The sequence below is a fragment of the Aquirufa sp. genome (assembly GCF_044342065.1).
Classification (GTDB): Bacteria; Bacteroidota; Bacteroidia; order Cytophagales; family Spirosomataceae; genus Aquirufa.
Genome location: NZ_JBIIQN010000017.1, coordinates 1 through 51,741, shown reverse-complemented (window position 1 = coordinate 51,741; position 51,741 = coordinate 1). Strand labels below are relative to the sequence as shown.

Sequence of the window (51,741 nt, the reverse complement as noted above, 5' to 3'; positions counted from 1 at the left end):
AAAAACCCTTTCTATTCAGTTAGAAAGGGTTTTTACAATTTAAATGGTGGTAGATCCCGGACTCGAACCGGGGACACACGGATTTTCAGTCCGATGCTCTACCAACTGAGCTAATCCACCGCGTTGGTCCCATGGATATGGGACTGCAAAAATAGGAAAGTTTTTTTTTAATCCCAATTTGGGCCTAAAAATATTTGGATTGGAGCCAACTTAGCTAGCTATCAAACGAAATTTTAAAATCCCACATCTATTCTCAGTCGGATTTTGTAATTTTAAATTCAGCCTAAATTGAAAGGCAAATCATATGATCTTACGTACCGAAAATCTGGTTAAAAAATACGGCCAACGACTTGTCAATGACCACATCTCGTACCAAGTAGCCCAAGGTGAAATTGTTGGTTTATTGGGACCAAACGGAGCAGGGAAGACAACCTCCTTTTACATAGCAACTGGCTTGGTTAAACCGAATGAAGGCAAGGTGTTTTTGGATGATTTAGATGTCACCGACTTACCTATGTACAAAAGGGCTAGGCTTGGTGTAGGCTATTTAGCCCAAGAGGCTTCGGTGTTTAGAACATTGACTGTTGAAGAAAATATCTTGGCCGTTCTCGAAATGACGGATTTGTCCAAAGCAGAACAGAAGGAAAAAACGGAGCGTTTATTGGAGGAATTTTCTTTGACCCATGTTAGGAAAAATCTAGGTCAAGTGCTTTCTGGCGGAGAAAGAAGACGTACCGAAATTGCGCGCGCATTGGCTGTAGACCCGAAATTTATCCTCTTGGATGAACCATTTGCAGGGGTTGACCCCATCGCAGTTGAAGAGATTCAAACCATCGTAGCTAAATTAAAATACCGCAATATTGGTATCCTAATTACCGACCATAATGTGGATGAAACCTTATCCATTACAGATCGTGCTTATCTACTTTTCGAAGGTAAAATTTTAAAAGCAGGTACGCCACAAGAGCTCGCTGACGACGAGCAAGTGCGCCGATTGTATTTAGGAAAGAATTTTGAGTTGAAAAAGAAATAAGCATGAGAAAAGAAACAATTGCCATCCATTCTACGCATTTGAAGGATGAAACGGCAGCTTCCATAGCACCTCCGGTATTTCTAACGACTACTTTTGAGCGGTCCGAGGATGGCACCTATCCCAAAGGGCATATGTATTCTCGTAATTCGAACCCCAACCGGGACGTATTGGAAAAAGGTCTTGCCCAATTAGAAGGCGGGGAACTTGCCTTTGTTTTTGGATCGGGACTCGCGGCTGTTTCGGCTGTTTTCCAGTGTTTAAAATCGGGCGATCATATACTTATGCCCACGGTTGGTTATTATGCTAGCTATAAATTAGCAGAGGAAATTATGGGGCCTTGGGGACTGCTAGTTTCTCAAGTGGATATGACGGATTTGGCTTCTATTGAAGCCGCTATTCGCCCTGAAACCAAATTGATTTGGATTGAAACCCCAGCCAATCCCCTGTTAACATTGACTGATATCGAAGCTGTATGCCAAATCGCCCATTCGCGAGGTATTTTCGTAGGAGTAGATAATACCTTAACCAGCCCCATTTTACAGAATCCCATTCAATTTGGCGCTGATATTGTCATGCATGCAACCACAAAATACATTGGTGGGCATTCAGATATTTTAGGTGGCGCAGTTGTTTTCAAAAAAGCATCAGCCTGGACCGAGCGCGTAAAACGCGTACAAATTTTGATGGGCGCGACACAGAATCCATTGGATTGCTACTTATTAGCACGTGGTTTGAAAACTTTACCGCTGCGTATGCGTGAGCACAGTAAAAATGCCTTGGAATTAGCGACACGTTTAGCGCAACATCCTGGTATAGAACTTGTTCATTATCCAGGCTTACCTTCAAATCCAAATTATGCTTTAGCAATCAAACAAATGCCTAATGGGCAAAGCGGGATGATTTCCATCCAGGTAAAAGGGGACGAGGCCAAAGCGCGCAAAGTGGCAAACACCTTACAGTTATTCCAACAAGCGACGAGTTTAGGTGGAGTGGAAAGCTTGGTTGAGCATCGCAAGTCGATCGAAGGACCAGGAAGTCAAACACCTGGAAATTTATTGCGCTTGTCGATTGGTCTGGAACATGTAGAAGATTTGTGGGAAGATTTAAATCAGGCTATTTCGAAAGCATGAAAAGACTTTTTGATCTAATCGTGGTCATGGTTGCCGGCATGCTATTTGCCATACCGATGTTTGCCCTCGCCATAGCCGTTTGGCTTAGCTCCAAAGGCCCCATATTGTATTGGTCTCAACGAATAGGCAAAGGAAACGCGGTTTTCAATATGCCAAAATTTCGAACGATGCGGATAGAAACACCCGTTTTGCCATCTCATTTATTGGAAAACCCGGACGTTTATTTGACTCCCATTGGATCATTTTTACGAAGAAGTAGTTTGGATGAATTACCGCAATTGTGGTGTATTCTGCGCGGAGATATGTCGGTGGTAGGGCCCAGGCCCGCTTTGTCGAACCAACAAGATTTAATCGACGCTCGTACAGCGAAAGGAATTCATTTAGTTAAACCCGGACTTACCGGTTGGGCGCAAGTAAACGGTCGGGACGAAATTGAACTAGCTAAAAAGGTGCAACTAGATTATGAATATCTTGATAAAAAATCGCTCATTTTCGACCTTTACGTCGTGCTATTGACCTTTTATAAGGTGGTGAAGCGTGAAGGGATTAAGCATTGAAAAGAGTGACGCTGCCGGGGTCTGCGACCCCGGCAGCGTCTACCCCCACGCAAGTTCCTATTTTGTCCTAAAAGTTTCCTGATAATCTAGTTAAACCCTTGCATAAGCACCCTAGCGAATGCAAATTGCCAATAAAAAAATCAACATGCTGCAAGCGAAGAAAAACTGGATACATGTACCCGAACCTGACCCTCAATCGATAAAAAGACTTGGGGATGAATTTCAAGCCCACATTAATCCCTATTTTTTACGATTGCTCGTTTCTCGAAAGCTAGAATCGCTTACCGCTGCTAAATCCTTTATGGTGCCTTCATGGGAGCAATTGTACGATCCCTTTCTGATGAAAGACCTGGATAAGGCCGTTGGCCGACTGAATCAAGCACTGGAATTGGGTGAAAAAATCTTGATTTATGGGGATTATGATGTCGATGGTACTACCTCTGTGGCGTTGGTTTATGGGTATTTATCGCAAGAATTAGGTGCGGATTGCGATTATTATATCCCGGATCGATATGCGGAGGGCTATGGCGTTTCGCAGGCTGGTGTACAATATGCGGCCGACAATGGCTATACCTTAATCATTTCGTTAGACTGCGGAATCAAAGCGCATGAACGCGTACTTTGGTGCAATGAACATGGCATTGACTTCATCATATGTGATCATCACTTACCCGAAGCAACACTGCCAGAGGCCTATGCCGTACTCGATCCCAAACGAAAAGACTGCGCTTATCCCTTCAAGGAACTCACTGGATGTGGAGTTGGGTTTAAACTCCTACAAGGTTTCATTCAAGAAAATGATTTAGATTTAGAACCTCTCGTAGATCGCATCGATTTACTCGCGGCATCCATCGCTGCGGACATGGTCCCCATCATTGACGAAAATCGAGTATTAGCCTATTTTGGATTACAAAAACTTGGCACAAACCCAAGTCCAGGTCTGGGATATTTACTTCAAAAAGCGAATAAAAAAGCCCCGATTCAAATAGCTGATATTGTCTTTTCGATCTCCCCCATCATCAATGCGGCAGGTAGGATGGAACATGCGCACGGAGCCGTTAAACTACTATTAGCTTCTGATGAAACTGAAGCTGGGATGATGGCAGAAGCTGTTATTCAACATAATCTCGACCGCCGCGTTGTGGAGAAAGAGATTGTCCAACAAGCTTTACAAATGTTTGAAGGGAATGATTTTTTACAAAATGCCAGTAGCTCAGTCTTGTTTCAAGCCGGATGGCATAAAGGGGTAGTCGGCATTGTTGCCAGTAAAATTCAGGACTATTATTACCGGCCTACCATCATTCTAACCGAATCACATGGCCAAGTTGTAGGATCAGCACGATCAGTCAAAGGCTTTGATATACATCATGCCCTAGAGCAATGCGCAGATTTATTAACCCAATTTGGTGGCCATACCCATGCGGCTGGCTTGCATTTAACTCAAGAAAACTTACCCGCATTCATTGAGCGATTTGAGTCACTTGTACAAGCTGGAACCCCAAAAGGAGTTCAGCGAGCAGACTTAACAGTCGACATGGAAATTCCATTGCAAGCATTAAGCTTGGCATTTCATGATAATTTATTGACCCGCCTTTCTCCATACGGCCCAGCTAATATGCTGCCTAATTTCTTAAGTTCAGGCGTTTACCTCTGCCAAGCTCCACTTATCATGAAAGAAGAGCATTTAAAAATTGTTATCTCCGACCAGCCCGGAGGGCGTGCATGGGAAGCTGTGGGATTTGGAATTCGCGGTGATTATTACGAAGGTCTAGTTGATGCGTATGAAAAGCAGATTCCATTTAAAATCGTTTATCATTTGGATATCAATGAATTCAGAGGGGATCGAAAACTTCAATTACGCATTTTAGATATGGCTCAATAGATGGTAAAAATTGACATTTTTGTTACCTTTGTTTTTTAAATTAAAATTAGATGTCTAAAAAATTAATCGTAACAGGCTCGATGGGTCTCATTGGCTCAGAAGTAAGTGAATATTTCTTAGAAAAAGGTTGGGAAGTACATGGAATTGATAATAACCAGCGTGCCATCTTTTTTGGATTACAAGGAGATAATTCATCTAACAAAGACCGATTGGCAAAATATGGCAGTCAATATAAATTATATACGGATATCGATATTCGTGATCGCCAAGCCATTTTAGACATCATACCTCAAATCAAACCAGATGCCATCGTACATACCGCTGCTCAGCCAAGTCATGATCGCGCCGCATCGATTCCATTTGAAGATTTCGACACGAATGCCGTAGGGACATTCAACTTGTTGGAATCACTTCGCCGTTATTCGACTGAAGTTCCATTTGTTCACCTATCTACAAACAAAGTATACGGGGACGCGCCGAACAACATCAAAATGAAGGAGTTGGAAACCCGATATGATTACGATGATGCTGCATATGAGCATGGTATCGCTGAACATTTCAGTATCGACCAGTCGAAGCACTCCTTGTTCGGAGCATCCAAGGTTTCAGCTGATATTTCTGTTCAAGAATATGGTCGTTATTTCAACATGCCTACCGCCTGTTTGCGCGGGGGGTGTTTAACAGGCCCTAACCACGCAGGTGTAGAATTACATGGTTTCTTAAGCTATTTGATTAAATGCAATATCGAAGAACGTGAATACAGCGTATTTGGATACAAAGGCAAACAAGTACGTGACAACATTCACTCATTCGATGTGGCGCGTTTTATTGAAGAATTCATCCAGGCGCCACGGGTAGCCGAGGTATATAATATTGGAGGAGGAAAAGATAATTCTGTTTCCATTTTAGAGGCATTTGACTTAATCGCAAAGATTTCAGGCAAGCCAATGAAATATAAATATGTAGATCAAAACCGTATTGGTGACCACATTTGTTACTACAGTGATTTACGTAAAATGAAGGAACACTATCCGAATTGGGATATTACAAAATCATTGGAAGATGTATTTCTTGATATCTACAACCGATACATGGAAGCATGAAAATATTAATAACAGGAGGTTGCGGCTTTGTGGGATCAAATCTAGCCGTGTTATTCAAGCAGTATTACACAGATTCAGAAGTCTATTGCCTCGATAATTTATCACGCCGAGGCTCTGAAGTAAACTTACAAAAAGTACTCACGGCTGGCGGCCAATTTGTTCATGGTGATGTACGAATTAAAACGGATTTTGACCGTATTCCTGCTGTAGACATCGTGATTGATGCCGCTGCAGAACCATCTGTACTCGCTGGGAAAGTACCAGGGGAATTGGAGAATTTGATTGACACCAACTTAAACGGAACAATCAATACACTCTATTTTGCAAAAAGACATCAAGCTGCCATCATTTTCCTTTCCACCTCACGCGTATATCCTTATGATACGTTGGCAGAAGCAAGTTTAGTAGCCTCTCCCAAACGTTTTAACCTGGCAAATGAACAAAAGCTAAGGGGTTTATCAGAACAGGGGGTTGCTGAAAATTATCCATTAGAAGGTTTACGCTCCTTGTATGGGGCAACTAAATTGGCCTCGGAATATTTCATTCAAGAATTTGCACATAATTTCGGTTTACCGGCAGTCATTAATCGCTGTGGGGTATTGAGTGGCCCATACCAAATGGGGAAAATTGACCAAGGCGTCATTGTTCTTTGGATGGCCAAACATTTCTGGAAAGGTCGCTTAGGCTATATTGGATATGGCGGTTTAGGCCAGCAGGCCCGTGATGTATTACATGTTCGAGATTTGTTCCGTTTAGTTCAATGGCAAATAGCAAATTTAGGATTACAAAAAGGGCAAATTTTCAATGTAGGTGGAGGGCTTAGGAACACCGTTTCGCTGGCGGAATTAACAGACCTTTGTTCCCAAATTAGCGGAAATACAATAGAAATGGGTTCCTCACTTGAAAACAGACCAGGGGATTTACCTATCTATGTAACTAACAACAGTAAAATTACGGAGTTTAGTGGATGGACACCTGAAATAAGTGTTTCTTCTTTACTTCAAGAAGTCAATGAATGGTTCATCCGTGATGAAGCCTCGCTAAAAGCCATATTAGCCTAATGAAATTAAGCATCGTTTTACCTGCGTACAACGAAGAAGGTTCCATCGAAGAAACCTTACGAACGCTTTATGCTAAATTGCAGGAAGAACAAATTGACCATGAAATCGTCGTTGTCAATGATAATTCCAAGGATAATACGCTGGGATTGTTAACAACCATTCAAGAAACCATTCCTACTTTGGTGGTACATACGAATCTAGGCCCTAACGGCTTTGGCTATGCCATCCGATATGGATTAGAGCGTTTTCAAGGCGATTGTGTTGCCATTATGATGTCGGATTTATCCGATGACCCAGCAGATTTAGTGGCCTTTTATCGGAAAATGGTTGCTGAAAATCTGGATTGTGTTTTCGGATCTCGATTTGTTCGAGGCGGGTCTACTTACGATTATCCCAAACACAAATATTTGATCAATCGATTTGCAAATACGCTTATTCGCTTGTTGATCGGGATGTCCTATAACGACTCAACCAACGCATTTAAGCTTTATAAAAAATCTACGATACAAGGATTAAAACCTTTTCTTTCGGCACATTTCAATCTTACCATCGAGTTACCATTGAAGGCCATCATTCGGGGGTATAGTTATGGCGTTTTACCTAATTCCTGGCGTAACCGGAAGGCAGGAGAATCCAATTTGAAAATTAAAGAAATGGGTAGTCGCTACCTGTTTATCTTGCTTTACGTCATTATTGAAAAGTATTTATCTCGAAATGATTATTTAAAAAGAGAGGCATAGGATGAAAGCGACGAAAACCAAACTATTTCTTTTCCTCGCCTGTATTCCTGTTTTCATTCACTTTTGTTTATTGCAACAAACACTCATCAACTACCCGCATTGGGGAGATGATTTCCTATTTTTAGAATTACTCGACTATGCTAAATCGCATTCAATTGCAGAGACCTTCGTTGCCCTATTTACACCTCATAATCAGATTCACATCATCGCTTGGGCAAAAAGCATTGTACTCTTAAGTTCCCTGTTTTCGGGTCCTTTGAATTTTAAAATTCTAACCATACTCGCTAATGCCCAATGGCTAGCCATTTTATACCTACTATACCGTTACGTAAAGCATAAACAATATCCTAGCGGCCATTTCGTTGGAATTGCATTTTGTCTATTGGCCCCCTTTGCCAACTTAGATAGTTATTCATTATTGGGATCTCTGTCACACACCTCTTCCTTGCTCTTTATGCTGGGGATTGCTTACCTAATAGAAACCGATGAGAAAAAGCCTTTACTTGTGTTTTTGTTCATGGCTTATCCGCTCGTGCTAACCGAAGGGTGGGTGATGTTGGTCGTAGGTAGTACTATCCTGCTTTACAATAAACATCCCTATGCGCGTATCATTTCAAGCTTAAGCGTATTGGGATTGATATTCTTTGCATTTCACCTAAGTCAGCAGCCATCATCAACAAAATTTACACTAGGTTTACTTGCCACTATACCGAAAGCATTTTTCACCTTTCTTGGGAATTTCGCATGGCCTATTTCAGACTCCTATCGAAACCTTATCAACGCGTCCTCGGGCATATTCATACTTTTTATAAGCCTACTATTCTTTTGGAAACAAAGAGGAAGTAGGCAAGTAACCCGTATTCCATTGCCTTACATCATTTGGCTACAAATATTGGCAACTGCCTTCATGGTATGCCTAGGCCGTGGTGGGGAAAACTTAGAGACACTCGTATTATCAGAACGCTTTTACCCCTATAGTACGATGGCGCTCATTTCAACTTATTTAATTGTGATTCCCTATTTTAAAGATAAAGTGCTGATTGGATTCAGTATCATTTATTTTATAGGATCATTCATACTATTTATGCCCGAAGGCCAACAATTAAATAGTCGACTTCAATCGGATATAACAAATGCAATCCAACAAGATGCTAGCCTAAGCTACCCCGTGCCTACAAGTAGTTTTAGGCTGATAAACGATGAAACTATCTTTCACGGCGAGCCCAATGACTTACTAGCTATTCAACTCCCGAAGGTTTCTGACGATAAAAAAATCGAATATACCGACAACCTAGGGGAGCTAAAGCTTCAGATAGAAGATAAAAACCAGATAAATGATCAACGCTGGCTTGTCATACAATCCAAGGCTAAAGCAGATTCTATTTTCTTTGCTCCATTCTTTCTCGATAAAGCCAAAAAACCCAAAATCATTCATTTCAACTCATTGCAATTAACCGATTTGAGGAGAAAAAATCTTTGGTTATTCACCAAATATGAAAATGGAAAAACTCAAACTAATTATATAGGGTCCATAAATTAAATTGGAATTCTTATTGGATAATCTTTACTTGCAACAAAATAAACCCAAAAAACTCAAACAAATGAAACTTATAAAACATGTCCCAGCTGCCTTGCTCGCCTTCCTCTTTTTATTCGGCGGATTGACCTTTTTCTTTCACTTTATTGAGGAGCCAGCCATGACTGGAAAGCCTTTAGATTTCATGAAACTGTTCGGTGGAACAGGTTATATGACCGTTATCAAAGTATTGGAAGTGATCGGAGGATTGTTGATTATATTCCCAGCGCAACGTGCGAAAGCGATCCTAATTTTAGGTCCTATTGCCGTGAATATCCTATTATTTGAAATATATATTGCTGGGGCAGTAGGCGTAGGAGCCGTATTGGTACTATTGGTATTGATCCAGGCTTACTTTGATCAAGCTAAATTCAAAGCGCTTTTATAGCAACAAGTACCTTTTGAATCCTTCAAAGTCGGTCCCCATGGGGATCGACTTTTTTTGTTTAACTAGTAACTCAGCCAAACGAGTAGGCACCTCTACTTTCGTTCCCAGCGTCTCCTCTACCGTGGGCAAGAACTTTGCATAGTGAGCTGTCGATAATAAAACACCGTAATAATCCCCTGGATATTCAACACCATACTGCGTTAAGCCATCGTAAGCAACTGCTGTATGCGGACACATCACATAAGCCGTCCGTTGGTAAACATCGAGCATAATTTCCTTGGTCTTTTCGTCACTTGTATCGTATCCCTTTACGATTTTTCGCACTTGCTCAATTTCCTCTCCTGCCAATAAACGCATTCGAATAAAATTAGATGGAGCACCTACGTCCATCGCATTGGATATCGTTTCAACAGATGGTTTGGGATGATAATTTCCGCTTGCCAAATAGTCCGGAACAGGATGATTCGCATTACAAGCTGCGACAAATGCTTGAACGGGTAATCCCATTTGATAAGCCATTAAGCCCGCACTCAAATTCCCAAAATTCCCTGATGGCACACTGAATACCACGGGTTTTGTAATCCCTTGCTTGCGCAAAGCCGCATAAGCCGCGAAATAATAAAAAGATTGAGGTATCAAACGGGCAATGTTGATGGAATTCGCAGATGCCAAATTAAACGACGAACGTAATTCCTCATCTAAAAACGCCTGCTTGACTAATCTTTGGCAATCATCAAAAGTCCCATCTATTTCCAAAGCGGTCACATTGCCTTCCAAAGTTGTCAACTGCTTTTCCTGAATATCCGAAACCTTTCCCGACGGATATAAAATCGTCACCGAAATCCCAGGTGTATTAAAAAATCCTTGCGCAACGGCCCCGCCCGTATCGCCCGAAGTAGCCACCAAAATACGAATCTCCCGCTTTGACTTTATTAAATAATGGGACATAATCGCCGCCATAAAACGCGCACCAAAATCTTTAAATGCCATGGATGGCCCATGAAACAATTCCAGTACACCTACATTTTCTTCCAACGAAACCACAGGCGCCTCAAAGGTCATCGAGGAATCGATGATGCCATCAATCTCCGCATCCGTTAAATCATTTCCCAACAGGTTCTTACAAACGGCTTTGGCAATTTCAGGAAGCGAACGTGTGTGAATGGATTCAAAGAAAGACGACGGCAAGACCGGAAATTCATATGGCATATACAACCCATTGTCCGGTGGTAAGCCCCGAAAAATCGCCTCCTCCAAATCTACATCGGCACTTTCGTGTTGTGTACTGTATAATTTCATAACACTAATTTATCTCCTTGCAGGTAGGGTAACACATCGTAACGATCGCGTTCCAAACAAAAAGAAATATCTTTTTCAATCCCAAGTCCCAATAAACGGTTTACGTGGGACGAATGCTTCACCGCCGTTACTAAATCACTCGATGCCACATGATACTGTTTCCAAGCAATCAATGCGGCATCATCCGCCACGGAGTATTGCCCAACGAGTTCATCAATGAGTGCCCCGGCAAATAAGGTATCTTCTAAATTCGGTTTGCCTTTCCAACCAGCGCAAACAACAATCACATCACTGGACCAAGTCTTGAGTGCCCGCACGACGGAAGATATGTTCAAAAATGCGCCAACAAAAACTTTTTCTGCTGATAACGAACGTCGTAAAGCAACCGTACCATTGGTCGTTGTAACACAAATCTTGGCGTCTTTTACACGATCAACCTGATAGGAAAAAGGTGAATTGTCAAAATCAAAACCTGCTGGAGTTACGCCATTGCGTTCGGCCGAAATCAAGTACCCTTGTTCCCGATGTGCAGCACAAACATCCACATCTTCCACTGGAATAATCTCGAGGGCGCCATGCGCAAAGGCAGTCACCATGCACGATGTGGCACGAAAAACATCCACAACCACCACCGCTTTCCCCACTAAATCGTAGAGGTGAATTAAATCAGGCGATAAACAAACGTCAATTTTCTGCATGCTATAAAAATGGCATTTTAACAATTTCTGCCTTTAAGGACTTCTCGCGAATCGAGATAAAAATCTCCGACCCTTGATGCGCCGAAGACACATACCCCATCCCAATTCCCTTCGATAACGTAGGCGATTGTGTTCCTGAAGTCACCTCTCCAATCACCTCCCCCGCTGCATTCAGAATCGGATAATGTTGGCGTGGAATCCCACGATCAATCATTTCAAAACCCACTAATTTCTTTGAAGGACCGGCAGCTTTGATTGCCGCATGGTGATCCTTCATGATGAAATCTTTGTTGAAGGATGTAATCCACCCCAAGCCAGCCTCAATAGGCGAAGTTGAATCATCAATATCATGGCCATATAAACAATAGCCCTTTTCTGTACGTAGCGTATCACGTGCTCCTAAGCCAATCGGCTGAATACCTTCCGAAGCACCTGCGGCAAAAATCGCATTCCACATGGCCAAGGCATTTTCATTCTTCACATAAATCTCAAATCCGCCTGCACCTGTATAGCCGGTATTCGAAATAATGATGTCATCAAACCCCGCCATTGAACCAATTTTGAACGTATAATAGGGCATGGCCGATAAGTCTACCGAAGTCAAGGTCTGCAAAACACCAGCAGCCTTAGGACCTTGAACCGCAAACAAAGAATAATCTGAACTAGCATTCGTCATCTCGACCCCGAAGGTATTGTGGGAAGAAATCCAGTTCCAATCTTTATCGATGTTGGAGGCGTTAACGACCAATAAATATTCATTATCACGAATTTTATAGACCAATAAATCATCCACAATACCGCCTGTTGCGTTTGGCAAACAAGAGTATTGCACTTTGCCATCGATTAATTTGGAAGCGTCGTTGGAGGTTACGTATTGAATCAAATCCAAGGCTTTTTCACCCTTCAGGAAAAACTCACCCATGTGACTTACATCAAAAACACCAACCCCATTCCGCACGCAATTATGCTCAACAATTAAATTCGTGTAGAGTACGGGCATATTATAACCTGCAAAAGGAACCATTTTTGCCCCTAAAGCAACGTGTGTGTCATTCAAATGCACTTGCAATAATTCTTCCATTATTCTCGGTATAAAACTTGTAAAAGAGTTTGTCCCACGGCTTTCAACGTAGACTTATCGATATTCGATAAATTATCTTGATGGGTATGATGATAGGCGCCAAAATCAAATCCGCCATTGACAGGACGTAAATCAATGATATCAATCATCTGAATCTTAGCTATTTCATTCACAGCTGTGTGGTCATCCGAAATACCAAAAGCATCCGCATCTATGAACTGCGCGCCATACCCTAAGTCGGCAGCCGTCGCCCAGATTGAGCGCACTAAACCCGGCGCATATTGCATCGAGGAGCCTTCATGCGGAAATACCGCACCTTTGGCGCCTACCATATCCAATAGAATTCCATAATAAGGTCGGTAGTTTTCAGGCATCAAATGTGCGGCCCAATATTGTGAACCGAGGGCCCAACTTAATGGATTCCCCGCCTCCATATCGTGCGGTTCGCCATGATCTTCTAAATCAAAAAATACAAAATCGACACCTACGTTTGGTTTATCTTTTGTTTCTGATAATATACGTGCTAATTCGATCATCACACCAACGCCGGAAGCGCCATCGTTTGCGGCGTCTATGGGCTCATCTTTACGTACCGAATCTTTATCGGCAATGGAACGGGCATCCCAGTGCGCTGCAATTAAAATACGTTTGGTCGCAGCCGGATTAAAAGATGCGACAATATTAAGTCCTTGTAATTTTTTCCCGTCGTATCGGTTAGCTTCGAAAGGCTGCGTGGAAACCTGTAATCCATAGGATTTCATTTTCGCTACAATCCATTCGCCACAGGCTTTTTGCGCAGCAGAATTTGGTACTCGTGGCCCAAAATCGACTTGTTTCGCAATATATACATACGCTGAATCCGAAATAAAATCCGGAGTTGGAACTATATTAGAAGCCGTCGGGGTTTCTTGCGTACCTGTTTGTAAAGATTGGTATCCGAAATAAGCTCCAGAAAGAACTAGGAGTACCAATAATAATAGCGCGATGCGGGAGCGATTCATCCGGTAAAGATACAAATAAGGTTTTAAGATTTGAAACGCTGTGAAGGTTATGTACCTTGCGGTCTAATATTATAAATACAAGGGTATGAACCCCAAAGAAGAACGATTTTTAAAAGGCATTCAGCTTGAGTTATTGGATTTTTTCGAATTAAATGACTACCGCTCCTATTCTTTAAATCAAATACATAAAGCTTTTGCGATCCGCGATCGAAAAACCAAAGAAATATACGGTGATGCACTTACGCGCTTAGCCAATGAAGGACGATTAATACGCCATGAAGATGGAAATTATCGATATGATAATGAATCATTTGTTGTAGAGGGGCGTGTAGATCATGTAAACTCTCGCTTTGCATTTGTGATAGTGGAGGGCGAAGGAAAAGATATTTGGATAGCCTCGGGTGATCTTATGAATGCCAAAGATGGTGATCGAGTTCGCGTTCAAGCGCGTAAACCCTCCGAAAAGAAGAAGAATGATCGCCCTGAAGGTGAAGTTATTGAAATAGTAGAACGTGGTTCAAGCGAAGTGGTGGGCGTGATTCAAGTGACTCCCCATTATGCATTTTTGATACCTGATTCCAAGAAAATTTACGAAGATATATACGTGCCTCGAACAGAGGTTATGGGAGCTAATCACCTTGATAAGGTGATTGTAGAGGTAACTCGCTGGGGAACCCCAGGTAAAAAAGCAGAAGGCCGCGTAGTTAAAGTACTCGGAAAGGCAGGCGAAAACGAGACAGAAATGCACTCCATTTTAGCGGAGTTTGGTTTACCTTATGAATTCCCTACTGAGGTCGAAAACATGGCGGCGTCGATTAATACCACGATTCCAAAGGAAGAAATCAAAAAACGCCGCGATATGCGGAAGGTATTGAGTTTCACGATTGACCCGGTAGATGCAAAAGATTTTGATGATGCTTTAAGTTATGAAGTTCTAAAAAACGGCAATTTAGAAATAGGTGTTCATATCGCCGATGTCTCTTACTATGTGAAGCCGGGCAGCTTATTGGATCAAGAAGCATATAAGCGTGCGACTTCCGTCTATTTAGTAGATCGGGTCGTACCGATGTTACCAGAAAAATTATCCAATGGCTTGTGTTCATTACGTCCTAATGAAGATAAATTAACATTTTCCGCAGTATTTGAATTTGATTCCAATGGTGTCATTGTCAAAGAATGGTTTGGAAGAACGGTTATCCATTCAGACCGTCGTTTTGCCTATGAGCAAGCGCAAGAATTGATTGAAGAAACGGACGAAGAAACGGACACTTATGTGCCAATTATCAAGTCCTTAAATCAACTCGCACATAAATTACGTGATGCCCGTTTTGCCCATGGCTCCGTGAATTTTGAAACGGCTGAAGTTCGTTTTGAATTGGATGCGGATGGCAAGCCGATAGCGGTTCACCCACGAATACGCAAAGATGCGCATAAGTTGATTGAGGAGTTTATGTTATTGGCCAACAAACGTGTTGCCACTTATGTTCACGATCTTAAGCAAACAGATCCGCGCAATACCATGGTTTATCGGGTACACGAAGCACCGGATCCTGAAAAATTGCGCGTATTCTCAACATTTGCCAAGAAATTCGGATACCAAGTAACGACAGAGCCTAAGCAGGTTAGTAAATCATTCAATGCTTTGATGGAATCTATCGAAGGGAAAGGTGAAGAACATGTGCTTCAAAGTTTAGCCGTGCGGACGATGTCGAAAGCGCGGTATAGTACGGATGCGATTGGCCACTTTGGTTTGGCATTCCCTTTCTATTCTCACTTTACGAGCCCGATTCGTCGGTACCCAGATGTAATGACACATCGGTTATTGCAACATTATTTGGATGGTGGAGCTTCTCCGGATCGCGCACCATTGGAAATCCAATGTAAACATTCATCAGATCGCGAGAAATTAGCGGCAGATGCCGAGCGAGCTTCGATCAAGTACAAGCAAGTGGAATACATGAGTTTACATGAGCCACAAGTCTTCGATGGCATCATTACGGGTGTAACTGAATTTGGTCTATTTGTTGAAATCGGCGATACATCTTGCGAGGGATTGGTTCGCATGGTGGACCTGAATGACGATTTTTATGATTTAGATAAGGATAATTATCGCATCGTAGGTAAGTCAAATGGACGCGTATTTACGTTTGGTGATGCGGTAAAGGTCAAAGTGCGTGATACGAATTTGGCTAAAAGAACCATCGATTTGGAAATGGTAGGAATGCGGGGTGCGGGAGCTTATGCAAATAACCGATCGCGCAAACGCGATATGCCACGAGGCGCGCGTAGTTCAAAAGTTATTCCGAGAGGAAAACGAAGAAGATAAGTTGAAAAGGCCCTCAATGATAATGGAGGGCTTTTTTTATAGGGGAATACCCGCCTGGAAAGTCACCTCCGTTGCGATGCCCATAGCACTAAAACGGAATGCAATCGACTTGGCCTGCGAAGCTTTTTGATCACAATGAGGTCCCGGCTCCAAGAAATAAATATAATATTCTTGATTACGATCGGCCAATTGCTGAATATCGGGTTTGCCCAAAATATCCTCCATGTTGTTTGAAGTTGTACCACGCAATTCCATTTTATTCGCTTTCAACCAGGCTACTTGCTTGATTCGCTGACTTGAACAACCCCCACGATCTTGTTTAAATGCCTCCGCATCAAAACCCTTCAAATCCGGCTGATGGGTGCAGTTGGCGAACAAAAAGAAACTTAAGATAATAACAAGATATTTCATGGGTCAGCGTTAGCATCACAAAAGTAAAGAATTGTCCGTAAATTGAGCCATTAAAATTCACAGGTGAACATATTAATCTGCCCCGATAAATTCAAAGGATCATTAAGTGCCCAACAGGCAGCAGAGGCGCTTGCAACAGGTATTTTAAACAAGCGTAAAAAATCGAGTATTCAATGCATTCCATTAGCTGATGGCGGGGAAGGAACACTCGAAGTGGTACAGCAAATGCATGGAGGGGAGTGGGTTTCGGTTCAAGTAAATGACCCCTTATTTCGAACCATCGAGGCCAGCTATTTATGGTTGGCCGATCAAAAAACAGCCTATATTGAAATGGCACGGGCTTCCGGCTTAGGTCTTTTATTGAAAAAGGAGCAAAATCCGCTAATAACCACTACGTTCGGAACGGGGGAATTGATCCGACATGCGGCTGAGGCGGGAGCTACAACCATCGTATTGACAATCGGTGGATCTGCGACAAATGATGCGGGAATCGGGATGGCAGCGGCCTTGGGGTATTCTTTTTTAGACGCCACGGGTGCCGTGCTTGAGCCCATCGGGGAAAACCTCTCGCTTATTTCTGAGATCAAGGGTACCAAGCCCTATCCTGCTATCCAATTCATCGTATTGAGTGATGTTGCGAATCCTTTATATGGACCGGATGGAGCAGCGTATGTTTACGCGAAGCAAAAAGGAGCAAACTTAAAATCAATTAAACAATTAGACAATGGTCTAATTAATATAGCCAAATGGCTTCCAGCTGCTATGCCAGGCGCAGGTGCTGCGGGCGGTTTAGGTGCGGGCGCGGTATATTTTTTAGGTGCACGTCTGGAGCCTGGTGCGGAATGGTTGTTGAACAAGATTCACATAGATCGGGCGATTCGAAAGGCCGATTTTATTATTACCGGAGAGGGTAAGATAGACCAGCAAAGCTGGTCGGGAAAATTGATTTCCAATGTCATCGCCCGGACCGACAAGCAATTAAAACAGTCCATATTAGTTTGTGGGGTTTTTGAGGATTCAGACAAAATACCTTTATTTCTGGACCCTCGCGATGTTTATAGCATTACCAATGTTGCCACTAGTTCAAAAGATGCCATGGAAAATGCGTCAAAACACTTGATTCAAATAGGCGAAGCAATCGCCTTAAAATACTTATAATTTAGCGATTCTTTGCGCGGCTTCTTCGAGCATATCGTCATTTTTGGCAAAGCAAAAACGCAAAATACGGTCGTTCGGTGGAGTTTCATAAAATACAGAAACGGGAATCGAGGCAACCTTCAGCTCCTTGGTTAGGCGTACGGCTAAATCCACATCAGGCTCTGAACTAATTTCTGAATAATCTAAACATTGAAAAAAACTTCCATGGGATGGAAGAATTTTCCAACGCGTATCTTGAAAAAACGAGGCAAATAGGTCGCGCTTTTTTTGGTAAAAATCAGATAGCCCCAGGTAGTGCGCAGGTGTTTTTAGGTAATCAGCTAATGCATATTGCAAGGGGGTTGCACTCGAAAAAGTGACCCATTGGTGTAATTTGCGAAACTCAGATGTAAGGTATTCTCGGGCTAGGCAATAGCCCATTTTCCAACCGGTAATGTGGTAGGTTTTCCCAAAAGAGCCACAGACGAAGCTTCTTTTACGCAATTCCGGGTGCAATAAGACAGAGGCGTGTTGGGCACCATCAAAGACAATGTGCTCATAAACTTCATCTGAAACAATCAAGATATTCGTTCCTTTGACAACTTCAGCGAATGCATCTAAATCCTCCATGGACCAAACCGAACCCGTAGGATTATGTGGCGTATTGACCATAATCGCGCGGGTTTTAGGAGTAATCGCGCGGGCGAGATCCTCCCAATCGATGCGAAATCCGGTAGCCGCATGCAGCGGAATATGTACAGGGATACCCCCTGCCAAGCGCACGATAGGATCGTACGCATCGTAGGATGGATCAAACATAATCACCTCATCCCCGGTTGATACGCAACAGTGAATCGCCGCAAAAAGTGCTTCAGTTGCCCCTGAAACAACGGTTACCTCGGTATTTGCGTCTAACTCAATGTCGTAAAATGCACGTGTTTTGTCCGCGATGCTATGTCTGAGGGCGGGAACACCGGCCATGGGGGCATACTGATTATGGCCTTTGGCATAAAACTTGAGAAGCTCTTGAAGTTCGTCTGAGCAATCAAAACCAGGAAAACCTTGGGATAGGTTTAAGGCTCCTTCATCCAAAGCGAGTTGGGACATTTTCGTAAAAATGGTCGTTTGGACCTGAGGCTGTTTGGAAGGGAAATGAATCATAACTTAATTTATCAAAGCTTCCCCATCATACCAAACTTGCACAACCTCGAGCGCTGAATTCATTTGGACAAAACAGGCTCTTTTGCCGACCTCAATACTACCTAAATCTGACAAATTTGCCACTTCAGCTGGATAAACCGTCGCCATTCGAATGGCTTCTTCAATGGATATATCCGCCATATTTACACAATTTCGAATCGCCTCATCCATCGTTAATGCAGAACCTGAAAGTACGCCTGCCTCATTCGTGAATCGAGCTCCGGTTTTGGTAAACACGTAAGGCCCTGATTCATCATGCGTCACGGCATCTGTAATTAAAAAAAGTTTATCTCCTTTTAATTGCTTTGCCAATCGCAAAGATTCAAAATCACAATGTAAGCCATCCGCGATAATGCTCGTCCAAGCGTCTGAACGAAAACTAGCTCCGACTAAACCTAAAGAACGACTTTGCCATTGGGACATGGCGTTAAACAAATGAGTAATGCGTGAAATTCCGGCTTCTTTGGCCTGCTCAAAAGTTGTATCCGAATGACCCATCGAACACATAATGTCACTTTGTTTCAATAGATTCAAAACATCTGGTGTAAACATCTCAGGAGCAATGGTCATGTAGGTAGGCAGACCTTGGCAGCGTTCGATAATCTCTTGTACAAATTCATAGGTGGGCGCTTGTACAAATGCTTCCGTATGCGCACCACGTTTAATTGGGTTAAAAAAAGGTCCTTCCAAATGTAATCCTACCAAACCCTTGCCTCTATATGATTTACATGCATCGATGGCATCCCACATCGCTTGTTTAGGCGAGCAGTTCAAGGTTATTTGAAAAGCGACAGTCCCTGATTTAGCATGTTCATCAAAGGTGGCTTGAATCGCTTCCGAGGTCTGGTGATTCGAAAAAAGTATTCCCCCGCCGCCGTAAACTTGTAGGTCGATGAAGCCTGGAACCAGGAAGCCTTCCGCGATTCCTCCATCTGCATTTTGCATGGAAACAATACGGCCATCCACGATGGAAATTGCTTGATTTTCCAACCACGCTTGTCCCGTGAATACCTTTTTAAATATCAGTTTTTTAGTCATTATTGTCATTTATCACTTGTACCTTTGGCAAACCTTGGAGGATTGCCAAAGGTAAGGTGGACCAAATAGATGGAGGACCCCAATGGTATGGGAAGATTAGTACCCGGCAGCTTGTCCGTCTTTCCGCGACTCCGTCGCACCGAAATAAACTTTGCGGACAGGATCCCATCGAATACACTGATACCCACCATAAATTCCATTCATGTAACCTACTTGGTGCCCCTTCTGTAATAACTCGCGAATGACCTCATACGGATAGCCATGTTCCAACGTGATCATGCCACCCGTAGCTTCCATCTTCTCCCCTGTAGGCTCTGAAGAACCCTCATGATTCATCCGTGGAAAATCTCCTGCCTCCTGTACATTCATCCCAAAATCCACTACATTCATGACAATCTGCACGTGGCCCATAGGCTGATAAGCGCCACCCATCACACCAAAACTCATAACCGGTTGGCCATCTTTCGTCATAAAGGCCGGAATAATGGTTTGAAAAGGTCTTTTTCCCGGGGCATAGGTATTGTTTTCCCCCTCTTTTAAATTATATAATTCACCTCGATCTTGGAACATAAACCCTAAACCATCGGGCATCATACCCGAACCAAAACCACGATAATTGCTCTGAATCAAAGAAACCATATTGCCATCTTTGTCAGCAACCGTTAAATAAATAGTGTCACCCTCCTTTAAAGCAGGATTTCCTGCTTCGTAATGACGGCCCGCACGATTCGGATTAATCAATGCCCGGCGTTTCGCACCGTATTCTTCTGAAATAAGTTCAGCTACTGGTATTTTAGCAAACTCCGGATCCGCATAATATTTTGCTCGGTCTTCAAAAGCCAGTTTTTTGGCCTCTGTAAATAAGTGTACGTGCTCTGCAGAACCCAACTTAATTTTTGAAAAATCATAGCCTTCTAAAATTGTCAACATCTGCAAGGCAGCTATCCCTTGGCTATTTGGTGGCAACTCCCACACATCATATCCACGGTAATTCACAGAAACTGGCTCTACCCATGTAGATGTATGTGTCGCCAAATCATCGTAACTCAAGTAACCTCCATTCTTTTTCATGAAGGCATCCATCGTCCGCGCCATATCGCCTTTGTAAAAAGCATCCCGACCTTCCCGACCAATTTTTTCAAGCGTATTTGCCAAATTTGGATTTTTGAAAATATCACCTTCCACAGGCGCTTTCCCATTTGGATAATAATGCTGCGCCACATTCGGGAACTTCCCATAATTTGCCTCCACACGCGTTAACGCTGATGCAAATTCTCCGTGTACAGGGAAGCCGTTCCGTGCATATGAAACTGCCGAATTCAACACCTTATTCATCGGCATCGAACCGAATCTTTTATGCAACTCAAACCACGCATCTACCGCGCCGGGTACCGAAACAGGTAAAGGACCCAAGGATGGAATGTGCGTCAACCCACGCTTTTTAAACTCGGCCAAGGTCAATGATTTAGGCGAACGACCTGAACCATTTAACCCATAAAGCTTTTTTGTTTTAGCATCCCATACGATGGCAAACAAATCCCCTCCAATCCCATTTACATGTGGTTCCACCACACCTTCCATCGCATTCGCCGCAATCGCGGCGTCAATAGCATTTCCGCCTGCTTTTAATACGTCTAAGGCAGCTTGTGTCGACAAGGGGTGTGATGTTGCTGCCATCCCGTTTTGGGCCATCACCTGCGAACGCGTTGCCCACAACTTGCCATATGTACGATCTTGTGCATACCCAAGAAAGGGCAATAAGAATAATAGTACTAGTTTTTTCATTTTGCTGATTTTGAAAGGGTAAATTAATGTTTCATTCACTGAAATACAATCAAGTTTTAAATTAGTCAAAAATAGAATAACACAAATGTGGGTCTGCAGGTAACTTCCCACTATTAACAAAAAATACAAATGACATTTCTAAGCCCAAAATCTGCCGAGCTATTTCAAGGAATTTCTTGGTTCATTTCAATAATCTACATACTTCTCATCATTCGCACCATTTTACAAATTAGCAGAGATGGCCAAAAATCCACAGTAGAAAAATTGATTAGCATTATTTTCATCATTCTCTTCCCTGTATTGGGACTTATACTTTATTATTTATTTCAAAAAAATCGCAGATAAAAACTGTCAACACTTTCAACAAAAAACCCCCGAACATTGTTCGAGGGCTTTCGCAATCTAGTTGAACCACCAAAAATTAAACTCTATTTGGAAAAAATTTCTGCTTAATTCGCTCCGAGATATAATACATACATGGAACTATTACGAGCGTCAACACCGTTGAAAACGTCAATCCGAAGATAATCGTCCAAGCCAAAATTCCCCAGAAATCTGCCGACTCCGAACCAAAGAAAATATGTGGATTCAATTCCGTAAACATCGCCACGAAATCAATACTCAAGCCTACAGCTAACGGAATTAATCCTAATACAGCCGCCGAAGCAGTCAACAATACAGGCGTCAAACGAATTCCACCCCCTTCAATAATCGCTTCCTTCAAATCATAGCCACGCTTGAAACGCAACTCCTCAATGAATTCGATCAACAAAATACCGTTTTTCACAACGATACCCGCCAAGGCAATGATACCCACACCCGACATAATCACGGAAAAGGTCATTCCAAAGGCCATAAAACCTAAGAACACCCCAATCAAAGACAACAAGATTGTTGCAAAAATAATGAAGGGTTTTACCGCTGAATTAAACTGCGTAGCCAAAATCAGGTAAATCAATACCAAGGCCGACAAAAATGCAATACCCAAAAATTCGCCCGACTCCTTTTGCTGCTCTTGTTCCCCACCCATACGGATTTTATATCCCTGCGGCATATCAATCGTTTCAAACAATTGCTCTAATTCACCTACGATCTCATTCGCATTATACCCCTGAACCACATCGGAGCCCAAAGTAACCACACGCTCCTGATTTTTCCGGTTAATCTGGCTAAATGATGTCGCATAATGAATATCCGCGATGGAATTCAAAGGTACTTGACGCAAAGCCCCGCCCATGTTCATATCACGATAGGTAACATTCATCGACAATAATTTTTCAATTTGATTACGAGAATCCCCTTTCAAACGCAATTGAATCGGATATTCATCCTTTAAATCGCGGTATTTCGAAATTTCAGAACCAAATAATCCCGTACGAACCGCCATCGCAACTTGTGCAGATGATATCCCTTCGCGGCTCGCTTTTTCACGATTCACGTCGATGATAATTTCAGGTTTGTTTGTTACTAAATCCGATTTGAGCTCTTGAATCCCCTGAATTCCTGACTTCCGAATCTCTTTGCGCACTTTTTGCTCCAAGTCTTGAAGTACAACAAAATCATCCCCAGCGATTTCAATTGAGATTGGCTTACCCGTAGGTGGGCCATTATTCTCCCGTTCAATTGCCATTTCCACGCTTGGAATAGGATTTTCAAAGAATTCTTTCTGCAACTTCTCCAACAAGGCCGCTGAAACGACCCCATTTCGCTCTTGTTTAGGAACAAAAGCAATAGTCACTTTACTTTTATGCGGCGTCGCCCCTCGGTCCGGCTGCATCGGATCTCCCGCATTTTTACCCACATTTGAGATAATCGAGTTAATGGCTTTTCCTGCATTTTCCTTTTTGATAAAGGCAAATACTCGTTGCTCTACAACCTTCGTTACCGAATCCGTTACTTTCGAATCAGTACCAATTGGCATTTTTGAATAGATGTAAATATAATCTGGATCAGAAGATGGAAAGAAAATTACTTTCGGCTTCACAATCCCCAACAATACAATAGTCAACACCAATAAGCCAAATGCCCCTATTGTTGCATAAACGGACCGACGTCCAATCAATACCCAAGAAATGACACGACGATACCCATTTTTGAATGCAGGCAACGATTTTTCTTGGAACGGAACCACCCATTTAGGCGTCACAATAAAGTGATTGAAAACATACAAGACTAATGCCAAAAGACCAAAGTTTCCAAATCCAAAGTGACCTAAACCAAATCCAATGACATAGCCAAAAATAGTTAAGCTCAAAAGAATAAAGACCGTCCGACGAATATCTGCAAACTTAGGCTCCTTGACATCATTGACTTCTTCATCATGGCGCTTCATAAATGAAACCGCAAATACCGGGTTCATCACATACGCCACAAAAAGTGAAGCAAAAAGCGTAATAATTAGCGTTATAGGTAAGAACTTCATAAACTCTCCCACAATGCCTGGCCAAAATAACAAAGGCAAGAATGGTGAAATAGTTGTCAAGGTTCCCGTTAGTACCGGAATAAATACTTCTGATGCCGCCAACTTCACCGCTTCGGTTATCGATAGTTTCTTAAAATTATTGAACAACCGGTGGGCATTCTCGATTACCACAATGGCGTCATCCACCACGATTCCCAATCCTAACAGGAAGGCAAACAATACGATGGTATTCAAAGTAAAGTCTAAGCCTGGCATGAACAAGAAAGTCAACAATGCTGATAAGGGAACTGAAAGGCCCACAAATGCCGCATCACGTACACCCATGAAGAACATCAAGACCACAACCACGAAGATAAATCCAAGGATAACGGTATTAATCAAATCCGCTAAGTCACCACGTGTACGATCCGACTGGTCTGCTGTAATCGATACCACCAACCCTGCTGGAAAACGATCCTCCCGAAATTCTTCAATGGTCTTTTCGATACGGTCCGCTGCATTAATTAGATTTGCACCACTTCGCTTGATGACGTTCAACGTAATTACCGACTTCTTATCCAAACGAGCAAAATCCTGCTTCTCTTCAAATCCATCACGTACATCTGCCACATCTTTTAATCGAACACGAGCGCCTGTAGATGAACCTACCATCAAGTTGGCGAGTTGATCCACCGACTTAAATTCCCCCACAACACGCAGCGAACGACGAACGCCATTCACCTCCAAATCACCCCCAGAAATATTCACGTTCTCGCCTTGAACAGCAGATTGAATATCATAAAATGTCAAGCCATAACTCTGCATTTTATACAAATCTAAGTTCACTTGAATTTCACGCTTTAAGGCACCAACAATATCCACACGGGTAATTTCAGGCATGCCTTCAATTTCGTCCTGTAAATCTTCAGCGTATTTTTTCAACTTATCCAACGGATAATCCCCTGCAATGTTGATGTTCATAATCGGAAATTCCGAGAAATTTACCTCAGCAACTGCTGGATCACGCGTTAAATCTTTTGGTAAGTCATTACTCGCTTTATCAACTGCATCTTGGACACGCTGCTTGGCAACGGGAACCGATACATCTGTATTAAACTCAACAATGATTACTGATATATCCTGCAAAGCATTCGATTTCACGCTTTTGACGCCTGTAATTGACTTCAATTGCTTCTCAATCGGCTTATTGATGGTATTCTCAATGTCTGCTGGAGTTGTCCCTGCATAAACCGTTTGAACAACCATTTGCGGGACTACGATATCCGGGAATTGCTCTTTTGGTAAACTTGAGTAAATCCCCAAACCCGCAATAAAAATAATAAACGTAAAAATGTAAACAGTTGTACGGTTTTGGCCCAACCAGCCTACCATATTATAAATCAAGCCTTTCCCCTCGGGCAGTTGCTCGTTCTTTAAATTCTTCTCCATGGATGATTTAGAATGATATAGCTTGTCCGTCTACTAAATCTTGGTAGCCTTGGGTAATAATTAAATCACCTGCTTGTAATCCAGTAGCGATTTCTGCTTGCCCATTATAAGTTAAACCAATTGTAATCACGCGGGCCTTCGCTACCTTCTTGCCATTTTCTGTGACAGCAACATATACCAAATTCCCTTTTTCTGTTTTTTGAATCATATTCTCATCTACTACCAAAGCATTCGCTTTCGATAAATCGTTGATATTAATGACGGCTAATTGATTTGGCTTTAAATCACCACCTGCATTTGGGATTCGAGCTTCAATATCAAACGTACGAGTCAATGGATTAACCATTTTAGAAACCAATGAAATACGTGCTGTGATTTCTTTGTTGATATCAGGGAATTTGATGTTGATAGGGTCCCCCAACTTCACTGAACCTACATAGGAGTCAGCAATTTTCGCTGAAATTTTCAAGTTACCCAAGTTCACAAGTTGAACGATAGGCATACCTGGAGCAGCCATTTCACCTGCTTTTTGACGCACCATTTCAATCGTTCCTGAGATAGGGGCCACAACACGTGACATGCCCAACTGAGCTCGTAAGGTAACCAAGCGCTTCTCTAACGATTCTTTGTTTGATTTAGCACTTAAGAATTGAACTTCTGTACCAATTTGTTGGTCCCAAAGGGTCTTTTGCTTATCATACAAAGTCTTTGCTAGCTCCAATTGATGTTTCACTTCTTCCATGGATTCCTTCAAGATGCTATTATCCAAAGTAGCTATCAATTGCCCCTTAGAAACTTGTTGGCCCGCCACCACAGGCAACGACACAATCATACCGCCTGTTTGAGGGCTAACCATTACGGTATTCTCAGCAACCACATTTCCTTGGGCTTCCACAAAATGTTTGAAAGCTGATGGTGCGATTGGGCTTACTGTTACAGCAATAACTTTCGATGAAGCTGTTTCTATGCTCGTGCCTAATTCTTTTTCTAGGGCAGCAATTTTGGCATTGATTTCTTTGGCCTCTGCCTTCAAGCTTGCCAATTCTGTTTTTTTGTCGGCCGACTTATTGCATGCTGCTAATAAGGTAAGGGCACTTAGGAGGATGGTTATTTTTTTCATGATTATTGTTCTGAATATAAGGTTCCGTTTGATTTAGCTAACTCTACTTTGGCGATTAATGCATTGTAAAGCGCGGTAAAATAATTTGCTTGTGACTCTTTAATCGATGTCTCAGCGTTTAATACTTCAAGATTTGAGCCTACACCCTGCGTGTATTTTACGCGAGAAACACGTGAAATCTCATTAGCCAGATCCAAGTTGGCCTTCTGCTCTTTCAAAGACTCCAAGGAATTCTTCAAAGAAATAGCCGACTGGGAGCGCTGTAGGTCGATGGATGATTTCAACAAATCGAAACTTTGTCGCACCTTTTGCAAATTGTTTGCCGATTGTATCGACTTATATTTCTTAGAGAATCCGTCAAAAATTGGGATTTGAAGCGAAAAACTGATGGTTGCATTATCAAACCACGGGTTAGACACCAAGTCTCCAAAACTATTTGCTCCCGCGTTGTATCCATAATTAGCTCCGGCAACTAAGCGTGGCATGTAGCCAGCTTTAATACTCTTTAAATCCAACTCCGCTAAATTTTCTTGTGTTTTAAGAATTGAATATTCGATGCGGTTCCCATAATTGAATGGAATATCCTGGTCAACAAGCAAGCTTTGGCTTAATTCAATCTGCTCTAAGGTCTCGCTCAATCGCATAGGCTCCTCCATCGGATAGCCCATTTGGAACTTCAATAAAGAATAACTTAGTTCCTGCAAGCGGTATACGTTTTCTAACTCGGTACGTAGGTTATTCGATTGGACTTCTAAACGTTGCACATCAATTTTTTCAACAAAACCCTGCGCATTTAGTGCTTTCGTTTCCTTCAATAAGGTGTCTAAACGGCCAACATTTAGTTGCAGAATAGACAGGCGCTTTTCGTTTACTAAAATTCCATAATAGGCTTTCATGACATTTTCAGCCACTTGTTGCTTTGATTGGGTTAAAGATTTTACCGATAAATCCTTATAAACTTCAGATGCTTTTAGACCTAGCAAATAGGTGCCATCAAAAAGCAATTGGTTTAAGCTGATACTCGACTGTCCAGAATTCGTCACACCAAATTTAGCTGCAATTAATTCCCCGGGTTTTGCTGTTGGGTTAAATAGGTTAGCCGGGATAAATACACGCTGAAGAATAAGGCTATTGCCATACCCAATACCAGCATTCACTTGTGGCAATCCAATGGCCCGAATTTCATTAATTTTCGCACTTGCATTTTGCAAGTCAATTTGGCTATTTTTCACTTGCACATGATGCAATATCGCATAATCAACAGCTTCTTTGAGGCTGAATGATTGCGCACTTACACTGAGCGAGCTGAGCAAAAATAGACCAGCATAGATTTTTCTTAGGCGGATCATACTTGTTGGTTGTTTTGGTAAGAATTATAAAGCGTTAAACCTTTCTCCGTTAGAATTCCGCGCATGAAAATATCCATGAGCACCATCTGCGTTTCGAAAAGTGATAATTTATTATTGGGATAAAAATCGGGATTAAAGGCGAGGCCCACTTCAGCCATTCGCAGGCGAGCTAAAAGCTCTACATCGATATCTTTGCGAAAATACCCAAACTGAATTCCTTTTTTAAAGTCCGTAATTAAGTGCGCGTGTATTCCATTTTCATTATAATCGCGAAACAATTTATATGCTGCAGGAAAGTATTTCTCTATTTCGAAAAGTAGCCTTGGATTCATCTGAACGAGCATCTCCTTCACCATTTCAAAAGACTTAAACATCTTTTCAACAACGTTGGGGTATTGTTTATCAAGCTCTACCCACTTGATTTCATCCTGTTGGACGAAGCTTTCAACCACCTGCGACACCATAGAATCTTTATCCGGAAAATGTTGATAAATCGTTTTTTTCGAAATCCCTAGCTCTGCAGCAATGGCATCCATCGTAACCGACTTCACGCCGTAACGAAAGAATAATTGAGTTCCTTTTTCTAGAATACGCGATTTCATTTGCTGAACCCATTGGTTGATTGGGCAGCAAAACTATGGAAACTTTTATAGATTACAAAGTTTTCTTGTATTATTTTTAGATAGGCGGTCTGCTATAATTGATTAACGGCCAAAATCATCTTGCAAGCGGACAATATCAGATTCGTCGGAAGGGTGCTTCGAATCGGTATGTTGCCATATCTCGGCAACTACCCCCCATTGCTCTAATCCAATCAAACGATGGCGCTGACCGATTGGCAACCTAATGCATTCGCCTGCTTGATAGGTACCAGGCGCTGGTTGTTCGTCGGTCTCTGAAATAGCAACACCTACGGGGCCATGCACAACAGTCCAGAGTTCAGCACGCCTGAAATGGTATTGCCACGAGAGTCGTTTGTGGGGTGCAACGACTAAGAATTTAGGACTTAACTTTTGGGTGATTTGAATGGCATCCAAGGAAAGATGCGGAAAAAAATGAGCTGCAAATTGCGGAGCTTGATCTTCTTGGAGGACGAAAAAACCACCCCAGGGGCGATCGTGATCTTGGTCAACAATGGTATACCCATGTGCTTGGATAAACGATTCAACTTGGCTAAAAATTTCGATGGGCGTGTTTCCGGTCAATTGCATGTTTGAATATTTTAGTAAAAATAAAAAAAAGACGGGAGAGGGCCCCCGTCTTTTCGATTTAAGCTATAAAACGTATTACATGGTCCAGCCAGTGCGGTACTCACGCTTAACGAATTGGTTCGCTGCTTCGAAGTTGGTAATGCGCATATTCGCTGCATCCCATTCGAGTTGTTGGCGTCCAATGTATTTGGCATTTCTACCTTCACCTTCACGCAACATATACGAACGAATAGCCAAGTTACCCATTAATACAGATTCTGTAAATGGTCCAGCATAATCAAATGGTGAACTAACTTCCATGTTGCCATATCCAGCCTTACAAGCCTCAACCCACTGCGTATTATGACCGCCTGCGCCGCCTACTACACGAGCTAATTTAGGTTTTGGTAACTCGGATTCATCTACACGTTTGCCATTTTTAAATACTTTAGGATACATACCGTAGGTACCGCAGGTCATAATCCCTTTAGTCCCAATTAAGATTACCCCATTTGTACCATCTAAATCGCCGATAATTTCCGTTGCAGGAATTCCTGCAGGATGTGGAGCACGAAGCCCGCCATCAAACCACGTCAATTTCACATTTGATTTATTCTTAGCAGAAGGGCCATAGTTTAATGTTACCATAGAAGATGGAGGACATCCTTCTGGAATCCACTCAGGTACCCAATCGTTTAAGAATACAGACCCAACAGAACATTCAACGTTCAATGCGTCACGAATTCCTAACACTTTGAATGGAGGATCTAATAAGTGACATCCCATATCACCTAAGGCCCCCGTGCCATAATCCCACCAGCCTCTCCACTTAAATGGAATGAATGCCGGATTAAATTCACGATATTTTGCAGGCCCTAGCCACAAATCCCAATCCAACTCTGCAGGTACAGGATGTCCCGCTGCAGGATATGAAATACCTTGTGGCCATACCGGACGATTTGTCCAAACCAATACTTCAGAAACCTTTCCAATCACGCCTCCATCGAACCACTCCATCATTTGGCGAACGCCGTCTCCCGAAGATCCTTGGTTACCCATTTGAGTTACTACTTTCATTTCACGCGCCTTTTCAGTCATCATACGTGCTTCGTAAATGTCATGAGTTAAGGGCTTTTGAACATACACGTGCTTCTTACGACGCATAGCCTCCATGGCTATGGTGGTATGTGTATGATCTGGAGTAGAAACGATAACCGCATCTACCTTGTCTCCTTCGGCATCTAAAGCCTTACGGAAATCACGGTAATAATTCGCATTGGGGAAATCTTTTCGGGATTGAGCCGAGCGACGATCATCCACATCGACAAGGGCAACGATATTTTCTTTTCCCTTATTGAATGAACTCATGATATCACTTTGGCCTTTACCACCAGCGCCGATACCCATAATGTTTAACTTGTCAGAAGGAGCCGTAAAACCCTTTCCTAGTACATGCCGCGGAACAATGTAAAAGCTTCCAGCAGCTAATCCAGCTTTTTTAAGAAAGTCTCTCCGTGAATTATTTCCCATAGTTTAATTGATTTAGTTTGATAAGATGCACACGCAATTTCTGCTTGTTACATCAAGCCCCTAAGTTGACAAATTGCCTCGAAATAAGCAATCAATTTCTTGAAATTTTACCAATCTGCCGGTCAAAAACAGGATAGCATAAAAAAAGGGATTCGTTGCCGAATCCCTTTTAAACCGAAATCTAAAAACAAATTACTCTGCTTTCTTCGATTTCTTCTCTAATTTTTTGATCGCTTGCTCGCGCTCAGCACCTTCCATTTGCTCTTTCAAAGCAGATAAAGCACCGATATCTCCCATTGTCGACTTCTCAGCGGTTACTGTAGCGGTCTTCTCCGTAGTTTTGGTTGCTTTTTTCTTCTCTACTTTTACTTCTTCAACAGGTGCGCCTGAATAGGTACGCGTATGCGAAAGAATAATCTTACGCTCATCTTTGTGGAATTCCGTTACTACGAAATCCAAAGCTTCACCCGCTTCAGCTACTAACTCATCTGCTTTCGTTAATTGCTTTAATTGAGCCAAGCCTTCAATACCGTAAGGTAACTCCAAAGTGGCCATCTTATCATTTTTCGAAATAACAGTTGCTTTATGTACTGAACCTACTGTAAATACACTTTCAAATGTATCCCAAGGATTCTCTTCCAATTGCTTATGACCTAATGCCAAACGACGGTTGTCCGCGTCCAACTCAATCACGATTACATCTAATGCATCCCCTACCTTAACAAACTCCGATGGGTGCTTGATTTTCTTCGTCCAAGACAAATCAGAAACGTGAACCAAACCATCGATTCCCTCTTCTAACTCAAGGAATAAACCAAAGTTAGTCAAGTTACGAACCGTTCCTTTGTGCTTCGTTCCTACTGCATACTTAGACAATAAATCTGTTTTGTTCCAAGGATCTTCAGTCAATTGCTTGATACCTAAAGACATCTTGCGCTCAGAACGATCCAATGTCAACACCACTGCTTCCATTTCATCGCCTACTTTCAAGAAATCTTGTGGGTTACGCAAGTGCTGAGACCATGACATCTCAGAAACGTGGATCAAACCTTCAACGCCTGGCAATACTTCTAAGAAAGCACCGTAATCCGCAACGTTAACGATTTTACCTTTTACTTTAGACCCAACTTCAACCTCAGCAGCTAAAGCTTCCCAAGGATGTGCTTGTAATTGCTTCATACCCAATGAGATACGCTTCTTGTTCTCATCAAAGTCTAATACAACTACTTGGATTTTTTGATCTAATTTCAACACCTCTTGTGGGTGGTTGATACGTCCCCACGAGATATCGGTAATGTGCAATAAACCATCTACACCTCCTAAATCGATGAACACACCGAAGTTAGTCATGTTTTTGATCACACCTTCTAAAACTTGTCCTTTGTCAAGGTTCGTTAAGATTGTTTGGCGTTGTGCCTCCAAATCCTTCTCGATTAATACTTTATGTGATACAACTACGTTGTCATTTGTATGGTTGATTTTAACCACTTTAACTTCCATATTCTTGCCAACAAAAATATCGAAATCACGGATTGGCTTCACGTCAATTTGAGATCCTGGCAAGAATGCCTCGATGCCAAAAATATCTACGATCAAACCACCTTTTGTACGACGTTTTACGAAACCATTGATGATTGTATCTTCTTCCAAAGCTTTCTCGATGTTCGTCCATGCACCCATCACCTTAGCTAACTTACGTGACAAGGTTAATTGTCCGTTTGCGTCTTCTTGGTTCTCGATGTACACTTCAACTTCGTCACCAGCCTTCAAATCCGGCATATCGCGGAATTCAGATGCAGATACTAAACCATCAGATTTGAATCCAATGTTGATAATTACTTCACGGTCTGTTTTGCTCACAACAACCCCTTTCACAACTTCCTTCTCAGTTACCGAGTTTAGAGTAGCCTCAATAGCTGCCTCCATTTGTGCTTTTTGATCCTCTGTGTAGTTACCACCGAATCCTTTTCCTTCAACTAAATCCCAGTCGAAATCTTTTTTAACTTTTGACATATTTGATTGCCCTAGATACATCAACACGCTGGGCTAACGTGCTGAAATTAAGTGAAAAACAATTTTTAAATTGGGGTGCAAAGATAGGAAGAATAATTTTATTTTCAAGCAAATTCTCTAAATTGGAAGTCTAATAACCAATTTGCCATGAAAAAAACAGTTTACAGGCTTGCTACGGCCTTTTTTGCTTGCACCTTTTTTATGGGCATGGCGCAATCTAAATCCCTCAAAACCAATATGTTAATTTCCGAAAAGCCTTTTGGGCAAACCGCTTCACACGAGGCCGTCACCCTGTATACCTTGAAAAATTCACACGGCATGGAAGTGCAAATCATGAATTATGGAGCTATCATCACCAAAATCATGGTCCCCGATAAAAACAATCAAATAGAAGATGTCGTATTGGGTTTCGATACGGTTGAGGAGTATATCAAAGATTCCCCCTATTTTGGCGCTATTGTAGGTCGCTATGGCAACCGCATAGCCGCAGGTAAATTCAGCCTTGATGGGAAAAGCTATACTCTCGCCGCGCAAAATAACGGCCAACACCTTCATGGGGGATTGAAGGGCTTTGATAAAAAAGTTTGGAAAACAGTCTCTCAAAAAGCTGGGAGTCTGACGTTATCCTATTTATCCAAAGACGGCGAAGAAGGGTTTCCCGGAAACTTGGAAATTCAAGTAACGTATACCTTAAATGATGACAATGCTATCGCAATGGATTACGTGGCTAAAACCGACCAAGCTACCATATTGAATATTTGCAATCACTCCTACTTCAACTTGACAGGAAATGTGAAACGCGATGTGCTAGACCATAGTATTCAGCTCAATGCGCCATTTTTTATCCCGGTTGATAAAGTATTAATCCCCACAGGCGAGGTTAAATCTGTCAAAGGTGGCCCTTTTGATTTCACATCCCCAAAGAAAATCGGGCAGGATATTAATGCATCTGAGGAGCAGATCGTTATAGGGGGCGGATACGATCATTGCTATGCCTTCGATAAAGCACCCGGTGCTTTCGGCAAAATTGCGCGCGTAGAAGAGCCTTCCTCAGGCAGGGTCATGGAAGTTTTCACTACCGAACCAGGTGTTCAATTCTACACAGGAAATAATTTGGATGGGCATTTAGTTGGGAAATATGGTGCCAAATATATCAAAAGGTCTGGCTTCTGCTTGGAAACACAGCATTATCCTGATTCGCCGAATAAGCCCAACTTCCCATCAACGGTACTACGACCGGGAGAAACATACACTTCGAAAACGGTTTATCAGTTTTCTGTAAGATAACAATTACTAGCCGCTGGGATTAAACTCCTGGCGGCAGTTTCTTAGCTTCGTTCCAATAGATATCCATCTCTGCAAGCGTCATCTCAGATAAGCTTTTGCCCGTTTCAGCGGCACGCTTTTCTAGGTGTTGGAACCGATAGATAAATTTTCGATTCGTTCGCTCCACTGCGGTCTCGGGATTAATGTCAATAAAGCGCGCAAAGTTCACCAAGCTAAAAATCAAATCCCCTAGCTCGCCTTCAGCCTCCTCTTTTTGCGCAACCGACAACTCTTTACCCACAAAAGTTTCTTTAAATTCACCTATCTCCTCCTCTACCTTCTCCCAAACCTGCTCCTTCTCCTCCCAATCAAATCCCGCACCACGCGCCTTCTCCTGAATCCGCATTGCCTTAACCAAGGCCGGTAAGGATGCCGGAACGCCGCCTAAAACGGATTTATTCCCTTCTTTTAACTTCAGCGACTCCCAATTGGCCTTCACTTCTTCCTCCGTCTCCGCGACCACATCCCCATAAATATGCGGATGCCGTGAAATCAATTTCTCACAAATCCCATGCAACACAGAGGTCACATCAAAATCCCCCGACTCCGAACCAATCTTACTGTAAAATACCAAGTGCAACATCACATCCCCTATTTCCTTGCGAATCTCGGCCATGTCCTTGGAAAGAATGGCATCCGACAACTCATAGGTCTCCTCGATTGTCAAATGCCGCAAAGTATCCATCGTCTGTTTCTTATCCCAGGGACATTTCTCCCGCAAATCATCCATGATGCACAATAATCGGTCAAAGGCCTCTGCCGCCGCTGGATATTTCATGACTAAGGGTTTAATCCGTAGACACGGACGTAATCAATCAAAAATTTATTGGGGAAAATCGTGTCATCAACCCCTTTTTGGCCGCCCCAATTTCCACCAATTGCTAAATTCAACAAGATGTGTTGCTTCTTGTCAAAGGGCCACTCTTCCCATCCGCGTCCTGAATTTTCAAAGGTAAAGTGCAACTTTCCATCGATGTAGGACTTCACATACTGAGGGGTCCACTCCATCGTATAGACATGAAATTCCTTATCGAAATCCTCTAAGCGGGTCGTAGCCGTCTTTTGGGTATTTATCATGTGGTTAAACGCTTTGGTATGAACTGAAAAATGCATCACACCGGGGTTGTATCCCACATGCTCCAAAATATCAATTTCGCCATTATCTGGCCAATAGGCTGAACCATATTCTGACTGGCTGGCCAACATCCATATCGCTGGCCAATTGCCACGGCCTGCTGGAATTTTTGCGCGAACCTCAACTTTTCCGTATAAAAAATCTTGCTTCCCTTTCGTCACGATGCGGGCAGACGAATAACTCCGAGCTCCCATGGGTTCCTTGCGGGCTTCGATGGTCAAAATGCCATTCTCAATATGCGCATTATCTATATCGGCTTGTGTGTAAAACTGTAACTCATTATTTCCCCATCCGGACCCCCCCACATCATAGGACCAAATTTTATCATTTGGCAAGCCCGGTTTATCAAACTCATCTACCCAAATAGGATCCTTAGTAAAGGTATATACTTTGGGAGGAAGTGGAGAGGTTACCTCGGTAGATAAAAACGGTTTTGGCGCTTCTTTGGATGCGCAGCCGAAAAGAGCAATCCCTACTAGGGCAAGGTTTTTGATCATGTATTGAAAAATTTACCCCCAAAAATAACCCGATTCTCAGCACATTTCCTATTCTCCACAAACGAATATTACGTACTTTTGAACATGGAATTTAAAATCAGCTCTTCTTATCAACCTACGGGCGACCAACCCAATGCTATCAAGGAATTGGTGGAGGGCCTCCGCAAAGAAGAAAGAGCACAAACCCTTTTGGGTGTGACTGGTTCCGGAAAAACCTTCACCATCGCGAATGTAATTAAAGAGGTCAACCGCCCCACCCTGATTCTATCCCACAATAAAACATTAGCAGCGCAATTATACGGTGAATTCAAATCCTTTTTCCCCGAAAATGCCGTTGAATATTTTATCTCCTATTACGATTATTACCAACCGGAAGCATTTATCGCCTCCACAGGAACGTATATTGAAAAGGATTTATCCATCAACCAAGAAATTGAAAAACTCCGGCTTGCCACCACGGCATCCTTAATGTCTGGTCGGCGAGATATCATCGTCATTGCTTCTGTATCGTGTATATATGGTATGGGTAATCCCGATGAATACAAAAATTCCATCATGCGCATCGGCGTGGGTGAAACGATTTCTCGAAATCAATTCCTCTTTAGACTTGTCGAAATACTCTACTCGAGAACCGAAGGAGAATTTCTCCGCGGTACCTTTCGAGTAAAAGGCGATACAGTGGATATCTTTTTGGCCTATGCTGACTTTGGTTATCGCGTGATATTCTTCGGGGATGAGATTGAAGAAATTCACCGCATCGATCCGTGGACGGGAAAGAAAATTTCGAAAGAAACCATGGTCGCCATTTTCCCTGCGAATTTATTTGTTACGGGCCGTGAGACGCTGAAAAACGCCATATCGGACATTCAGGCGGATTTGGTGAATCAAATCGCTTATTTTGGGAAAGATGGCCGCCTACAAGAGGCGGAGCGTATTAAACAGCGAACTGAATTTGATATGGAAATGATGCGCGAACTGGGCTATTGTTCTGGCATCGAAAACTACTCACGGTATTTTGATCAGCGGAAACCAGGGCAGCGCCCTTTCTGTTTATTGGACTTTTTCCCAGATGATTTCCTGATGGTTGTGGACGAAAGCCATGTGAGTATGCCGCAGATTCGTGCCATGTATGGTGGTGACCGTTCGCGGAAAGAATCCTTAGTTGAGTACGGATTCCGTTTACCGTCCGCGATGGATAACCGCCCGCTGACTTTTCAAGAGTTTGAAGATATCGTGGGCCAAACCATATACGTTTCAGCGACACCGTCCGACTATGAGTTAAAGCAATCCGAGGGCGTTGTGGTGGAACAAATCATTCGTCCTACGGGACTTTTGGATCCATTGATCGAGGTAAGACCTACTAAAAATCAAATTGATGATTTATTGGATGAGGTTTATGATCGAATCAAGAAAAAAGAACGGGTGCTGATTACGACCTTAACGAAACGAATGGCGGAAGAATTATCCAAGTACCTGGATCGCGTAGGTGTCAAATGCCGCTACATTCACTCCGAAGTCAAAACCTTGGAGCGGGTTGAGATATTAAGAGAATTGCGCTTAGGCGTGATTGATGTATTAGTAGGGGTCAATTTGTTGCGCGAGGGCTTGGATTTACCGGAAGTTTCTTTGGTAGCCATAATGGATGCAGATAAGGAAGGATTCCTACGCGATATCCGTTCATTGATACAGACAATTGGTCGGGCAGCACGTAATGAAAATGGTCGAGTAATCATGTACGGCGATAAGATGACGGGCTCGATGGAGCGGGCAATCAGCGAGACAAATCGCCGAAGAGAAAGACAAATGGCCTATAATACAGCGCATGGAATCACGCCTAAAACTATCTGGCGAAGTCATGATGAAATCATGGAACAGACATCCATTGCAGATCGTATGGCGAAACCGATGAAGTCGTATGGAATTACGCCGAAAGAATCCATGCAAGCGGCAGATCCTCTATTAGCCTATTTAAGTAAGCCGGAACTTAAGAAACAAAAAGAAGCCGTTCAAAAAGAAATGGAGCGAGCGGCGCGCGAATTGGACTTCCCATTAGCAGCTAAATTCCGAGATGAATTATTGGCAATCGATAAATTATTGGTTCAATAAAAAAGGCGCGGAACTGATTCCGCGCCTTTTTGTTACTTATGCTATTTGATTATTCTACGATAAACGGGTAATCTTCTTGTACGTATACATCTTTATATGCTTCATCCGCTGTAGGGAATGGAGATACTTCAGCAAAATCAACAGATTCTTGAACTTGAACCTTGATCTTCGCATCAATCGCATCTAAATCTGCTTGTGTTGCAATGCCGTATTCGAATATACGCTGCTTTACTTGTTCGATTGGATCACGCTCTTTGTAAGCTTCAACCTCCTCTTTTGAACGGTATTTTTGAGGATCAGACATCGAGTGTCCACGGTAACGATACGTTCTGAACTCCAAAAAAGTAGGGCCTTCACCTGCACGAGCACGTGCTGCTGCGCGTGAAACCGCTTCGTGAACTGCCTCTACATCCATCGCATCAACAGCCTCAGAAGGCATATCGTAAGCTTCACCTAACTGGTATAATTCCGTTACGTTCGAGGTACGAGCTACGGAAGTACCCATGGCATACCCATTGTTTTCAACCACAAAAATGGCTGGCAATTTCCATGTCATCGCCATGTTGAATGCTTCATGCAAGGCTCCTTGACGAGACGCGCCATCGCCGAAATACGTAATCGAAACATTGCCTGTTTTCTTGTATTTTTCAGCAAATGCCAAACCTGCTCCCAATGGAATTTGTGCCCCTACAATACCATGTCCGCCTACGAAACCTACCTCTTTATCAAAAATGTGCATAGAACCTCCCTTTCCTTTGGATGCTCCTGTGATTTTTCCGTATAATTCAGCCATGATAGCGTTAGGAGAAGTACCTAATGCTAATGGAATCCCATGGTCACGGTAAGCTGTAATGTATTTATCCCCTTCGCGTAAGGCTGATTTAGCCCCTGAAGAACAAGCCTCCTGGCCAATGTATAAGTGACAAAAACCTTTGATTTTTTGCATTCCATACAATTGACCGCATTTCTCTTCAAATTTGCGTTGTAATTGCATTGATTCATACCAATACATGTAGGTTTCTTTGGAATACTTAGGTGCTTGCGTTTCTTTCTTTGCCATCTGTCGATCGGAAATTTTTTGTTGCCATGGGAAAATGCCCAAGGCGAAATCAAGGCGAAATTAAAACAAAACACGTAAGCAGCCAAAAAATCGCGTATTATTCTTTATTTTTACAACATTGTGCCCATTCGCTCGTCTCTATGTACCTAAAATCCTTACAGGTCAAACAGTTTAAATCCTACGAGGAGGCGCAATTTGAATTCATTCCCAACATCAATTGCATCGTAGGTGAAAATGGCATTGGTAAAACAAATCTATTAGACGCCATTCATTTCCTCTCCCTGACCAAAAGTGCCCGTGGAGTGGCAGATCCTTTGTGCATCCGCCATGGAGATTCTTTTTTTATGGTTCAGGGCAGTTTTGTGTTTCAGAAAGATGAACATGTCCCCGAAACAGAGACGCAAATCATGTGTGCGGTACAAAAAGGACAAAAAAAAGCTCTATTACGGGACCAAAAACCCTATACACGTCTTGCTGACCACATTGGAAATTTTCCCATTGTTCTGATGGATCCACATGATACAGACCTCGTACGAGACAGCAGCGATACCCGCCGGCGATTTTTCGATGGCGTGATGGCCCAATTGGACCGCGGATTTCTTGAAAACTTGATGCGTTATAATCGAATCGTCCAGCAGCGCAATAGCCTATTGAAAATGTTTGCTGAAACCGGGACAAATGATGCGTTAATGCTGGCGAGTTATCACGAACCACTGGTCAGCTTAGGCGAATCAATTAATGCGGCACGGATTGAATTCTTGAAAGACTTTTTACCTCGTTTTCAGTCACATTATGCCGCACTTTCAGATGATCGCGAACAAGTTATGATTCGTTTAGAATCTACCTTTGAGGCGGGCAAATTAGATGAGGCATTGAAACAGGCCGAGCGACAAGATTTCGCAGCCCAACGGACTACTGTGGGAATCCATCGCGATGATTTCGAATTTGAAATTAATGCGTATCCGTTAAAAAAATATGGGTCGCAGGGCCAAACCAAAAGCTATGTAGTGGCACTGAAACTCGCGCAATTCGATGCATTAACTGCTGCCAAGCCTCGGAAACCTTTGTTGTTATTGGATGATATTTTTGATAAGTTGGACGACCGGCGCATTCAACGTTTGATTGAAATGATGGCCGATGACCATTTTGGACAAGTATTCATAACTGATGCACGGCCAGAAAGAACAAAGAATTTATTGAAGGATCTTAGTTCAAAGATTCAATACCTTGCGCTATCGTAAGCACAAAAGCCTCAACAGAATTTTCGCGTACAAATTCAGCTTGAAGTTTAGCATTCGCTTTACATCTACTGCTTAACGCCTGTGCAAATTCATCGGCATTTGATGGATTAATTGCCCGACCCAGTTGATATGCTGCGATTGTTGCTCCAATATTCCCTACTTGCGTGCCGATGACCGGTTTCCCTACCAAAGCCGCTCGAATTAATACCGAACTCATTCCCATGTGCCCTTGATAGGTAACCAAAACTACATCCGCTATCTCAAAACACAATTCGACCGTTGGATAATTTAGGTAATCAAAAATTTTCACAACCTCCAAGTCAGGGACTTCACGAATCAACAACTCAATGTGCGCCTGATAATTGGGCTCGATAGGGCCCGCTAGCAATAGACAAATGCGTTTAACTTCGGCAGAACTTAATTGCTTACAGGCCAACAAGAACGCTTCAATCCCCTTTCGCTGGTCTAATTGCCCAAAATTAAGAAATACCTTTTTCCCCTTTGGAATACCAATGGATTCCCGAAAATCTGCAATTTGTGATTGATTCACCGGTAAATGCATAACTGGGTCAGCCAATGGGAGCGCCTGAGCATTTGCTGATAAAGCCCGTAAGATGGGTACAGATGCATGTACGAGAGAAAAAATTTGTTTAATCTGGCCCGATGCAAACATCGACTGCCATATTTTCTGTTTGACGTAGTCAAATGGCCCCTTCACCTCTTGGGGCGGACGGAAGCTAATTCCTGCTACTGGAATATGCGCTCTTTGCCCCAGTATAGCTCCCAAAGGGAAGTAATCTACATACATCAATAAAGCTTGTGATGCCTGGGTTTCTTTGGCAATGGCCAACATCAAGTTCCATTCTCTCAGGGAGCGTAAAAAGATGTTACCCTTAACAATGAAGGCATTTTGTATGGGATAAAACTGAATATTTTCTCCCCAGACCAATTTCTCTAGATTTTGCCGCTTCGCAAAATCTTCTTGAAAATTTGAGCCAGTCGCAACGATCAATTCTACATCCGGCTTATTACTGTAATAGCCTATCAGATGAATCAGATATTCTGGATGGTGGCCATCCAAAATCGTGTCAAAAAGAAGTATGCGCTGTTTCACGAAACAAAAATAGGCTAAATAAATGAAAAGGTCGGCAACATCCGTTACCGACCTTCCAAGGTATAATTACAAAGTTTACAAGTTGTATTTGTACTTGTAGCGGTTGTACAACTGCGTATGTTTATTATCCAAGTTTATTGCACGCCCTTGAATAAACGCATGTGTTACCACACTCGTTTTCATATCCAACAAATCGCCTTGGCAAATAACAATGTTGGCATCTTTCCCATTCTCTAAGCTTCCCGTGCGATCAGCAATACCCAAGATTTTAGCAGGGTTCAGTGTAATCGCCGCCAAAGCCTCCTCACGTGTTAAGCCATAGGCTGACATCGTCCCTGCCAAAAATGGCAAGTTCCGAATTTGCGTATACCCATCACCTGAATCTTGACAAATAGTGAATAATACGCCTGCCTTTTGTAATTGAGCCCCTGTTTTATACGGTTGGTCTACCGCATCATCTTCAGCTGCTGGCAAGGAATGTGGTTCATGTAAAATTACAGCCACTTGATTCGCAGCTAAAATATCTGCAATCATCCAGCTGTCTGCCCCACCGGCAATCACCAATTTGAAGTTGAATTCTTTGGCAAAATCAATCGCGATTAGCATTTCTTTCACTAAGTCACAATGTACATAAAGGGATTTTGTACGATCAAAAAGCCCTTTAGTTGCCTCGTACTTCAAGTTGGTAGCGGCATGAGACTTTTCGTTGAAATACGCTTTTGCCTCGCGGAAAAATACACGTGCTGTTTCGATACGTTCTAATCCAGCTTTCACTGCATCCGATTCACCACCACGACGACCGCCTCCTCCATTAGGGCGATTTAATAAAGCAGGGAAAGTCATATGTACCCCATTATCCATAACATAAGCTGCATCTTCCCAATTCCATGCATCCAATTGGACGATGGTAGATGACCCAGAAATTAAGCCCCCTTGAGGTACGATTTGTGCTAACAAAACACCATTAGAACGCAAGGTGTTGATTACCTTACTGTCCGTGTTGTAGGCAATAATAGAGCGAATGTTGGGATTTAATTCACCTAATTCGTCGAAATCAGCAGTGGATTTGGTGGAACTCACTTCCACTAAACCTAAGTTGGTATTCGGTGCAATCAACCCTGGATAAATGTGTTTTCCCGTGGCATCGATGTGCTCCACGTCGGCCGACAAAGCCGGTGCTGAAGTTAAAATTGTCAATTTGCCTTTATCTATGGAAACGCTTCCATTTGAGATAACTTGGCCATTTCCGATATGCAACGTGGCACCTGTAATCACGATTTTTTTCGTTTGTGCAGGTGAGGGGTGCATGTTTTCTTGAGCCATCAACGATAGGCCCAAAAAGCAAAACATAGGTATTAATAGCTTTTTCATATTCTTATTCAATTAAATGGTCTTCATCTATAAAGCGGCTTGCGATACGCTCCCAAAGGCTCTTGTCGTGATTATGATCTTCTTCACACATGTTTTGGTTTTTAACAGTTGGTGCCGATGGCCGTGTGGGTGCCCCTCCTTTTTTGGAAGCAATCATCTTCTGAATCAGACGTTGTTTTTCCACCTTGAGCGCTTCTTGTAATTTTGCGTCTTGTACACGATCAAATACAACCGTACCGTCTACAATTGTCTTTTCAGACATTGCATAAATGCTCAATGGATGATCAGACCAAATAACTAAATCAGCATCTTTTCCTGGAGCAATGCTGCCAACACGATCTGCAACGTGTAGCATTTTGGCAGGGTTCAAAGTCACCATTTTTAACGCATCTTCTTCTGACATGCCTGCATATTTCACGGACTTAGCTGCTTCTTGATTCAAACGACGTGCCATTTCAGCATCATCAGAGTTAATGGCAACATTGACACCCAAAGACTGCATGATTGACGCATTTTGTGGAATCGCATCCAATACTTCCATTTTATAGTTCCACCAATCAGAGAAAGTGGAAGCATTCGCACCATGAGCTTTCATTTTGTCAGCTACCTTATAGCCTTCCAAAATATGTGTTAGCGTGTTCACCGTGAATCCAAATTTATCGGCTACTTTCAAAATTGTATTAATTTCACTTTGCACATAAGAGTGACAAGTAATAAAGCGCTTCTTATTCAAGATTTCCAATAATGTCTCTAACTCCAAGTCGATGCGCTTTCCTGGTCCTAGTTTCTCATAATCACGGGCTCGTGTAAATGCGTCAGTCAAGACTTGCTCAACACCCATACGCGTATCGGGGAAACGAGGATTGGATGTATTCCAAGAACGTTTTACGTTTTCACCCAAAGCAAATTTGATGAAAGGGTCCCAATTGGCAAATTTTAATGCCTCCGCATTTTGACCCCAACGGAATTTTAATAATTGCGTTTGGCCACCGATGGTATTACAACTTCCATGTAAGATATGACTCGAAGTAACCCCGCCGCTTAACTGGCGGTAGATATCCACATCGTCTGGATCAATAACATCTGCGATACGAACTTCTGCTGTTACGGATTGCGTACATTCATTAATGCCTCCGGTAGCTGCAACGTGCGAGTGTTCATCAATGATGCCAGCCGTCACGTGTTTCCCTGTCCCATCAACAATTCGTGCGGACGGATCCTTCAGCCCTTTCCCAACTTGTACAATTTTACCTCCTTTTACGAGTACATCAGCATCTTTCAAAACGCCTTGTTTTTCGTTGGTCCATACAGTAGCATGTTGAATTAATATGTTTTCCTGCTTAGCTATGGTCTTTTGGCCAAAACCATTAAATGGAAAAACCACATCACCTACGGCCTCCATTTTTGCGACTTTAGTCATCGAAGAATCTGATTTTGCGGCTTCTGTACGAACTGCTTTCCAAGAAATCCAATCCCCTGAAGCCAGTTGGCCGGTACCTGAAATACTAGTCCCATCGAAAGCTCCTGTCAAACGAACACGCTGCGATTTATCTGCTTTACTCGTATAACCTAGATTGATTAGTTGTTCTTTTTGGCTGAAATCCACTTGCGTTGTATCGCTTGCCATTAATTGTACTTTATACGAACCGGGCTCTCCCTTGATCAGCAATTTGCCAGTTTTCGAACCCAGGGTAACCTGGTAAGTCCCTGCTAAATTAGTCCATAAATCCGATTGAACGATGTGGTTAGTTCCTTGTACCCAGTTCTGAATAATCGCTGTTTTTTCTGCAAAAACAGGTCCATTGGAGATAAAGAAATTAGCGACTTTACCTTGATCTAAGGTTCCTACTAAATCTGCTACACCTAATAGTTGGGCTGGTATAGTAGTAAGCGCATCGAGTGCTTTTTGTTCAGAAAGTCCATATTGAATGGCTTTGCGCAAATTCGGCATAAATGAGCTAACATCTTTTAATCCAGACGCTGTTAGCGCAAATGCGATATTGGCTTTTTCAAATGCAGCGGGATTACTTGGGGCAAGTTCCCAGTGTTTTAACTCCGCCATATTCACGAAACGCATGTCGGTCGGATCTTCTACGTCGATGGTTTGTGGAAAGGCAAGGGGCAAAATAAAAGAGGCTTTTGTCGCTTTCATTTCGTCGATGCGCTGGTACTCATCACCACCCCCTTTGATTATATATTGTACGCCAAATTCGTCGCCTATTTTATCCGCACGAAGAACATTCCATTTATCAGTAGCTGAAAAAATTTGAGGAAGTGTTGCATTTTGTGTGAAGCGTTCTAGGCTGAGGTTCAACCCTTCCTCGGCAGGTTTAGATTTATACCATTGCGCGTCTAAAAAGTTCTGACGTAGCAAGGCAACGCTGCCCATTAATGAGCCTGGGTATTCTTGGGTTGATGAGCCTTTTTCAAATGAGAAATGCGCTGCGGTTTTTTCTTTTAGGATGACCATATTCTCACGATCCTTTGCTAAAGAAACCAAAGCGCTCGTCCCGCGTGAGATACCATCAGGCTGTAAGGTAGACACCGCTCCAAATCCCAACTTGCGAAGTTCTTTCGCTTTTGATTCATTGACCACGAAATGTTTAGCATGGTCTACTTCAGATTTTAGAGCCTGATTCCAAGAAAATGGCCCTTTTTTATTGCTTAGCATCTGTGAAGGTGCCCGATAACTATAATTACTTGCGTTAACGGGTTCCATGCCATAGTCACTATATGCATCTACAAAACTAGGATAAATGAATTTGCCTTTACATTCAATCACAACAGCATCTTTTGGGATAGCTACGGAAGTTCCGATAGCTTCAATGCGCCCTTGTTTGATAACTAAAGTGGCATTTTGTAAAGTCGTTTTTGAATCCTTTACGATGGTTGCGTGTACGAAGGCATAATAACCTGCGCGCGGATTCGCAACGTCGTTAATCGGAAAAGTGACTTGGGCTGAGAGTCCATGCACGAGGAAAAATAAAATTACCCCGAGACTCCGCAAGGAGAAAATTTTCATAGGTATACGTAATTGATGAACAAACAAGTTACCAAAAAAAACTTTTCTACCTATCCTTAATTCCGAATTACCGCTTTTTTACCGTAATAATTTGCCACACATTTACACCAAAGGTGCTTGGGGTCTGATGACAATTCTTCTGTAAAGAACAAACTTGATTTTGTTTTCAGGGGTGCTACAACAACAGAATCAGATTTTGAAGTACGAATTTGTTCAAATCTTGCCCGATTCTCTATGGCAAATGCCTCAGCCCTACCGCTAGAAAGTTCGTGGCGAATGAGCTGCAAATTTTCACTAAAGTAGATACCCGCACCTATTAAGACAATGATCAGCATAACCATTCCTGAACTTTGACCAGCTGGAACGTAGCGTTTGATATGCATCAATAAAAAGGCGACAAATACAACAAGAAAAAGTAGAAACAAACTAAGTATTCGGGGCGGAATATGAACTTCTCCTAAAGCAAATGATAATGGGATGAAGCTGACAATCATAGAACCTATAAACAAAATCGTTATCACAATCAGATTCAATGGGCGCATGCGCCGCTCCGAAGCGGGCAATGGAAAGCCCCACCAAACCCACGCTAAAAATGCCCAAATGAAAGGGGATGAAATAAACTGGCGCATCAAACCTTTCATATTTGATAATAAAATATGCACCCCATCTGCCAAATTAACATTAGTCACCGCCCGAACTTGATTGCCGGGAGACAACATAACTAATAAAAAACCGAGGAGCCATACAGCGATCAGTCCATACAAGTCTGATTTAATTGCTCGCTTAAATCGCCAAATCCAAATTTGATACCCCCAAAAAACGCCAGAAAACATTAACATGCTTACCTCACTGCTACCCATCAAGCAAAAAAGCAGGAAAAGGAGGAGTCCGTTTCGCATACGGCTTGGAGGGTCCATAAAATAGACCACCATGAGCATCAAAACAATTTGAAAAGAGATGTAATAGTAAATACCTGAGAACCAAAAAAACCATTGATATAGCCCAGGAACTGAGTATAAAGCAAGCGCTTGAAACAAAAAAGCCCCCGTCCAAAGACGATAATCAAGCCATTCCCATGGACTAATTCGTTTAATTACGTACAAGCAAGTCACAAATCCGAAAGCAATTAAGGAATAGGTATAAAATTGTAAGTATATAAAATCGGAACTAAAGTAAAGTGGACTTGTGTGCATTAATACATTTCCAAAATAGCGTCCACTCCATCCCATGTAATAGTAATAGGCCCCAGCTAATATCCCATATTCCTTGGAAACCCAACCAAAACAAAAGTCGTCGACAATGTTGGGAATATTGAAGCGCGCAACATTCAACATTAGGAAAACGATTAGCGCCCAAGCACCTAAACTGACAACAAACAATACCCGGGAAAGCAGTGGTGTCTTCATGCGCTCAAAAGATCACGCGTTTTTTACGCAGGTATACCGTGAAAAACAAAAAGCTTATGTAGAGAAATCGATTTCGCGCACGCAAATACTCTGCTTTCAAAGGCCGTTTACGGGCGGGAGCCGGTGTACATTGTACTTGAAACTCTTTAAATTCCATAGAGCTACAAAGTAGTTTCCCCGAATGGTCAAGTGAATAATTCATGTAACGTGCATCGAATTGCATCTGCTTTAATAACGCAGTGTCAACTAATTTAAATGCACAAGAAAAGTCTTTCAGCTTGGATCCATAAATGGAGTTACAAAGTCGATTAGAGGCTTTCTGTCCAAAACGATTGATCAAATTATCAAATTTACGTGTCCGATACGTGAAAGCAATTTTCGCCTCCGAGGACCATAAGCGAGGAATTATTTCATCGAGATTCTCGATGGGAAATTGACCATCTGAGTCGGTTATGAGTGTCCAGGTATATGACGCTTTTGCTATGGCGCGCGAAAATGAATAACCAGGGCCTTCATTCCGCTCGTTGCGCAAAATAGTTACTTGAGAATTTCCGGAAAAAGCCTCCTTCAGTTGGTCATATTGTTCGATGGAACTGAAATCGTCACAAATAATTACCTCAATAGCCGCTATATCTGGATGGCTTTCACCATAGGCAAGCCAATTTTGTGTCAAGGAAATAATTCCTGGACATTCATTATAGGCTGCCGTAACAATACTAATTGAGTTCATTGTCAATCGCTTGAATCATCGATTTAATTCCTTCCTCTAGGGATATTTTGGGGGACCAATCTAATAAGTTCGTCACTTTTTCTATATCGGCTAAGGTGGTATTGGCATCGCCAGCTCGAGATTCTGTGTGAATTTTGTCGAGCGGGAAAAATGCAGCTAATTCATTAACTGAATAATTAATTCCTGAGCCCACATTGAATATTTCCCCTACATATGAAGTCTCCATGGCTTTAATATTCGCCTGTACGACATCCGAAACATGGATAAAATCCCGGCGCTGTTCTCCGCTTCCATGAATTTCCAATGTTTCTTTATTCCGGTATTTATTTAAGAAAATGCCGACTACCAATGCATACGCCCCGGTTGTTGGCTGACCAGGTCCATACACATTAAAGTACCGTAAAATATTAGCCTCTAAGCCAAAATTGCGTACATATTGTTTTACATATAATTCCCCTATATGCTTTGTAAGACCATAATAATTTAAAAAATCCCCTGGATCTTTTTCATTCTGAATCCCGGGATGATTTCCATAAAAGGTAGAAGATCCTGAATAAACCAATCGTTTAACGCCTTGTTTTCTCGCCGCGGCTAACACATTAAGAGTGCCCAAAACATTGCTATCGTGGCATTCAAAAGGCATATCAAAAGATGGGCCACTGCGGGAAAATGCAGCCATATGAAAAATGCCATCCATCCCGGCAACTGCCTTTTCGCAGGTGGTCAAATCGTGAATAGACCCTTGAATAAACTCAACATCTTCGTGCAATTGGGTTGCATCACCAAACGACAAATCATCCAGTACACGAACGTGATGTCCTGCCATGATGAGCGTATTCGATAAATGTGTTCCAATAAATCCGGCACCCCCGGTAACTAAATATTGCATGTAATCTGTAAGGTTAAATTGCTTGTCGTTGTTTCACATACAAGGTAGCCTCCGCTAATTCCTCTGGTGTATTAATCCCAAGCGACTTGTAAAAAGGCTGGTCCAATCGCCAAAACACCTGAAATTTAGGTTGCAAGGTACCAATATATTTAACAAAGTTCTTTTCTCCTGTGACTTTTCCCGCGAGTGCATGTTGCGCATAGTCTCCCCAAGTCAACTCCAAAAGACTCTTCCGAAGCCCAAAAATCCCCATATCTTTAAACCCGTGCGAATCCACTACATCCCCTTCGCGTTGCTCGAAAACACGCACAAGCGATGTTGAGAATTGATATTGTACATAAGGATTCTCAACCCAGACTAATGGAACAGATGCGTCTTGTTTTTGCAAATCATCAAACATGGCTTGATGCAAACTCGCGTCACAGAAAGGCTGATCTCCCCATTGAAGTAATACATGCACATCATCTGGCATGGCAAGAATGTGAGAAACCAATTGGTTGACTGCATCAAACATCCCAGTAGCTGACTCTTGAACTAGCACTATAATGTTATTAGGCGCATTTATAGCAACATGCTTTTCGAAATACTGCTTGCCTTCTGGACTTAGCAACAAAAGCACCTGATCGATGGCGGGACTCAAGGACTCCACGATGAAATCAAAAACGGTTTTCTCTTCCCAAATAGGCGTAAAAATTTTGGGGAGATCACTGTTTAGTCGACTGCCCTTTCCGGCAGCTGGAATTGCTAAAATCTGTTTCATCACCTTTCAATTAGTTCCGATAAATAGGTATTTATTGATGGATAATAGGCATCAGCTAATTTTTCAACTTCCGAATTATGTACCCCTATGGCGCGTAAACGAGCCGCACGGACACTTTGAATGCCTTGTACTGAATCTTCTACTCCATGTATTTCCCCCGTTACGGCATATTGGCGGATGCAATGTAAAAAGGGCTCTGGGTCTGGTTTTGACCTGTAATAATCTTCCGCACAAACAATGCCATTGAACAAATCCTTTGCCTGATGTAAGTTAAGTAAGCCTTCGATGGATTTACGACTGCCTCCAGTTACGATGTAAAGACCCACGCCTTTAACGCGCAATTGATTTAATAAATTCAAATCAACGAATGCCTTCACCGCTGATAATCCAGCTTGGTAAGCGCTCGATTTATATTGAGCCATCTCGTCGGTATTGTAATGAATAGACTGGTAGCGATCAAAAACTTCACGCGTTTTTATCCCTTTTAAAGATTCATAAGAGGGACAAGGTCCCAAATTAAAATGGGCGAAGGTTTCTAGATAAGCCGCTTCATGGCCTGATTCCGTGTCAAAAAGTGTACCATCAAAATCAAGCAGTAGGTTAAACATATAAACGAACTAGGTTCTTAATTACAGTCCCTACCTTAGTAAATAGATTGACTTCCTTAAATGTTCGGTAGCCAATGGGAAATGAAGCTAGTTGCACCGTAGGAATTCGGTTAATTTGCTTCAAAAAGTCAGAAATATTACGATATGAAAACCCGCGATTCGCTTTAACCAGGTAAATGCCACTCAAAGGGTCAGGAACAATACGTCCGAATCGTACAAAATAGACAAAGCTCACCACATAAGATGTCAACAATGCGAATACAAAATCGCGATTCGACTCAACAAATCGGTGCTTAAAAGATCGAATTAATTGCCTTCTTGACTCGAAACGAGAACCAATAACGGCATCCACTTGATTCACTTGAACGATATTAATCCAGGAGTCTATCTCAAATAAAGCAATCTTCCCAGAGGCATCGATGTGCAAATGATAAGCTGCATTTTTTGATTCCTCTTCTAAAACAAATTTTATCTTCCGGGTAGTGTCTGAATTTAATCTAGCTATTTCGGGTAGGTAATGTTTCTCAACAAGCGGCAAGGAATTACCATAAAAATGCACACCAATGTGAACCGATCCCTCCCGCATGTCAATCGCCCGACAAATCCAATTCCATAATTTTTGTCCATCATGTTTTTGATTTACATCGGCAATTCGCTGTACAACAATGGCAGGATGAGCTTGTGAAGGTTTAATTAAACTAGACGGATCTATTAAGATGGCATCAAAAAAATCTAGCTTCGAAACACCGAACTCGCGAAGAATTTGCCCCGTGAACTGATCAAAATTGATATTTCGGGTATCACTATCGTACTGATTATTTATTATGGCCACCTTTTTTCCGGGAGCTGAACGCATGGCTTTTTCACAAATTCGATAAGAAGGAAGCAAGGATGAAAATTGAGTGCCTGAACCAAAAATAATCACATCGGCTTCAGACAAAGCAATTTCCGCCTCCTTCGAAACGGGTGGCACCTTGGCCATTGCAGCAATTTCAGACTCGGAATACGATTTAGAATCCTCGAGACTGGATAAGGCATGAAAGGAGAGAAGATAAAACGAACTCAACGGTTTATCACCCGTAAAGTTGACAATATCAGCTTCATTTTTGAGAAAATTCCCTTCAGCATCAAATGCCACTAATTTTGAATCATCTTCAGAGGAAACATTGATCAATTTGGCGGTCAAATGAAACTGGTTAGTCAAATTTCGCAGTGCTAGATTGAAATCTTGGGTCTCGACAAATAATCCTCCGATTATGATATTCCCTAAACTAAAACCGAGTAATTCGGAATATTGCTGCGTAAACTCAAGCAATTGTGTTGCCCCTAGGATAAAATATTTTTCAATAAAGGCATGTGCTCTTGGATCAAGATTGAAACGTTTGCTAGTTAACTCAGCGATTAAATTAGCAGGCGATTGTAAAAACAATCGGGTTTCATCCTCAGTTAAGCGATGTTCAAACAAGGTTTTGACATGTCGATTCGCTTCCGTAAAATCGTCAATGATGTAAGTGAAGTTTTTCCGAAAGTCAGATGGGCCGAGCATCCCTTGGTTGGCACTACGAATAATACCCGTGGATAAACCGTCATCATACCCATTAATCAGAAGACTTAAATTTACATAGGAAATATCTTTCAAATGCTTTATGAGATTTGCATTTCCATTCCCGCCTGTAAAAATTACTACATTCATGCTTTAAATTAATGAAATAAAAGTCAAAGTTAATGGATTAAAGTGATTTGCTAATTTGCTTCGATAAAAAAATCATTCAATTGACTGGAATGCATTTATTTAAATCCTGAATTATTGTAAATTGGCGACTCAATTAATATGACATTGAAAAACACACAATACCGACTTTTATTCCTCATTATTCTACTCAGCTTCTTTCAGGCTAGGGAACTATTTGGACAAAAGTTCAATGAATTCACTTTTAGTCAATTGCCCCAAGATTTCCAGCTTTATCCAAGAGCGAAT

42 protein-coding genes and 1 tRNA gene are annotated in these 51,741 nt (G+C 42.2%); 15 read left to right on the top strand and 28 right to left on the bottom strand.

Going from position 1 to position 51,741, the window contains the following annotated elements; translation table 11 throughout:
* Positions 1-44 precede the first annotated feature (44 nt).
* Positions 45-120, bottom strand: a tRNA-Phe gene (locus ACIQZ2_RS07655).
* Positions 121-304: 184 nt separating this feature from the next.
* Between ACIQZ2_RS07655 and lptB the strand changes: the two genes are divergently transcribed.
* The 9 genes from lptB to ACIQZ2_RS07610 all read left to right on the top strand — a co-directional run bounded on the left by lptB (position 305) and on the right by ACIQZ2_RS07610 (position 9,470).
* Positions 305-1,033, top strand: coding sequence for an LPS export ABC transporter ATP-binding protein (gene lptB, locus ACIQZ2_RS07650; protein ID WP_395768262.1), 729 nt, complete (start codon positions 305-307; stop codon positions 1,031-1,033).
* Between the two features lie 2 nt (positions 1,034-1,035).
* Entirely contained in the window at positions 1,036-2,163 is a 1,128-nt protein-coding gene (locus ACIQZ2_RS07645; protein ID WP_395768261.1) for a trans-sulfuration enzyme family protein, read from the top strand.
* Complete coding sequence (locus ACIQZ2_RS07640) at positions 2,160-2,720, top strand: sugar transferase (protein WP_395768260.1); 561 nt, start codon at positions 2,160-2,162, stop codon at positions 2,718-2,720. Before ACIQZ2_RS07645 ends, ACIQZ2_RS07640 begins: the two co-directional genes overlap by 4 nt.
* Before the next feature lie 118 nt (positions 2,721-2,838).
* Positions 2,839-4,602: a single-stranded-DNA-specific exonuclease RecJ gene (recJ, locus tag ACIQZ2_RS07635; protein WP_395768259.1), complete on the top strand. Its 1,764-nt coding sequence runs from the start codon at positions 2,839-2,841 to the stop codon at positions 4,600-4,602.
* A 50-nt stretch (positions 4,603-4,652) separates the two neighbouring features.
* Positions 4,653-5,705 (top strand): NAD-dependent epimerase/dehydratase family protein, encoded by a 1,053-nt coding sequence (locus ACIQZ2_RS07630; RefSeq protein WP_395768258.1) that lies wholly within the window; start codon positions 4,653-4,655, stop codon positions 5,703-5,705.
* Positions 5,702-6,766: an NAD-dependent epimerase/dehydratase family protein gene (locus tag ACIQZ2_RS07625; RefSeq protein WP_395768257.1), complete on the top strand. Its 1,065-nt coding sequence runs from the start codon at positions 5,702-5,704 to the stop codon at positions 6,764-6,766. The genes ACIQZ2_RS07630 and ACIQZ2_RS07625 overlap by 4 nt, the downstream gene beginning before the upstream one ends.
* Positions 6,766-7,506 (top strand): glycosyltransferase family 2 protein, encoded by a 741-nt coding sequence (locus tag ACIQZ2_RS07620; RefSeq protein ID WP_395768256.1) that lies wholly within the window; start codon positions 6,766-6,768, stop codon positions 7,504-7,506. The genes ACIQZ2_RS07625 and ACIQZ2_RS07620 overlap by 1 nt, the downstream gene beginning before the upstream one ends.
* A gap of 1 nt (position 7,507) precedes the next feature.
* Positions 7,508-9,046, top strand: coding sequence for a hypothetical protein (locus ACIQZ2_RS07615; protein WP_395768255.1), 1,539 nt, complete (start codon positions 7,508-7,510; stop codon positions 9,044-9,046).
* A 61-nt stretch (positions 9,047-9,107) separates the two neighbouring features.
* Positions 9,108-9,470, top strand: coding sequence for a hypothetical protein (locus ACIQZ2_RS07610; protein ID WP_395768254.1), 363 nt, complete (start codon positions 9,108-9,110; stop codon positions 9,468-9,470).
* Here ACIQZ2_RS07610 and thrC read toward each other — a convergent pair.
* The 4 genes from thrC to ACIQZ2_RS07590 are packed head-to-tail and all read right to left on the bottom strand — an operon-like array spanning position 9,465 to position 13,549.
* On the bottom strand, positions 9,465-10,769 hold the full coding sequence (gene thrC, locus ACIQZ2_RS07605; protein ID WP_395768253.1) for a threonine synthase: 1,305 nt from the start codon (positions 10,767-10,769) through the stop codon (positions 9,465-9,467). The genes ACIQZ2_RS07610 and thrC overlap by 6 nt on opposite strands.
* Positions 10,766-11,467 carry a 2-phosphosulfolactate phosphatase gene (locus ACIQZ2_RS07600; RefSeq protein ID WP_395768252.1) on the bottom strand — a complete coding sequence of 234 codons (702 nt, stop codon included), beginning with the start codon at positions 11,465-11,467 and terminating at the stop codon, positions 10,766-10,768. The genes thrC and ACIQZ2_RS07600 overlap by 4 nt, the downstream gene beginning before the upstream one ends.
* A gap of 1 nt (position 11,468) precedes the next feature.
* Positions 11,469-12,548, bottom strand: a complete 1,080-nt coding sequence (gene gcvT, locus ACIQZ2_RS07595) for a glycine cleavage system aminomethyltransferase GcvT (protein WP_395768251.1) — start codon at positions 12,546-12,548, stop codon at positions 11,469-11,471.
* Positions 12,548-13,549 carry a M28 family peptidase gene (locus tag ACIQZ2_RS07590; protein ID WP_395768250.1) on the bottom strand — a complete coding sequence of 334 codons (1,002 nt, stop codon included), beginning with the start codon at positions 13,547-13,549 and terminating at the stop codon, positions 12,548-12,550. Before ACIQZ2_RS07590 ends, gcvT begins: the two co-directional genes overlap by 1 nt.
* Before the next feature lie 85 nt (positions 13,550-13,634).
* On the opposite strand from ACIQZ2_RS07590, the gene rnr reads away from it, so the two are divergent.
* Entirely contained in the window at positions 13,635-15,875 is a 2,241-nt protein-coding gene (gene rnr / locus ACIQZ2_RS07585; protein WP_395768249.1) for a ribonuclease R, read from the top strand.
* Between the two features lie 36 nt (positions 15,876-15,911).
* Here rnr and ACIQZ2_RS07580 read toward each other — a convergent pair whose 3' ends face one another.
* Positions 15,912-16,286 carry a hypothetical protein gene (locus ACIQZ2_RS07580; RefSeq protein WP_395768248.1) on the bottom strand — a complete coding sequence of 125 codons (375 nt, stop codon included), beginning with the start codon at positions 16,284-16,286 and terminating at the stop codon, positions 15,912-15,914.
* A gap of 63 nt (positions 16,287-16,349) precedes the next feature.
* Here ACIQZ2_RS07580 and ACIQZ2_RS07575 point away from each other — a divergent pair, with 63 nt between their 5' ends.
* Positions 16,350-17,444 carry a glycerate kinase gene (locus ACIQZ2_RS07575; RefSeq protein WP_395768247.1) on the top strand — a complete coding sequence of 365 codons (1,095 nt, stop codon included), beginning with the start codon at positions 16,350-16,352 and terminating at the stop codon, positions 17,442-17,444.
* Here the strand turns inward: ACIQZ2_RS07575 and ACIQZ2_RS07570 are convergent.
* The 3 genes from ACIQZ2_RS07570 to ggt form a co-directional block, all read right to left on the bottom strand.
* Positions 17,439-18,584, bottom strand: a complete 1,146-nt coding sequence (locus ACIQZ2_RS07570) for a methionine aminotransferase (protein WP_395768246.1) — start codon at positions 18,582-18,584, stop codon at positions 17,439-17,441. The two genes, ACIQZ2_RS07575 and ACIQZ2_RS07570, sit on opposite strands and share 6 nt — an antisense overlap.
* A 3-nt stretch (positions 18,585-18,587) precedes the next feature.
* Positions 18,588-19,661 carry an N-acetylglucosamine-6-phosphate deacetylase gene (nagA, locus tag ACIQZ2_RS07565; RefSeq protein WP_395768245.1) on the bottom strand — a complete coding sequence of 358 codons (1,074 nt, stop codon included), beginning with the start codon at positions 19,659-19,661 and terminating at the stop codon, positions 18,588-18,590.
* Between the two features lie 96 nt (positions 19,662-19,757).
* The gene (ggt, locus tag ACIQZ2_RS07560; protein ID WP_395768244.1) at positions 19,758-21,446 is read right to left on the bottom strand and encodes a gamma-glutamyltransferase; all 1,689 of its coding nucleotides are present in this window, start codon (positions 21,444-21,446) and stop codon (positions 19,758-19,760) included.
* Positions 21,447-21,575: 129 nt separating this feature from the next.
* Between ggt and ACIQZ2_RS07555 the strand changes: the two genes are divergently transcribed.
* Positions 21,576-21,791 carry a PLDc N-terminal domain-containing protein gene (locus ACIQZ2_RS07555; RefSeq protein WP_395768243.1) on the top strand — a complete coding sequence of 72 codons (216 nt, stop codon included), beginning with the start codon at positions 21,576-21,578 and terminating at the stop codon, positions 21,789-21,791.
* A 76-nt stretch (positions 21,792-21,867) separates the two neighbouring features.
* Here ACIQZ2_RS07555 and ACIQZ2_RS07550 read toward each other — a convergent pair whose 3' ends face one another.
* The 7 genes from ACIQZ2_RS07550 to rpsA form a co-directional block, all read right to left on the bottom strand.
* Positions 21,868-25,239, bottom strand: coding sequence for an efflux RND transporter permease subunit (locus tag ACIQZ2_RS07550; protein WP_395768263.1), 3,372 nt, complete (start codon positions 25,237-25,239; stop codon positions 21,868-21,870).
* 64 nt (positions 25,240-25,303) lie between these two features.
* A complete protein-coding gene (locus ACIQZ2_RS07545; RefSeq protein WP_395768242.1) occupies positions 25,304-26,416 on the bottom strand; it encodes an efflux RND transporter periplasmic adaptor subunit in 1,113 nt (370 codons plus the stop codon).
* A gap of 2 nt (positions 26,417-26,418) precedes the next feature.
* Positions 26,419-27,765, bottom strand: coding sequence for a TolC family protein (locus ACIQZ2_RS07540; protein ID WP_395768241.1), 1,347 nt, complete (start codon positions 27,763-27,765; stop codon positions 26,419-26,421).
* Positions 27,762-28,367: a TetR/AcrR family transcriptional regulator gene (locus ACIQZ2_RS07535; RefSeq protein ID WP_395768240.1), complete on the bottom strand. Its 606-nt coding sequence runs from the start codon at positions 28,365-28,367 to the stop codon at positions 27,762-27,764. Before ACIQZ2_RS07535 ends, ACIQZ2_RS07540 begins: the two co-directional genes overlap by 4 nt.
* A 102-nt stretch (positions 28,368-28,469) precedes the next feature.
* The gene (locus ACIQZ2_RS07530) at positions 28,470-28,976 is read right to left on the bottom strand and encodes a phosphoheptose isomerase (RefSeq protein ID WP_395768239.1); all 507 of its coding nucleotides are present in this window, start codon (positions 28,974-28,976) and stop codon (positions 28,470-28,472) included.
* 75 nt (positions 28,977-29,051) lie between these two features.
* Positions 29,052-30,485 (bottom strand): Gfo/Idh/MocA family protein, encoded by a 1,434-nt coding sequence (locus tag ACIQZ2_RS07525; RefSeq protein WP_395768238.1) that lies wholly within the window; start codon positions 30,483-30,485, stop codon positions 29,052-29,054.
* 192 nt (positions 30,486-30,677) lie between these two features.
* A complete protein-coding gene (rpsA, locus tag ACIQZ2_RS07520) occupies positions 30,678-32,498 on the bottom strand; it encodes a 30S ribosomal protein S1 (RefSeq protein ID WP_395768237.1) in 1,821 nt (606 codons plus the stop codon).
* 147 nt (positions 32,499-32,645) lie between these two features.
* Here rpsA and ACIQZ2_RS07515 point away from each other — a divergent pair, with 147 nt between their 5' ends.
* Positions 32,646-33,785, top strand: coding sequence for an aldose epimerase family protein (locus tag ACIQZ2_RS07515; protein WP_395768236.1), 1,140 nt, complete (start codon positions 32,646-32,648; stop codon positions 33,783-33,785).
* A 19-nt stretch (positions 33,786-33,804) separates the two neighbouring features.
* On the opposite strand, the gene mazG is transcribed toward ACIQZ2_RS07515, so the two are convergent.
* Complete coding sequence (mazG, locus tag ACIQZ2_RS07510; RefSeq protein ID WP_395768235.1) at positions 33,805-34,602, bottom strand: nucleoside triphosphate pyrophosphohydrolase; 798 nt, start codon at positions 34,600-34,602, stop codon at positions 33,805-33,807.
* A 2-nt stretch (positions 34,603-34,604) separates the two neighbouring features.
* The gene (locus ACIQZ2_RS07505; RefSeq protein ID WP_395768234.1) at positions 34,605-35,456 is read right to left on the bottom strand and encodes a family 16 glycosylhydrolase; all 852 of its coding nucleotides are present in this window, start codon (positions 35,454-35,456) and stop codon (positions 34,605-34,607) included.
* 84 nt (positions 35,457-35,540) lie between these two features.
* On the opposite strand from ACIQZ2_RS07505, the gene uvrB reads away from it, so the two are divergent.
* A complete protein-coding gene (uvrB, locus tag ACIQZ2_RS07500; protein ID WP_395768233.1) occupies positions 35,541-37,562 on the top strand; it encodes an excinuclease ABC subunit UvrB in 2,022 nt (673 codons plus the stop codon).
* A gap of 49 nt (positions 37,563-37,611) precedes the next feature.
* On the opposite strand, the gene pdhA is transcribed toward uvrB, so the two are convergent.
* The gene (gene pdhA, locus ACIQZ2_RS07495; protein WP_395768232.1) at positions 37,612-38,622 is read right to left on the bottom strand and encodes a pyruvate dehydrogenase (acetyl-transferring) E1 component subunit alpha; all 1,011 of its coding nucleotides are present in this window, start codon (positions 38,620-38,622) and stop codon (positions 37,612-37,614) included.
* Positions 38,623-38,762: 140 nt separating this feature from the next.
* Between pdhA and recF the strand changes: the two genes are divergently transcribed.
* The gene (gene recF, locus ACIQZ2_RS07490; RefSeq protein ID WP_395768231.1) at positions 38,763-39,863 is read left to right on the top strand and encodes a DNA replication/repair protein RecF; all 1,101 of its coding nucleotides are present in this window, start codon (positions 38,763-38,765) and stop codon (positions 39,861-39,863) included.
* Here recF and ACIQZ2_RS07485 read toward each other — a convergent pair.
* From ACIQZ2_RS07485 to ACIQZ2_RS07445, 9 genes are all read right to left on the bottom strand, one after another.
* On the bottom strand, positions 39,829-40,977 hold the full coding sequence (locus tag ACIQZ2_RS07485; protein WP_395768230.1) for a glycosyltransferase: 1,149 nt from the start codon (positions 40,975-40,977) through the stop codon (positions 39,829-39,831). The genes recF and ACIQZ2_RS07485 overlap by 35 nt on opposite strands.
* Before the next feature lie 75 nt (positions 40,978-41,052).
* On the bottom strand, positions 41,053-42,348 hold the full coding sequence (locus ACIQZ2_RS07480; RefSeq protein WP_395768229.1) for an amidohydrolase family protein: 1,296 nt from the start codon (positions 42,346-42,348) through the stop codon (positions 41,053-41,055).
* 4 nt (positions 42,349-42,352) lie between these two features.
* A complete protein-coding gene (locus tag ACIQZ2_RS07475) occupies positions 42,353-45,370 on the bottom strand; it encodes an amidohydrolase family protein (RefSeq protein WP_395768228.1) in 3,018 nt (1,005 codons plus the stop codon).
* A 56-nt stretch (positions 45,371-45,426) separates the two neighbouring features.
* The gene (locus ACIQZ2_RS07470) at positions 45,427-46,776 is read right to left on the bottom strand and encodes a DUF6056 family protein (protein ID WP_395768227.1); all 1,350 of its coding nucleotides are present in this window, start codon (positions 46,774-46,776) and stop codon (positions 45,427-45,429) included.
* Between the two features lie 4 nt (positions 46,777-46,780).
* Positions 46,781-47,506, bottom strand: coding sequence for a glycosyltransferase family 2 protein (locus ACIQZ2_RS07465; RefSeq protein ID WP_395768226.1), 726 nt, complete (start codon positions 47,504-47,506; stop codon positions 46,781-46,783).
* Positions 47,493-48,395: an NAD-dependent epimerase/dehydratase family protein gene (locus tag ACIQZ2_RS07460; RefSeq protein WP_395768225.1), complete on the bottom strand. Its 903-nt coding sequence runs from the start codon at positions 48,393-48,395 to the stop codon at positions 47,493-47,495. Before ACIQZ2_RS07460 ends, ACIQZ2_RS07465 begins: the two co-directional genes overlap by 14 nt.
* A gap of 13 nt (positions 48,396-48,408) precedes the next feature.
* Positions 48,409-49,155 carry an NTP transferase domain-containing protein gene (locus ACIQZ2_RS07455; protein ID WP_395768224.1) on the bottom strand — a complete coding sequence of 249 codons (747 nt, stop codon included), beginning with the start codon at positions 49,153-49,155 and terminating at the stop codon, positions 48,409-48,411.
* On the bottom strand, positions 49,155-49,763 hold the full coding sequence (locus tag ACIQZ2_RS07450) for an HAD family hydrolase (protein ID WP_395768223.1): 609 nt from the start codon (positions 49,761-49,763) through the stop codon (positions 49,155-49,157). Before ACIQZ2_RS07450 ends, ACIQZ2_RS07455 begins: the two co-directional genes overlap by 1 nt.
* On the bottom strand, positions 49,756-51,456 hold the full coding sequence (locus ACIQZ2_RS07445) for a 2-phospho-L-lactate transferase CofD family protein (RefSeq protein ID WP_395768222.1): 1,701 nt from the start codon (positions 51,454-51,456) through the stop codon (positions 49,756-49,758). The genes ACIQZ2_RS07450 and ACIQZ2_RS07445 overlap by 8 nt, the downstream gene beginning before the upstream one ends.
* Positions 51,457-51,741: the final 285 nt, after the last annotated feature.

Excerpts from the sequence above, each read along its gene's own strand:
- lptB (WP_395768262.1), top strand. The coding sequence starts at position 305 with ATGATCTTACGTACCGAAAATCTGGTTAAAAAATACGGCCAACGACTT.
- ACIQZ2_RS07645 (WP_395768261.1), top strand. The coding sequence starts at position 1,036 with ATGAGAAAAGAAACAATTGCCATCCATTCTACGCATTTGAAGGATGAA.
- ACIQZ2_RS07640 (WP_395768260.1), top strand. The coding sequence starts at position 2,160 with ATGAAAAGACTTTTTGATCTAATCGTGGTCATGGTTGCCGGCATGCTA.
- recJ (WP_395768259.1), top strand. The coding sequence starts at position 2,839 with ATGCAAATTGCCAATAAAAAAATCAACATGCTGCAAGCGAAGAAAAAC.
- ACIQZ2_RS07630 (WP_395768258.1), top strand. The coding sequence starts at position 4,653 with ATGTCTAAAAAATTAATCGTAACAGGCTCGATGGGTCTCATTGGCTCA.
- ACIQZ2_RS07625 (WP_395768257.1), top strand. The coding sequence starts at position 5,702 with ATGAAAATATTAATAACAGGAGGTTGCGGCTTTGTGGGATCAAATCTA.
- ACIQZ2_RS07620 (WP_395768256.1), top strand. The coding sequence starts at position 6,766 with ATGAAATTAAGCATCGTTTTACCTGCGTACAACGAAGAAGGTTCCATC.
- ACIQZ2_RS07615 (WP_395768255.1), top strand. The coding sequence starts at position 7,508 with ATGAAAGCGACGAAAACCAAACTATTTCTTTTCCTCGCCTGTATTCCT.
- ACIQZ2_RS07610 (WP_395768254.1), top strand. The coding sequence starts at position 9,108 with ATGAAACTTATAAAACATGTCCCAGCTGCCTTGCTCGCCTTCCTCTTT.
- thrC (WP_395768253.1), bottom strand. The coding sequence starts at position 10,769 with ATGAAATTATACAGTACACAACACGAAAGTGCCGATGTAGATTTGGAG.
- ACIQZ2_RS07600 (WP_395768252.1), bottom strand. The coding sequence starts at position 11,467 with ATGCAGAAAATTGACGTTTGTTTATCGCCTGATTTAATTCACCTCTAC.
- gcvT (WP_395768251.1), bottom strand. The coding sequence starts at position 12,548 with ATGGAAGAATTATTGCAAGTGCATTTGAATGACACACACGTTGCTTTA.
- ACIQZ2_RS07590 (WP_395768250.1), bottom strand. The coding sequence starts at position 13,549 with ATGAATCGCTCCCGCATCGCGCTATTATTATTGGTACTCCTAGTTCTT.
- rnr (WP_395768249.1), top strand. The coding sequence starts at position 13,635 with ATGAACCCCAAAGAAGAACGATTTTTAAAAGGCATTCAGCTTGAGTTA.
- ACIQZ2_RS07580 (WP_395768248.1), bottom strand. The coding sequence starts at position 16,286 with ATGAAATATCTTGTTATTATCTTAAGTTTCTTTTTGTTCGCCAACTGC.
- ACIQZ2_RS07570 (WP_395768246.1), bottom strand. The coding sequence starts at position 18,584 with ATGATTCATTTCCCTTCCAAACAGCCTCAGGTCCAAACGACCATTTTT.
- nagA (WP_395768245.1), bottom strand. The coding sequence starts at position 19,661 with ATGACTAAAAAACTGATATTTAAAAAGGTATTCACGGGACAAGCGTGG.
- ggt (WP_395768244.1), bottom strand. The coding sequence starts at position 21,446 with ATGAAAAAACTAGTACTATTATTCTTATTGCCCTTTCTTGGGTATGCA.
- ACIQZ2_RS07555 (WP_395768243.1), top strand. The coding sequence starts at position 21,576 with ATGACATTTCTAAGCCCAAAATCTGCCGAGCTATTTCAAGGAATTTCT.
- ACIQZ2_RS07550 (WP_395768263.1), bottom strand. The coding sequence starts at position 25,239 with ATGGTAGGCTGGTTGGGCCAAAACCGTACAACTGTTTACATTTTTACG.
- ACIQZ2_RS07545 (WP_395768242.1), bottom strand. The coding sequence starts at position 26,416 with ATGAAAAAAATAACCATCCTCCTAAGTGCCCTTACCTTATTAGCAGCA.
- ACIQZ2_RS07540 (WP_395768241.1), bottom strand. The coding sequence starts at position 27,765 with ATGATCCGCCTAAGAAAAATCTATGCTGGTCTATTTTTGCTCAGCTCG.
- ACIQZ2_RS07535 (WP_395768240.1), bottom strand. The coding sequence starts at position 28,367 with ATGAAATCGCGTATTCTAGAAAAAGGAACTCAATTATTCTTTCGTTAC.
- ACIQZ2_RS07530 (WP_395768239.1), bottom strand. The coding sequence starts at position 28,976 with ATGCAATTGACCGGAAACACGCCCATCGAAATTTTTAGCCAAGTTGAA.
- ACIQZ2_RS07525 (WP_395768238.1), bottom strand. The coding sequence starts at position 30,485 with ATGGGAAATAATTCACGGAGAGACTTTCTTAAAAAAGCTGGATTAGCT.
- rpsA (WP_395768237.1), bottom strand. The coding sequence starts at position 32,498 with ATGTCAAAAGTTAAAAAAGATTTCGACTGGGATTTAGTTGAAGGAAAA.
- ACIQZ2_RS07515 (WP_395768236.1), top strand. The coding sequence starts at position 32,646 with ATGAAAAAAACAGTTTACAGGCTTGCTACGGCCTTTTTTGCTTGCACC.
- mazG (WP_395768235.1), bottom strand. The coding sequence starts at position 34,602 with ATGAAATATCCAGCGGCGGCAGAGGCCTTTGACCGATTATTGTGCATC.
- ACIQZ2_RS07505 (WP_395768234.1), bottom strand. The coding sequence starts at position 35,456 with ATGATCAAAAACCTTGCCCTAGTAGGGATTGCTCTTTTCGGCTGCGCA.
- uvrB (WP_395768233.1), top strand. The coding sequence starts at position 35,541 with ATGGAATTTAAAATCAGCTCTTCTTATCAACCTACGGGCGACCAACCC.
- pdhA (WP_395768232.1), bottom strand. The coding sequence starts at position 38,622 with ATGGCAAAGAAAGAAACGCAAGCACCTAAGTATTCCAAAGAAACCTAC.
- recF (WP_395768231.1), top strand. The coding sequence starts at position 38,763 with ATGTACCTAAAATCCTTACAGGTCAAACAGTTTAAATCCTACGAGGAG.
- ACIQZ2_RS07480 (WP_395768229.1), bottom strand. The coding sequence starts at position 42,348 with ATGAAAAAGCTATTAATACCTATGTTTTGCTTTTTGGGCCTATCGTTG.
- ACIQZ2_RS07475 (WP_395768228.1), bottom strand. The coding sequence starts at position 45,370 with ATGAAAATTTTCTCCTTGCGGAGTCTCGGGGTAATTTTATTTTTCCTC.
- ACIQZ2_RS07470 (WP_395768227.1), bottom strand. The coding sequence starts at position 46,776 with ATGAAGACACCACTGCTTTCCCGGGTATTGTTTGTTGTCAGTTTAGGT.
- ACIQZ2_RS07465 (WP_395768226.1), bottom strand. The coding sequence starts at position 47,506 with ATGAACTCAATTAGTATTGTTACGGCAGCCTATAATGAATGTCCAGGA.
- ACIQZ2_RS07460 (WP_395768225.1), bottom strand. The coding sequence starts at position 48,395 with ATGCAATATTTAGTTACCGGGGGTGCCGGATTTATTGGAACACATTTA.
- ACIQZ2_RS07455 (WP_395768224.1), bottom strand. The coding sequence starts at position 49,155 with ATGAAACAGATTTTAGCAATTCCAGCTGCCGGAAAGGGCAGTCGACTA.
- ACIQZ2_RS07450 (WP_395768223.1), bottom strand. The coding sequence starts at position 49,763 with ATGTTTAACCTACTGCTTGATTTTGATGGTACACTTTTTGACACGGAA.
- ACIQZ2_RS07445 (WP_395768222.1), bottom strand. The coding sequence starts at position 51,456 with ATGAATGTAGTAATTTTTACAGGCGGGAATGGAAATGCAAATCTCATA.